Annotated in this window: 45 protein-coding genes, 1 tRNA gene and 1 rRNA gene (1 of these 47 running past the window's edge); 26 read left to right on the forward strand and 21 right to left on the reverse strand. The window is 65.5% G+C overall.

All coding sequences use genetic code 11. The features are described from left to right. Positions 1 to 20: 20 nt before the first annotated feature. A 5S ribosomal RNA gene (gene rrf / locus EMO90_RS09020) occupies positions 21 to 137 on the forward strand. Between the two features lie 764 nt (positions 138 to 901). Here rrf and EMO90_RS09025 read toward each other — a convergent pair. Beyond that, on the reverse strand, positions 902 to 1,123 hold the full coding sequence (locus EMO90_RS09025) for a helix-turn-helix transcriptional regulator (RefSeq protein ID WP_150354241.1): 222 nt from the start codon (positions 1,121 to 1,123) through the stop codon (positions 902 to 904). Between the two features lie 434 nt (positions 1,124 to 1,557). Between EMO90_RS09025 and ileS the strand changes: the two genes are divergently transcribed. Beyond that, entirely contained in the window at positions 1,558 to 4,869 is a 3,312-nt protein-coding gene (gene ileS, locus EMO90_RS09030; protein ID WP_150354242.1) for a mupirocin-resistant isoleucine--tRNA ligase, read from the forward strand. Between the two features lie 92 nt (positions 4,870 to 4,961). On the opposite strand, the gene EMO90_RS12190 is transcribed toward ileS, so the two are convergent. After that, positions 4,962 to 5,705 (reverse strand): TetR/AcrR family transcriptional regulator, encoded by a 744-nt coding sequence (locus tag EMO90_RS12190; RefSeq protein WP_190972028.1) that lies wholly within the window; start codon positions 5,703 to 5,705, stop codon positions 4,962 to 4,964. Between the two features lie 150 nt (positions 5,706 to 5,855). On the opposite strand from EMO90_RS12190, the gene EMO90_RS09040 reads away from it, so the two are divergent. Then, complete coding sequence (locus EMO90_RS09040) at positions 5,856 to 7,937, forward strand: efflux RND transporter permease subunit (RefSeq protein WP_190972029.1); 2,082 nt, start codon at positions 5,856 to 5,858, stop codon at positions 7,935 to 7,937. A 50-nt stretch (positions 7,938 to 7,987) separates the two neighbouring features. Next, positions 7,988 to 10,198: a YhgE/Pip domain-containing protein gene (locus EMO90_RS09045; RefSeq protein ID WP_190972030.1), complete on the forward strand. Its 2,211-nt coding sequence runs from the start codon at positions 7,988 to 7,990 to the stop codon at positions 10,196 to 10,198. Positions 10,199 to 10,343: 145 nt separating this feature from the next. Here the strand turns inward: EMO90_RS09045 and EMO90_RS09050 are convergent, their stop codons facing one another. Further along, a complete protein-coding gene (locus tag EMO90_RS09050) occupies positions 10,344 to 11,897 on the reverse strand; it encodes a glycoside hydrolase family 32 protein (protein ID WP_150354246.1) in 1,554 nt (517 codons plus the stop codon). A 132-nt stretch (positions 11,898 to 12,029) separates the two neighbouring features. Next, entirely contained in the window at positions 12,030 to 13,340 is a 1,311-nt protein-coding gene (locus EMO90_RS09055; RefSeq protein WP_150354247.1) for an MFS transporter, read from the reverse strand. A gap of 538 nt (positions 13,341 to 13,878) precedes the next feature. On the opposite strand from EMO90_RS09055, the gene EMO90_RS09060 reads away from it, so the two are divergent. After that, a complete protein-coding gene (locus EMO90_RS09060) occupies positions 13,879 to 15,111 on the forward strand; it encodes a trans-sulfuration enzyme family protein (RefSeq protein ID WP_150354248.1) in 1,233 nt (410 codons plus the stop codon). Beyond that, entirely contained in the window at positions 15,108 to 15,818 is a 711-nt protein-coding gene (locus EMO90_RS09065) for a hypothetical protein (protein ID WP_150354249.1), read from the forward strand. Before EMO90_RS09060 ends, EMO90_RS09065 begins: the two co-directional genes overlap by 4 nt. A gap of 1,059 nt (positions 15,819 to 16,877) precedes the next feature. Here the strand turns inward: EMO90_RS09065 and EMO90_RS09070 are convergent. Both EMO90_RS09070 and EMO90_RS09075 read right to left on the reverse strand, forming a co-directional pair. Next, positions 16,878 to 18,008, reverse strand: coding sequence for a DUF805 domain-containing protein (locus EMO90_RS09070; protein WP_190972031.1), 1,131 nt, complete (start codon positions 18,006 to 18,008; stop codon positions 16,878 to 16,880). 159 nt (positions 18,009 to 18,167) lie between these two features. Beyond that, on the reverse strand, positions 18,168 to 19,091 hold the full coding sequence (locus EMO90_RS09075; RefSeq protein WP_150354251.1) for a hypothetical protein: 924 nt from the start codon (positions 19,089 to 19,091) through the stop codon (positions 18,168 to 18,170). Between the two features lie 130 nt (positions 19,092 to 19,221). Between EMO90_RS09075 and EMO90_RS09080 the strand changes: the two genes are divergently transcribed. From EMO90_RS09080 to proC, 3 genes are all read left to right on the forward strand, one after another. Beyond that, positions 19,222 to 19,887, forward strand: coding sequence for a response regulator transcription factor (locus EMO90_RS09080; protein ID WP_150354252.1), 666 nt, complete (start codon positions 19,222 to 19,224; stop codon positions 19,885 to 19,887). Then, positions 19,887 to 21,182 (forward strand): sensor histidine kinase, encoded by a 1,296-nt coding sequence (locus EMO90_RS09085; protein WP_150354253.1) that lies wholly within the window; start codon positions 19,887 to 19,889, stop codon positions 21,180 to 21,182. The genes EMO90_RS09080 and EMO90_RS09085 overlap by 1 nt, the downstream gene beginning before the upstream one ends. Positions 21,183 to 21,286: 104 nt before the next feature. Next, on the forward strand, positions 21,287 to 22,081 hold the full coding sequence (gene proC, locus EMO90_RS09090; RefSeq protein WP_150354254.1) for a pyrroline-5-carboxylate reductase: 795 nt from the start codon (positions 21,287 to 21,289) through the stop codon (positions 22,079 to 22,081). A 149-nt stretch (positions 22,082 to 22,230) separates the two neighbouring features. Here proC and EMO90_RS09095 read toward each other — a convergent pair whose 3' ends face one another. Next, the gene (locus tag EMO90_RS09095; protein ID WP_150354255.1) at positions 22,231 to 23,016 is read right to left on the reverse strand and encodes a VOC family protein; all 786 of its coding nucleotides are present in this window, start codon (positions 23,014 to 23,016) and stop codon (positions 22,231 to 22,233) included. A 29-nt stretch (positions 23,017 to 23,045) separates the two neighbouring features. Continuing rightward, entirely contained in the window at positions 23,046 to 23,849 is an 804-nt protein-coding gene (locus EMO90_RS09100; RefSeq protein ID WP_150354256.1) for a pyrroline-5-carboxylate reductase family protein, read from the reverse strand. A 334-nt stretch (positions 23,850 to 24,183) separates the two neighbouring features. Here EMO90_RS09100 and EMO90_RS09105 point away from each other — a divergent pair, with 334 nt between their 5' ends. From EMO90_RS09105 to EMO90_RS09135, 7 genes are all read left to right on the forward strand, one after another. After that, complete coding sequence (locus EMO90_RS09105; protein WP_150354257.1) at positions 24,184 to 25,233, forward strand: uroporphyrinogen decarboxylase family protein; 1,050 nt, start codon at positions 24,184 to 24,186, stop codon at positions 25,231 to 25,233. Positions 25,234 to 25,320: 87 nt separating this feature from the next. Continuing rightward, the gene (locus tag EMO90_RS09110; RefSeq protein WP_150354258.1) at positions 25,321 to 26,502 is read left to right on the forward strand and encodes an ABC transporter substrate-binding protein; all 1,182 of its coding nucleotides are present in this window, start codon (positions 25,321 to 25,323) and stop codon (positions 26,500 to 26,502) included. Between the two features lie 173 nt (positions 26,503 to 26,675). Then, entirely contained in the window at positions 26,676 to 28,490 is a 1,815-nt protein-coding gene (locus tag EMO90_RS09115; protein WP_150354259.1) for an ABC transporter permease, read from the forward strand. Between the two features lie 3 nt (positions 28,491 to 28,493). Next, positions 28,494 to 30,320 carry an ATP-binding cassette domain-containing protein gene (locus EMO90_RS09120; RefSeq protein WP_150354260.1) on the forward strand — a complete coding sequence of 609 codons (1,827 nt, stop codon included), beginning with the start codon at positions 28,494 to 28,496 and terminating at the stop codon, positions 30,318 to 30,320. A gap of 48 nt (positions 30,321 to 30,368) precedes the next feature. Then, positions 30,369 to 31,058 carry an SDR family NAD(P)-dependent oxidoreductase gene (locus EMO90_RS09125; RefSeq protein ID WP_223849776.1) on the forward strand — a complete coding sequence of 230 codons (690 nt, stop codon included), beginning with the start codon at positions 30,369 to 30,371 and terminating at the stop codon, positions 31,056 to 31,058. A gap of 105 nt (positions 31,059 to 31,163) precedes the next feature. Beyond that, positions 31,164 to 32,378, forward strand: coding sequence for an amidohydrolase (locus EMO90_RS09130; RefSeq protein ID WP_150354261.1), 1,215 nt, complete (start codon positions 31,164 to 31,166; stop codon positions 32,376 to 32,378). Between the two features lie 185 nt (positions 32,379 to 32,563). Then, positions 32,564 to 33,859, forward strand: a complete 1,296-nt coding sequence (locus tag EMO90_RS09135) for an O-acetylhomoserine aminocarboxypropyltransferase/cysteine synthase family protein (protein WP_150354262.1) — start codon at positions 32,564 to 32,566, stop codon at positions 33,857 to 33,859. Positions 33,860 to 34,088: 229 nt separating this feature from the next. Here EMO90_RS09135 and EMO90_RS09140 read toward each other — a convergent pair whose 3' ends face one another. The 7 genes from EMO90_RS09140 to EMO90_RS09170 form a co-directional block, all read right to left on the reverse strand. Next, entirely contained in the window at positions 34,089 to 35,138 is a 1,050-nt protein-coding gene (locus EMO90_RS09140; protein ID WP_150354263.1) for a LacI family DNA-binding transcriptional regulator, read from the reverse strand. A gap of 90 nt (positions 35,139 to 35,228) precedes the next feature. Beyond that, positions 35,229 to 35,615, reverse strand: coding sequence for a thiamine-binding protein (locus EMO90_RS09145; RefSeq protein ID WP_150354264.1), 387 nt, complete (start codon positions 35,613 to 35,615; stop codon positions 35,229 to 35,231). A 59-nt stretch (positions 35,616 to 35,674) separates the two neighbouring features. Then, entirely contained in the window at positions 35,675 to 36,490 is an 816-nt protein-coding gene (thiD, locus tag EMO90_RS09150) for a bifunctional hydroxymethylpyrimidine kinase/phosphomethylpyrimidine kinase (protein ID WP_150354265.1), read from the reverse strand. A gap of 34 nt (positions 36,491 to 36,524) precedes the next feature. Further along, positions 36,525 to 37,376 carry a patatin-like phospholipase family protein gene (locus tag EMO90_RS09155; RefSeq protein ID WP_190972033.1) on the reverse strand — a complete coding sequence of 284 codons (852 nt, stop codon included), beginning with the start codon at positions 37,374 to 37,376 and terminating at the stop codon, positions 36,525 to 36,527. 139 nt (positions 37,377 to 37,515) lie between these two features. Continuing rightward, a complete protein-coding gene (gene murI, locus EMO90_RS09160; protein WP_150354267.1) occupies positions 37,516 to 38,304 on the reverse strand; it encodes a glutamate racemase in 789 nt (262 codons plus the stop codon). Positions 38,305 to 38,348: 44 nt separating this feature from the next. Continuing rightward, positions 38,349 to 39,248: a diaminopimelate epimerase gene (dapF, locus tag EMO90_RS09165; protein WP_150354268.1), complete on the reverse strand. Its 900-nt coding sequence runs from the start codon at positions 39,246 to 39,248 to the stop codon at positions 38,349 to 38,351. Positions 39,249 to 39,266: 18 nt separating this feature from the next. Continuing rightward, on the reverse strand, positions 39,267 to 39,941 hold the full coding sequence (locus tag EMO90_RS09170; RefSeq protein ID WP_150354269.1) for a vitamin K epoxide reductase family protein: 675 nt from the start codon (positions 39,939 to 39,941) through the stop codon (positions 39,267 to 39,269). A gap of 76 nt (positions 39,942 to 40,017) precedes the next feature. Here EMO90_RS09170 and EMO90_RS09175 point away from each other — a divergent pair, with 76 nt between their 5' ends. Then, positions 40,018 to 40,872, forward strand: a complete 855-nt coding sequence (locus tag EMO90_RS09175; protein ID WP_150354270.1) for a PHP domain-containing protein — start codon at positions 40,018 to 40,020, stop codon at positions 40,870 to 40,872. 60 nt (positions 40,873 to 40,932) lie between these two features. On the opposite strand, the gene EMO90_RS09180 is transcribed toward EMO90_RS09175, so the two are convergent. Together EMO90_RS09180 and EMO90_RS09185 are read right to left on the reverse strand one after the other, a co-directional pair. Then, positions 40,933 to 41,160, reverse strand: a complete 228-nt coding sequence (locus EMO90_RS09180) for a DUF3107 domain-containing protein (protein WP_150354271.1) — start codon at positions 41,158 to 41,160, stop codon at positions 40,933 to 40,935. Between the two features lie 69 nt (positions 41,161 to 41,229). Beyond that, entirely contained in the window at positions 41,230 to 42,567 is a 1,338-nt protein-coding gene (locus EMO90_RS09185) for a phosphotransferase (RefSeq protein WP_150354272.1), read from the reverse strand. 83 nt (positions 42,568 to 42,650) lie between these two features. Here EMO90_RS09185 and EMO90_RS09190 point away from each other — a divergent pair, with 83 nt between their 5' ends. Next, the gene (locus EMO90_RS09190) at positions 42,651 to 44,153 is read left to right on the forward strand and encodes an ATP-dependent helicase (protein WP_150354314.1); all 1,503 of its coding nucleotides are present in this window, start codon (positions 42,651 to 42,653) and stop codon (positions 44,151 to 44,153) included. 7 nt (positions 44,154 to 44,160) lie between these two features. Here EMO90_RS09190 and EMO90_RS09195 read toward each other — a convergent pair whose 3' ends face one another. Both EMO90_RS09195 and EMO90_RS09200 read right to left on the reverse strand, forming a co-directional pair. Further along, a complete protein-coding gene (locus EMO90_RS09195) occupies positions 44,161 to 44,577 on the reverse strand; it encodes a DUF3052 domain-containing protein (protein WP_150354273.1) in 417 nt (138 codons plus the stop codon). A gap of 104 nt (positions 44,578 to 44,681) precedes the next feature. Further along, positions 44,682 to 45,533 (reverse strand): PDZ domain-containing protein, encoded by an 852-nt coding sequence (locus EMO90_RS09200; protein WP_395953175.1) that lies wholly within the window; start codon positions 45,531 to 45,533, stop codon positions 44,682 to 44,684. A gap of 106 nt (positions 45,534 to 45,639) precedes the next feature. Between EMO90_RS09200 and EMO90_RS09205 the strand changes: the two genes are divergently transcribed. Beyond that, positions 45,640 to 47,151 carry a zinc-dependent metalloprotease gene (locus tag EMO90_RS09205; protein WP_150354275.1) on the forward strand — a complete coding sequence of 504 codons (1,512 nt, stop codon included), beginning with the start codon at positions 45,640 to 45,642 and terminating at the stop codon, positions 47,149 to 47,151. Positions 47,152 to 47,217: 66 nt separating this feature from the next. Here the strand turns inward: EMO90_RS09205 and EMO90_RS09210 are convergent. Next, positions 47,218 to 47,291: transfer RNA gene (locus EMO90_RS09210), tRNA-Val, on the reverse strand. Between the two features lie 118 nt (positions 47,292 to 47,409). Between EMO90_RS09210 and EMO90_RS09215 the strand changes: the two genes are divergently transcribed. The 7 genes from EMO90_RS09215 to EMO90_RS09245 all read left to right on the forward strand — a co-directional run bounded on the left by EMO90_RS09215 (position 47,410) and on the right by EMO90_RS09245 (position 56,617). Further along, the gene (locus tag EMO90_RS09215) at positions 47,410 to 49,242 is read left to right on the forward strand and encodes a DivIVA domain-containing protein (RefSeq protein WP_150354276.1); all 1,833 of its coding nucleotides are present in this window, start codon (positions 47,410 to 47,412) and stop codon (positions 49,240 to 49,242) included. A 39-nt stretch (positions 49,243 to 49,281) separates the two neighbouring features. Then, positions 49,282 to 50,460, forward strand: a complete 1,179-nt coding sequence (dxr, locus tag EMO90_RS09220; protein ID WP_150354277.1) for a 1-deoxy-D-xylulose-5-phosphate reductoisomerase — start codon at positions 49,282 to 49,284, stop codon at positions 50,458 to 50,460. Positions 50,461 to 50,465: 5 nt separating this feature from the next. Beyond that, positions 50,466 to 51,683, forward strand: a complete 1,218-nt coding sequence (ispG, locus tag EMO90_RS09225; protein ID WP_190972034.1) for a flavodoxin-dependent (E)-4-hydroxy-3-methylbut-2-enyl-diphosphate synthase — start codon at positions 50,466 to 50,468, stop codon at positions 51,681 to 51,683. 214 nt (positions 51,684 to 51,897) lie between these two features. Further along, positions 51,898 to 53,556 carry an alpha/beta hydrolase gene (locus EMO90_RS09230; protein ID WP_150354315.1) on the forward strand — a complete coding sequence of 553 codons (1,659 nt, stop codon included), beginning with the start codon at positions 51,898 to 51,900 and terminating at the stop codon, positions 53,554 to 53,556. A 73-nt stretch (positions 53,557 to 53,629) separates the two neighbouring features. Next, entirely contained in the window at positions 53,630 to 54,361 is a 732-nt protein-coding gene (gene recO / locus EMO90_RS09235; RefSeq protein WP_150354279.1) for a DNA repair protein RecO, read from the forward strand. Between the two features lie 5 nt (positions 54,362 to 54,366). Then, positions 54,367 to 55,158: an isoprenyl transferase gene (locus tag EMO90_RS09240; RefSeq protein ID WP_150354280.1), complete on the forward strand. Its 792-nt coding sequence runs from the start codon at positions 54,367 to 54,369 to the stop codon at positions 55,156 to 55,158. Between the two features lie 154 nt (positions 55,159 to 55,312). Beyond that, the gene (locus EMO90_RS09245; protein WP_150354281.1) at positions 55,313 to 56,617 is read left to right on the forward strand and encodes a class I SAM-dependent methyltransferase; all 1,305 of its coding nucleotides are present in this window, start codon (positions 55,313 to 55,315) and stop codon (positions 56,615 to 56,617) included. 275 nt (positions 56,618 to 56,892) lie between these two features. Here EMO90_RS09245 and hdhA read toward each other — a convergent pair whose 3' ends face one another. Then, on the reverse strand, positions 56,893 to 57,671 hold the 3' portion of the coding sequence (gene hdhA, locus EMO90_RS09250; RefSeq protein WP_150354282.1) for a 7alpha-hydroxysteroid dehydrogenase. Its footprint extends 43 nt past the window's final position; the window shows 779 of its 822 coding nt (coding positions 44-822); the start codon falls outside the window, past its right edge; it ends in the stop codon at positions 56,893 to 56,895.

Here is a 57,671-nt window from a genome sequence, read left to right on the forward strand (position 1 = left end):
CTGGTGTGGTGTTGGGGTTTTGCGGTGGTCATGGCCCAGGGGTGACGCCCGGTTACTTTCCGAACCCGGTTGCTAAGGCCTGGCGCGGTGATGGTACTGCACTCGATAGGGTGTGGGAGAGTAGCACGCCGCCGCAATATTTCTTTGTTTGGCCCGGAGGGTGTTTGCCCTCCGGGCCTTTTTTGTTTTCCGCGGGTTGGGTTTGCCGGTGCGCGGGGTTGGGGTTCCTTCGACTGCGCGCTGGCTGGCTCCGCCCGGGATGGCGGGGTGGGGTTGTGTTGTCATCCTGAACGCGGTGAAGGGTCCTTAATTCCATGCACTGAGTGGCGGCCCGCCATGTTGCGTGATCCGCTGGCAGACAGGAAAGCGCGAACGGCTTGCCGGCGGATTTTGCGGCTCGGTTCGACGCCGGGGCGAACCGGGCGTAGCCGGTCGCCATGTCATTCCGGATCGAAGCGTGCGGAGCCTTGACTGTGTGCGCGGTGTTAAGGATCCTTCGACTCGCTCCGCTCGCTCAGGATGACGGAGGCTGTCCTCCGCTTCACGGCTCAGCGTTCAGGATGGTGGGGAGCGTGGCTGCGCTCCGCCCGTGATGCCCGGTTGATGACGCGAACCGGGCGTGAACTGGGCGGAACGGGATGCCGGTTTTGCAAACTGGGCGGATCCGGTCGTCTGGGGGCCGATTTGGGCTCCCAACGGACGCGTTCTGCCCGGTTTCGCGGATGCGGGGACCGGATTTGCCCGGTTTGATCCCGGTTCGGCTCGGCTGGCGTCGCGAACTGGGCGGAATGGAAGGCATGGGGTGAAGTTAAGGATCCTTCGACTCCGCTGACGCTCCGCTCAGGATGACGAGAAGGGCTGCCTGCCTGACGGCTCGGTGGTCAGGATGGCAGCGGGGAAGTCAGCGCCGGTCGAAGCTGATGGTGAGAGTACGGTCCATGCCGTGGGCCAGGGCCTCGAGCGTGCGGAATGAGGGGTTGATGTGGGCCTGCTCGATGCGGGCGATCGTGATGCGGGAGACGCCAGATCGTTCGGCAAGCTGATCCTGCGTCAGACCAGCCTCCTTGCGGGCCTTGAGCAGAGCGGCGCCCACTTCCGGATAGATTTTGTTGTCATCGGCCATGTGAAGCTCCTTGGTCTTGCTTTGCAGTCAGTCTAGCCCAGCCCAGTCTGCCCAGCCCAGTCTTGGCTTGTGTCCATTTGACGCACATCAATCGTACGTCGTGTCATCCATGATACAGATTGATCCATACGATCGCTTATGGTCTGGTGCGGAATGATCGGACGGTCGCATACTGGCCGCGGGAGGTGTTATAGTAAGCGTCGTTGAGCGTTGATCCGTCATCAGCGGGGAGCTTTCGGAAGAACGGCCGCAAGGCTTATTAGAACCGACGGGTCCGGCCCGACACAGCCGGTCTCAAGTGGTCGTACGCGACGGAAGGCAGTTGATCGTGGCGTACGGCAAACGAGGTGGTACCGCGGCGATCGGTCCGTCAAGGATTGTCCGTCGTCCTCGTGAGCAGACAACGAAGACTCACGTCACGAGGAGAACGAGCGGTGAGCGAAAACGTATATCCCAAGGCGAACGAGGGCGGCGAGACCGCACACGTCGCGCCGAACCCCAGCTTCCCCAATATGGAGGAAACCGTCCTTGACTACTGGGACAAGGATGACACCTTCAACAAGTCCGTGGAGCGTCGCCCTTCCGGAGACCACAGCCAGAACGAATTCGTGTTCTTCGATGGCCCGCCCTTCGCGAACGGCCTGCCGCACTACGGCCACCTGCTGACAGGTTACGCCAAGGACGTGATCCCGCGCTACCAGACCATGAAGGGCCACAAGGTCAATCGTGTGTTCGGTTGGGACACCCACGGCCTGCCCGCCGAGCTTGAGGCCCAGAAGGAGCTTGGCATCGACTCGGTCGAGCAGATCGAGAAGATGGGAATCGACAAGTTCAATGACGCCTGCCGCGCCTCCGTGCTCAAGTACACGCACGAATGGCAGGATTACGTGCATCGTCAGGCCCGTTGGGTGGACTTCGAGCACGGTTACAAGACCCTGAACATCCCGTACATGGAGTCGGTGATGTGGGCCTTCAAGCAGCTGTACGACAAGGGTCTGGCCTATCAGGGCTACCGCGTGCTGCCGTATTGCCCGAAGGATCAGACGCCGCTGTCCGCGCACGAGCTGCGCATGGACGCCGACGTGTACCAGGATCGTCAGGACACCACCGTCTCCGTGGCCGTCAAGCTGCGCGACGAGGACGCCTATGCCGTGTTCTGGACCACCACCCCGTGGACCGTGCCCACCAACTTCGCCATCGTGGTCGGCGCTGACATCGACTACGTGGAGGTCAAGCCCACCGAAGGCAAGTTCGCTGGCAAGAAGTTCTACCTCGGCAAGGATCTGCTGCCGCACTACACCAAGGAGCTCGGCGAGAACTACGAGGTGGTGCGCGAGCTCAAGGGCGCCGAACTTGAGGGTCGTCGCTACTGGCCGGTCTTCCCGTACTTCGCGGGGGACGAAGCCGAGTCCGAGGGACACATCCCCGGCCCGAACGGCTACACGATCTTCACCGCCGACTACGTCGACACCGTTGAGGGTACCGGTCTGGTCCATCAGGCACCTTACGGCGAGGACGATATGAACACGCTCAACGCCAAGGGCATCAAGAGCACCGACGTGCTCGACGCGGGCTGCAAGTTCACCGCCCAGTGCCCCGACTACGAAGGCATGTACGTGTTCGACGCGAACCTGCCGATCCTGCGCAATCTGCGTGCCGGCGATGGCCCGCTCGCCCAGATCGACGAGGACAAGCGCGCGATCCTCTTCCAGGAGAAGAGCTACGTGCACTCCTACCCGCACTGCTGGCGCTGCGCCACGCCGCTGATCTACAAGCCGGTCTCCTCCTGGTTCGTCTCCGTGACCAAGATCAAGCCGCGTCTGCTGGAACTCAACCAGCAGATCAACTGGATCCCGGATAACGTGAAGGACGGCCAGTTCGGCAAGTGGCTGTCCAACGCGCGCGATTGGTCGATCTCCCGCAACCGTTTCTGGGGCTCCCCGATCCCGGTGTGGGTGTCCGATGATCCGAAGTACCCGCGTGTGGACGTGTACGGTTCCCTTGAGGAGCTCAAGGCCGACTTTGGCGACTACCCGCGCGACAAGGACGGCAACATCAACATGCACCGTCCGTGGATCGACAATCTGACCCGCGTCAACCCGGACGACCCGACCGGCAAGTCCCACATGCACCGCATCACTGATGTGCTCGACTGCTGGTTCGAATCCGGATCCATGTCCTTCGCGCAGTTCCACTACCCGTTCGAGAACAAGGAGAAATTCGAGCAGCACTTCCCGGCCGACTACATCGTCGAATACATCGGCCAGACCCGTGGCTGGTTCTACGTGCTGCACATCATGGCCACCGCCCTGTTCGACCGTCCGGCGTTCAAGAACGTGATCTGCCACGGCATCGTGCTCGGCTCCGACGGCCAGAAGATGTCCAAGCACCTGCGCAACTACCCGGACGTGAACGGCGTGTTCGACAAGTACGGTTCCGACGCGATGCGCTGGTTCCTCATGTCGTCGCCGATCCTGCGCGGCGGCAACCTGATCGTCACCGCCGAGGGCATCCGCGACACGGTCCGTCAGATCATGCTGCCGGTGTGGAGCTCCTACTACTTCTTCACGCTGTACGCCAACGCGGCCAACGGCGGCAAGGGCTTCGACGCCCGCGCCCTGAAGCCCGAGGAAGTGGCAGGCCTGCCGGAGATGGACCGCTATCTGCTGGCCCGCACCCGTCGCCTGGTCGCCTCCGTGGAGCATTCGCTGGACACGTTCGCGATCTCCGACGCCTGCGACGAGGCCGCCGACTTCATTGACGTGCTCACCAACTGGTACATCCGCAACAACCGCGATCGCTTCTGGAACGAGGACGCCAACGCGTTCAACACGCTGTACACCGTGCTTGAGACGTTCATGCGCGTGCTCGCCCCGCTCGCCCCGATGGAGGCCGAGTCCGTGTGGCGCGGTCTGACCGGTGGCGAATCCGTGCATCTGGCCGATTGGCCGTTCCTGACCGTGGGCGGTGATCCGGACGCCGAGCCGACCGAGCTGGGCCGCGTGCTGGCGGACGATCCGAAGCTGGTCGACGCCATGGAGAAGGTGCGCGAGGTCGTCTCCGGCACCCTGTCCCTGCGCAAAGCCGCCAAGATCCGCGTGCGCCAGCCGCTGTCCAAGCTCACCGTGGTGGTGGAGGACACCGATGCCGTGGCCGCGTACGAGGGCATCCTCAAGTCCGAGCTCAACGTCAAGGACATTGAGCTGTCCACGCTTGAGAACGCCGCGTCGAACGGGCTGAAGATTGTGCACGAGCTCAAGGTCAACGCCCGCGCGGCCGGCCCGAGGCTCGGCAAGCAGGTGCAGTTCGCCATCAAGGCGTCCAAGTCCGGCGCTTGGCACGTGGGTGCGGATGGCGCTCCGGTGGTGGAGACCCCGTCCGGCGAGCTTGCGCTGGTCGAGGGCGAGTATGAGCTGATCAACCGCGTGGAGGAGGAGAACGCCGCCGAGCAGTCGGTGTCCGTGTCCGCCGCCCTGCCGACCGGCGGCTTCGTGATCCTTGACACCGCCCTGACCCCGGATCTGGAGGCGGAAGGCTACGCCCGCGACGTGATCCGCGCCGTGCAGGACGCCCGCAAGGCCGCCGATCTGGACATCGCCGACCGCATCAGCCTCAACCTGACCGTCCCGGCCGCCGACGCGCCGAAGGCCGAGCAGTTCCGCGAGCTCATCGCCCATGAGACGCTCGCCACTGAGTTGACGATCGCCGCCGGCGACGAGCTGAACGTGAAGGTCGCCAAGGCCTGAGCGTCTGAAGACTGATTGGCAGCAAAGCCCCCTTGCCGTTCATATGGCAAGGGGGCTTTTGTGTGCCTCGATTGTGTGCCTCGGCAATGTGCCTACAGGAGCGCGAGGTTGCGGGCGAAGGCCTGGCGTCCCAGTTGTTCGGTGAGGTTCGTGGCCAGCGCGGTCATGAGCGGAATGGGCTCCTGTCGTCCCCGCTGGAACCAGTCTCTCAGTATGCTCACAACGCCGCCGGCGATATAGTCGAATTGGTAGTTGCGCAGATCCTCCGCCCGGCGCAGCAGCAGTGCGGAAGATGCGTCGACGTCCGGGACGCCCTCCTTCACCATCGTTTCGATCGGCGCCATCGCTTCGGTGCAGATTCGTCTCAGCATGACGATGATGTCCGCGTACAGGGTGCTGTCGTTCGTGCCGGTGAGTAGCGTGAACAGATGTTCGTGCGTGTCGCAGTAGACGAAGATGTCTTTGATCAGGGGACCGAGTCTGTCCTGCTTCATTTCCGCGATGTGCGAGATGAAGATGCGCTCGCAGTCGGACACCATCTCGGTGCGCATTTGGTCAAACAGCTCCTTCACATCTTGGTAATGTGCATAGAACGTGACCCTGTTGACGTCGGCGAGTCTGGTCAGTTCGGTGACGGTGATTTTGTTAAGCGGTTTGGTGCCCAGCAGCTGCAGCAGTGCGTTCTGCAGCGCCGTCCGTGTGCGTCGTGTGCGTCGGTCCATGCGCTCCTCATCGTCAGCTATGGTCGGCTTGGCCGCGGATGGCGTGATGGGATCGTCTTCTTTTGCGCTGGGCGAAATTACAGCTGTTTCTTTCATTACATTCTTCGCATTCATTGTCTGTTTCCTTACATGTGTAGCGTAATAGTGTCGCATATCACTCATTCCGTTGCGGGGATGACGGTTGTGCGAACGCCCTCGACTTCCCATAATGATATCTCGAAAAACAACATATGTAGTAAAACACACGCATGTAAGGAATTATTCGTGAAATCGAGACTGGGAATCGGCCGCCTACTGCTGCGGCACCGGCGGTGGGTGATCGCCGTATTCGCGTTGTTCACTGTGCTCGGCGCCTTCGCCTATCCACAGGTCAAGGTCAACTATTCGATGGCGGATTACCTGCCGCAGGACTCGCCGTCGGTTGTTTCGCTCAACGATATGAAGGCGGCGTTCGGCGCCGGCGTGCCCAATGCCCGTCTGTATGCGGAGGGCATTTCACAGGCTCAGGCCGATCGTCTTGCCGATGATCTGGCGGACATCGATGGCGTGGACGAGGTCATGTGGCTGGGGTCGGTTGTGGATGTCAAGACGCCGGCGGCCGTGCAGGACGCCGATACGGTCTCCTCGTGGAAGACCGATGACGGATACCTGTATCAGCTGACCATCGACTCCGCCAAGGCGGTCGATGCCATCGCGCACATCCGTGCCGCGGCGACGAACGATGGGGCGAGCGCGGTCTCCATGTCCGGCGATGGCGTCACCACGGCCGAGGCGCAGTCGTCCACGGGGCGCGAAATCCTGATCATCCTCGCCGTCGCCGTGGCCATCGTGGTGGGCATCCTGCTGCTCACCTCGCATTCGTGGTTCGAACCGGTGATCTTCCTCATCGTGATCGGCGTGGCCATCGTCATGAACATGGGTTCGAACATCGTGATGGGGGAGATCAGTTTCATCAGCCAGATCTGCGGAGCCATCCTCCAGCTCGCCGTGTCCATGGACTACGCGATCGTGCTGCTCCACACCTTCCGTCGCGTGGAACGGGACATGCCGTCCGCGACGGCCGAAGAGGCGATGGCCGAGGCCATGCGTCGCAGCTTTGTGGTGATCCTGAGCTCGGCGGCCGTGACGTTCTTCGGCTTCCTGTCTTTGACGGTCATGCGCTTCGGCATCGGTGTGAACATGGGCGTCGTGCTTGCCAAGGGCATCGTGTTCAGCTTCCTTTCGATCATGCTGCTCATGCCATGCCTGATCCTCGCCCTCCTCAAGCCGTTGAACGCGTTGGAGCATCGCTATCTTATGCCGTCGTTCTCCGCGTTCGCCAAGGCGTGCATGCGTGTGGCCCTGCCCGCCGCGATTGCCATCGCCGTCATGGCCGTGCCATCCTATCTGGCCCAGGACCGCAACGCATTCATCTACGGGGCGTCCGATTTCGCATCCCCCGGCAGCAGCGTCCGCGTGCAGGCGGACCATATTGAAGAGGCGTTCGGCAAATCGGAGACATGGGTGATCATGGTGCCGGAGGGCCGATGGGCGGACGAGCAGGCCCTGCAGGATGAGGTGGAACAACTGCCGCACGTGAGCGATGTGACCTCCTACATCAGCGAGGCCGGCAGGGCCATGCCGGTGGACATCGTTCCCGAAAGCCAGCGTGAGCAGATCATTTCGAACGGATGGTCCCGTCTGGTGGTTTCCATGGATGTGGAGACCGATTCGGATGATGCCTACGCGTTGGTGCCCCAGATGCGCGAAACCGCGGCGCGGCATTATGGCGACGACTACCGATTGGTGGGCACCAGCGTGAGCACCTACGACCTGAGGGACGTGGTGCGGGACGATTCGGCCAGGGTGCGCTTCTTCTCGCTCGGCAGCATCGCGCTGGTGCTGATGATCATGTTCCGGTCGCTGTCCATTCCGTTTGTGGTGCTGCTTGCCATCGAGGCGTCGATATGGATCAACCTGGCCATCCCGTATTTCACCGGCGATACGCTCAACTACATCGGCTATCTGGTGATCGATGCGGTCCAGCTGGGAGCCGCGGTGGACTATGGCATCATCTACACGCGCGAATATCTGGACTGGCGGCGACGCGAATCCGCCCGCGAGGCGACGGAGCATGCCATCGGGCATTCGGCGGTCACGATCCTCACCTCCGCCTCGATCCTCGCATTCGCCGGCCTTGCCGTCCAGATGATCTCGTCGAATGGCGTGATCGGCGAGATCGGCATGCTGATCTCGCGCGGTGCCCTGCTCGCCATGCTGATGATGTTCCTGCTGCTGCCATGGCTGTTCCGCGTGTGCGATGGGCTGATCCGTCGCACGTCGATCGGCCTGGACTTTGCGAAATGATCCTCTATTCCAACTCACATCCTCAACCACGTTGCATTAAGGAGCCTTCCATGGAATCCGTCACGATGACCACTTTCCGCCGCCGTTTTGCCGCGGGCATTGCGGCCGCCACCGCCGGGGCGCTGCTGATCGCCGGCGTTGCGATGCCGCCCGTCGCGGCGCATGCCGATGAGCCGTCCGCGTCCTCATCCTCATCAGCCGGCAAGGACGAGACCATCTACATCAAGGCCGGGGCCGATGGCTCGGTGTCCGGCATCTACGTCGTCAACACCTTCGCCGCAGGCAGCGCGCGCACGGTGAACGATCCCGGCGCATATGCGAAGGTGACCAATCTGACCACCGACGAGCAGTTGGACAACGCGAACGGCTCGGTTTCGCTCACCACGCTTGCCGACCAGCCGTTCTACTACCAGGGCGATCTTGACGCCTCCACGACACTGCCGTGGACCATCGGCGTGACCTATACGCTGGATGGGCAGCCCATCGCCGCCGACCAGCTGGCCGGGAAGAGCGGCGACTTGGAGATCTCCCTGTCGATCGAGCCGAATGCCGCAGCGGATCAGGCAGTGAGTGATTTCGCCGATAGCTACGTGATTCAGGCTCAGGGCACGTTCCCCCAGGATGCCTTCGCCGTGGATCGGACCAGCAATGCCACACTCGCGCAAGCGGGCGGCAACACCGTCGTCTCCGCGATGGTGCTGCCCGGCGAATCGACGCATGCCACGATCGGCGGCAAGGCGAATGGTTTCAGCAGTTCGGGCTGGCAGATCACCGCCATGAGCCTTGACATGGCCCTTGACGTGCGTGATCAGGACACCTCCAAGCTGTCCGAGCAAACGGACAAGCTGGAGGACGCCACCACGCAGCTGAAGAACGGGGCGGACGATCTGGCCGATGGCAACGGCAAGCTCAGGGATGGCGCGAACGCGCTCGCCGATGGCCTCGGCACGGCGAACGATGGCGCAAGCGCCCTGGCGCAGGGCGTCACCAGTCTGAGCGAAGGCGCCGGTTCCCTGAACGATGGGCTGGGCACGCTGCAGACGGGGGCCGATGCCCTGAACGATGGGCTGGGCACGCTGAGCGGCGGCGCGGGATCGCTGCAGGATGGAGCCACGCAGCTCAAGAGCGGTGCCGATGCGGTGGCGGACGGCAACCGGAAGCTCGCCGATGGCCTTTCGCAGCTGTCGCAGGCCAGTGGGCAGCTGACGAATGCGACCTCGCAGCTGCCGTCACAGGCCAAGGCGCTGTCCGATGCGGCCTCCTCGCTCGCCCAGGGCGACCAGCAGTACCGCAAGGCGTTGTCCGATGGCCAGTCCGCCGCGCTTGCTGCGGTGGGCGGTGACATCGAGGCCGCGGAAACCGCCGCCGAGCAGGCGTACCAAACCGCGCTCGCGGGCCTGAACCCCAATGATCCCCAGTCGGTCCAACGGCTCAACGCCGCTGTGGAGACCATGGCGAAGGTGCAGAACGCCAAGGGGCAATATGAGGCGCTGAAGCAGACGGCAGACGGATACGGGCAGCTGGGCCAGGGCATTGCGGCGCTGAACACCGCTGTGAATGGCGGCGGGACGGATGGTTCCTCTAATGGGGCCGCCGCGCTGACGGGACAGCTGGAACAGTTGGGCCAGGGCATTGCGGACATGCACACGGCCATCACGCAACTGCAGGCCGGGGCGCAGTCGGCTGCCGAAGGATCCTCCCAACTTGCCTCCGGTGCCACGGGACTTGCCTCCGGTGCCTCCGATCTGGCGTCGGGAGCGGCCAATGCGCAGCAGGGAGCCTCGCAGCTGGCAGCTGGTGTGTCATCCGCACGTGATGGCTCTTCCCGACTGGCGTCCGGTGCGTCCGATGCCGCTTCCGGCGCCTCGCAGCTGGCGTCCGGCGTGTCATCCGCACGCGACGGGGCGAACGACCTGGCGTCCGGCGCCGGATCCGCCGCTGATGGCGCCGATCAGCTGTCCGATGGCGCTCGCGAACTCGCCGACTCGGTCAAGGGCATGGACGACAAGGTGCTTGACGAGTTGCAGAAGACCATCGACGATAAGCTGGGCCGCAACTTCAAGGCGCACTCCTTCGTGGCGCCGGAGAATACCGATGTGAATCGCGTGCAGTTCACCTACGTGCTGGATGGGGTGGATGTGGACGACGAGTCGGATGGGGCGTCGGGTGCGACCGATTCCGCGGACACGACCGCAACCGGCTCGACGGCGGACGCGAACCGGGAGACCACCTTCTGGGACCGTCTCCTCGCTCTGCTCTGACGGGCGGTTTTCGACGGGCTCAACGGGCGGTCCAACGGATAGGGCGGGCTTGTAAACATGTGCGTTTGCAAGCCCGCCCTATCCGTTTGGCGTCTGTTTGTTTGGCGTCCCCGTCCGACCGGTTTGCCGATCAGAGCGCTGGCGTTCAGCCCTCCAGTCCGAGGGACTTCATGTGGTGGAGCTTGAGGCTCGTCACGTGCAGCGTGCCGGACTCGGCGACCAGCTTGACGGCGCGCGGGCCGGCGGTCGGGAAGCTGTAGGAGCTCAGGGCCTGGCTGCCGTCGTTGACGTACACCTCCACGCAGCCGCGGTCCACGTAGACGCGCAGCTTGAGCTCGTCGGCGGCGAGTTCGGCGGGGGAGAGGGGCGCGGCGCGGTAGCCGCGGTCGCCCAGCGCGTTGGCGGCGCGGTCGATCACCACGCGGCCGATCTGATCGTCATAGGCAACGGACGTGTAGGAGCCGTCCGGCGTGGCATGCACGCGCAGGCCCGCGCGCTCGGCGGTGGAACCCTTGAGATCGATCGTCATCTCGATCTCCACGGCCTCGGCATCGTCCGAGATGACCTGCTCGCCGTTGACGCCCAGCGTGATCTCGCCGTGATCGAACGTCTGCTCACGCAGTCCGGCCATCTCGGCCACCGGGGCGGTGTGGATGTCGCCGTCGTCGCCCAGCGTGATCTCGCGTGGCAGGGTGAGGTTGCCGCACCAGCCGTCCTGCTCCATCGGGATGGGCTGGACGAAGGGGCTCAGCCAGCCGTACATGATCTGGCGGCCGTCCGGGGCGGTGAACGACTGGGGGGCATAGAAGTTGTGGCCGCAGTCCCACAGGCGGAACTCGGTCTCCGGCTTGAACTCCTCGCCGGGAACCCACGTGCCGATCATGTAGCCGGCGTTGTTGACGTTGCGGTTCATGAAACCGTGCGCCTTGGAGCCCATGGCGGAGAAGCCGATCACCCACTTCTCGTTGCCGTCCTTGTCCGTGACGGGGAAGAAGTCCGGGCACTCGAGCATGAACACGTCCGGATCCGGGTGCTGGAAGAGCACGCGCTTGAACGTCCACTCCACCATGTCCTCGGAGGTGTACAGCCACATCTGGCCGCGCTTGTCCGCCGAGGAGACGCCGAAGACCATGTACCAGGTGCCGTCCGCCTTGAAGACCTTCGGGTCGCGGAAGTGGGACCAGACCTTCTCGCGCGGGCAGTCGACGACCATGCCCCGCTTGGTGACGGTGGTCAGGTTGTCGTCATTCGGCTCGGCGAGCATCTGGACCTGCCACTCGCCGTCGCTGCCATCGTGGCCGTTGGCCCAGCGGTGGCCGGTGTAGTAGAAGCGCAGCTTGCCGTCGTCGCCCACGATCGCGGATCCGGAGAACACGCCGTCCTTCTCCTGCTCGAGGCTCGGCGCGAAGGCGATCGGCTCGCGGCGCCACGTGAGCATGTCCTCGCTGGAGACGTGTCCCCAGTGGCAGGAGCCCCACTGGGTGCCGTAGGGGTGCAGCTGGTAGAAGACGTGCCAGCGGCCCTTGTAGAACGTCAGGCCGTTCGGGTCGTTGATCCAGCCGCCGTCGGAGGCGATGTGGAACTTCGGGTACCAGCGGTCGTTGCGCTCGGCGCGCAGCTTGGCCACGCCGGCCTCGGCCTTGGCGAGTTCCTCGGCGTGATCGTGGATGGGGGTGTAGACGGGGGTGAAACCGGTCATGGAAAGCCTTTCGTGTTGCCGTGTGTGCTTGCCCTTGTTCTTGTGCCGCGTATCTGCGGGGAAGGGTGGCACCCGGGGCGGACAAGGGAATCGCAGCCCCGGATGCCAAGTGTGTGTGAGGCTTGCCTGCCGTCAGGCCTTCGCGGCTTCCATCTGGCGCAGCTGCTTGTCCGTGTAGAACGGATCGCCGCCCACCTCCTGATCGTCCTTCTTGATCACGAAGAAGCCGTAGATCAGGGCCGCGAGCACGATGGCGGAGATGGTGAAGAAGGTCGGGCGGTCGCCCATGTGGTCGTGCAGGGCGCCGAGCGGGGTGGAGAAGATGATCTGGCCCACCTGCGAGGCGATCTGGAAGCCGACCATGTACAGGGTGGCGGACAGCTTCGTGTCGAAGTGCAGGGTGAAGTAGCGGAACGCCGGCAGGCAGAACAGCGGGACCTCGATGGAGTGGAACATCTTGACCACGGAGACCATGATCGGGTCATGGAACACGCCGCACAGGCCGATGCGGGCGAACATCACGAACGCGCCGAGCAGCAGGGAGTTGCGCACGCCGATCTTCTTCATGATGATCGGGACCACACCCATCATGGCCGACTCCACGAACACCTGGATGCCGTTGAGCGTGCCGTAGGTGGCGGTGCCGATCTCCTTGGTCGGGAACAGGGAGGCGTAGTAGGTGGGGAACATCTGCTGGTCGAACACGGTGTAGAAGGTGTTGGTGAGCAGCATGAAGACGATGAGGATCCACAGGGTGGGCATGCCCAGAACGTGGACCATCTCCTTGAAGGAGGGGTTGGTGCGCTCGGCGTTCGGATCAGCGGCCTTCTTCAGCTCCTCCTTCTGCTCGGCGGGCACCCAGAAGGCGTAGACGCACAGCATGCCCAGGCCGCAGATGGAACCGATCCAGAAGTTGATCATCGGGTTGATGTTGAAGATGAAGCCGGCGCACAGGGCCACGATCGCGTAGCCGAAGGAGCCCCAGGCGCGGGACTGGCCGTACTCGAAACCGAACTTGCGGCCGTAGCGCTCGGTGAACGCCTCGAACAGCGAGCAGGCGGCCATGAAGCCCGCGGACAGGACGAGGGATCCGCCGAGCACGCCGATCCAGCGCTGGGTGCCGCCGGCCTCGAGCATGGGCGAGTAGAAGAACTGGACGAACGGGCCCACGAGCGCCGCGATCACGGAGATCACGATGACGAGCTGGCGCTTGATGCCGAGCTGGTCCTGGATGACGCCGTACGCGAACATGATGACCATGGTGGCGGCGGAGTTGATGGAGTAGATGGTGCCAGCCTCGGTGCCCGTCAGGCCGATGGACTCGAGCCAGATGCGGAAGAAGGACCACCAGATGCCCCACGAGCAGAAGAACATGAAGATGCCGAAGGAGCTTTGCAGATAGGAGGGGTTCCTCCAGAGCGACGTCTTCGTCTGCGATGCCATTTTATCTTTCCCTTGTCTCTTTGTTGTATTGCTGCGTTGCGTTGCGCTGTTGCGTTGCGCGACGGCCGTGCGCCCAACCGGTGCGTTGCGGGGGAGCCGCTGCATCGAACCGGTTTGATGCTTGCCGTCACTGGACCGGGGAATGGCTGCCATGCCGTTCCCTTGGTGTTTTTTGTTGTGCCTACACTATAGCAGATCAATCGATATACGTAAAACGATTGACGCTTGTGATGGCAAGGGTTTGAGGGGTTGGGTAAACGCTGCAATGGCGGAATGGTGCGGGAAAGGTTTCCTCCGTTAACTTATAAAACCGGTTCGATCGGCGTGTCGCGGCATGGGCAGATGGGGCGCGGAGCGGGTTGAAGCGGTGTTGGACGGTGGCTGGGGGAGTGGAAAATTCAATGATTCCAACGGGTTTGAGCCCTCTATAAGTTATATGTATGCTTCGCGGCTTGCCTTGGCCGCTCCCGGCGGGTTAGCGTAGCAACGTCAATACAACGCAGCGCCAAAGCGCGGGACTTTCCGAAAGGGGGATGTCATGGCGAGATTCAACACGCAGCTGGTCCACGGCGTGCCGGTGAACGACAACAACACCGGTGCCGTCAACCCGCCCATCTACAACTCTTCCACGTATACGTTCGGGTCGGTCGACGCCATGCCCCGCTGGGACTACGCCCGCAGCGGCAACCCCACGCGCGAGTTCCTGGAGAGCCAGATCGCCCAGCTCGAGCACGGTGAGCGGGGATTCGCCTTCGCCTCCGGTCTGGCGGCCATCCATGCGGTCCTGTCCATCTTCAAGCCAGGCGATCGCATTGTGGTGGGCAAAGACATCTACGGCGGCACCTATTCCCAGCTCCACGAGCACTTCAGCCGATGGGGCCTGATCGTGGACGGCGTGGACACGCAGGACCCGGTGGCGGTCAGCCGCGCGCTGTCCAATCCGGATGCCAAGGCCGTTTACTTCGAGACGCTCACCAATCCGCTGCTCAAGGTCAACGACGTGCGGTCGCTGTCCGCGCTGGCCCATGCCCACGGCGCGATCGCGATCGTGGACAACACCTTCGTCACCCCCTACCTCCAGCAGCCGCTCGATCTGGGCGCCGATGTGGTGCTCCATTCCGCCACCAAGTATCTGGCCGGCCACTCCGACGTGGTCGCGGGTCTGGTGGTGGTGCGCGACGCCGATCTGGCCAGCCGCATCTACTTCGTGCAGAACCGTCTGGGCGCGGTGCTCGCCCCGGCCGAATGCGATTCGGTGCGCAAGGGCATCCAGACCCTCGCGCTGCGCATGGACCGCCAGCAGGAGAACGCCCTGAAAGTGGCAAGGTACCTCAAGCGCCACCCGCTGGTTTCGGCCGTGCACTACCCGGGACTGGAGTCCGATCCGGGCCACGCGCTGGCCTCCCGCGAGCTCAACGGCGCCGGCGGCGTGCTGTCCTTTGAGGTCAGGGACGACGTTGATGCGGGCACGGTGCTCAACAGCTTCAAGGTCTTCCGCCTGGCCGTCTCCCTGGGCGCGGTCGAATCGCTCGCCGAGTTCCCGGCGCGCATGACCCATTTCGAACTGCCGCGCGAGGAGCGCCTCAAGATCGGCATCACCGATGGGCTGATCCGCCTTGCCGTGGGCATCGAGGATTCCGCCGACCTGCTCGAAGATCTTGAGCAGGCGCTGCATGCCGCCGGCGAGGAGTCCAACGATCGTGCGGCGCAGGCCACGGTGAACGCGACCGCCACGGCCACCGCACTGGCGGGCATCGGCGCACTTTCATGAGGACGCCGCTCATCTATCAGATGACGTGCTACGACTGCGGCCCCACCACTTTGGTGAACGCACTGCGGTTCCTCTACGAGCGTGAGGAGCTTGATCCCGAACTGCTCGCCACCATCTATGCCCGGACGCTCGACGACTTCAACGAGGCCGGCGAGGCAGGCAAGCTCGGCACCTCCCATCAGGCGATCCGGCATGTGGCACGGTATCTGAACATGTATGGCAGCGGCACGGGATTCCCCGTGGCGGCCGAGATATGGTCGGGTGAGGACGCGCTGATCGCGCCCGGTTCCAAGGCGTTTCGAGCGCTTGAGGAATACGGGGCCGGGGCCGGCGGACGGGATGATCGCGGTGCCGCCGCCGCTGCTTCGGCGTCCGTGGCGATCGTGGCGCGCATCTGGCACGGCGAGAACGGGCACTATACGCTGCTCACCGGTGTGGAGGACGGGCGGGTGCTCGCATTCGATCCGTATCTGGAGGATGCCGGTGAGGGGCTTGCCAATGGCACTGTGGACGGTGATCGCGTTCGGCTGGTGGCGGGCCGTCCGCTGGTCGCCAATCGCAGCGTTGATCCCGTGGCGTTCCACAGCGATGTGAAGGCGAACTACGCGCTGAAGAACGCCGTCAATGCGGATCCTACGGACCCGCGAATCGGCGAACTGGTGGTGATCCGTCGGACGGATCGCGGGGTGAGTCTGCCGACGGCTTGAGCGGGGTGCTGGTCTGGTCTTCCTGAGCGGAGCGGCGGCGTCATCCTGAGCACTGAGCCGTTAAGCGGACAGCCCTGTGGGCTGTCCGTAGGCAGGCCGAGCCGTGGGGCGGACGCCGGTAGCGTTCGCAGGTGAGGGTGAACGTCAGTGAGCGAATGAAACCGCGGCCGCAGGCCGACCGCAGTTGCGGTCGAGCCGCTGCCAAGGCGGCGACGGTCCGACGCAGCCGGACACCGATAGCGCGCAGTCGGAGGATCCTTAACTGTCCGCCCGGATTAAGGATCCTTCGCTGCGGCCTTCGGCTTGCGTTCGGGCTCAAACTTCTTTCCGGAAGGTGGACTGGCGTGCGTGACCGGGCGTGTGGTGTGACTGGTCGTGTGACATGGCGTGCCCATTCCCGGTCACAGGGATTTCAAAATGGCTTTATTCCAACGATTCCGGCACCCCGTGACCGGGCTTGCCCACACCGTGTCACGCACCCGGTCACAACGCACGCCGTGTCACGCACCCGGTCACACGCCGGGTCACGCCGAATCCCGGAACCGGCCCGATCTGCCCAGTTCCGCCCGGTTGGTGCCCGGTGTGCGCCCGATCTGCCCAGTTCGTGTCCGATTGCGCCGCAAACTGGGCAGATCGGGCCTCTCGCCGCGCAAACTGGGCAGATCATACCGTCTGGAGGCCGAAAACCGGTCGCAGAAGACCGGATCTGCCCAGTTTGCGAATCCAGTGTCCCGATTTGCCCAGTTTGTGGGTGGGTCACCGCAGGCGGCACTTCCGCCGTTAACCTGAGTGAAGCGAAGGATCCTTAATCTTGTGCGGATAGTTAAGGATCCTTCGCTGCGCTCAGGATGACGAGAGCAGAACCGTTCTTCAGATGATGACCCGTGGCTCGGCTCTGAGCGTCGCAAGGCGCGCCCTCGTCGGCCTTGGCTCGTGCGCGCAGGTTAAGGATTTCAGGATGACGTTGACGACTCATCCTGAGTGCCGGGCCGTTAGGCGGACAGTCCCAGTCCACTGGCTGTCCGCTTAACGGCTCAGTGCTCAGGATGACGTTGCCGCCTACCGATTGCGATCCCAACGGGTTGCGGCCGGGTCGCTTGGTCGGGTCATGAGCCAGATGCACCAGACGCCCGCGATGAGATATGAGAGCCAGCCGATCAGCGAGGCGGTCACCGAGGTCATCCCGGCGGTGTTGTAGAGCCAGACCGTTGGCGAGTGGTAGCTGGCCAGAATCGCGGCGACGCTGATGGCCGCGCTGACGAACGACACCAGATGCGCGACGCTGCCGATGGTGTTGATCACGGTGATGGCGGCGACATGCCTGCCGCTGCGCCCAGAATCATGCGCGCGCCGGACGCTCAGGGCGAGCATCGGCACGAACATGGCGACGGACCACAGGATCGACAGCATCATGAACAGATCGGCGAAGGGGATGATCCGCGAGGCGAGGATCGAGGTCAGCTTCAGCGACGCCAGAGCAAGCGTCACCATCAGGTTGAACAGCGTGCCGAACCAGAATTCGCGCGGGCTGGACCGGCCGTCGAAGGTGAGATAGCCCAGAAACACGCGCTGGATCGCCTCTGCGAAGGAGCAATCGGCCAACGGTCGCCACGGCCTGGTGGTGGCTACCGCAATGGATTGGTGCCGGGGAGGCTGCAATGGCGGTTGGAACCGATCCTGAAACGCATTCTGCGATTTCAGTGGTGGTTGAAATGATGGCTGGAACGGCGGCTGGGCCTGTTGTTGGGTATGTTGCTGGGGTTGGAACGACGGTTGCGGTTGCGCCGGTTGGGGGCCGTATCCGGGGAATGCGGGATTGGGCGGCGCATATCCGGGTTGGCCTGTGGGCTGTGCGGCCCACTGTTGTCCGGCCCATTCGCCGGCCGTCCCGTTGACTGCCGTTTCATTGGTGACAGGTTGTGGTCCGGCAGCCGCATAGGGGACGTAGGCGTCCGCATAACCGGCGGTCCCGGACATATTGACGGCCCCGGTGATGTTTGACATGCCGGGAACGCTGGAATCATACGTTGCGGTGCCGGCGGGAACGGCCGCATGCGCCGCGTGGGCCGCATGGGTATGGGGCGGGGCGTCGGAGTTTTGCGCTTGCGCCGCATAACCTTCCATATATGGCATGGCGGTGCCTGTGCCGCGCTGATCCCCGGTGTGTTCGTCGTTGAAATTATTGTTCATGTTGGCGTCCTTTTGCAGATGCCATCCCTCACCGGCGACTGTACAGGATGGCATCTCCCGCTCAATGCGGCGGAAGACGCCATCATTTGGCCCGCAATGGTTCAGCGGCGAGTCGCCGATTCGTCGGCAGGACGTTCGCTGGCCGGCCGCTTCGCCGCCTCATGCCGATTGCTGCCGCTTGCGAATCAGCGTGCCGATGCCCAGAGCCGCCAGCCAGATCGCGGCGGGGCCCACAACATAGAGCAGCATGACGTCGGATTGGATGCCAAGGACGAAATGCCATCCGTTCGGCAGGGCGAGGCACGTGTCGGTGACGGGGCACTCGCTGACATACAGGTTGGTGAGCAGCACGGTCAGCGCAGATTGCAACGCCGCGCCCGCAATCCACAGCCGCCATGCCCTGCCGTCCGTCGCCCCGGCGATGCCGCAGATCGCGGTCATGGCGATCGGCACAGCCACCATCAGCGTAAGTCCTGTGGCGAAACCGTACGAATCGATCGTGCGCACCAGAACGTACAGTCCGTAGACGGCGATCAGCGCGATCCAGCAGCCGGTCCATGCGGGGGATCGGCGAAGCCGCAGCATCAGGCGGCCGGATCGGGTCGCGGGATCGGGGTCCGAAAACAGCGGACGCAGGCCATAGCGGGCGATCAGAAACGGCACGAATGCGGTGATCGCGAACCATGAGGCGGTGATCGTCACGTTGACGAGCACGGTTGCGGCATCGGTGCCCAGAACGTCATGGGCGATTTCGATGCCCAGCAGGATGACGGTCATGGCGCCCGCGCCGGCCGCCGGCATGGACAGGCTGCCGGTGCGCTGGCATCCGCCGATCAGATCTGCGACGGCCAGCCCTAGGGCTCCCACGCCAAGGGCGACCATGACGGCGTCGGGGAACATCGGAGCGGTGAGCGAGACGGCGGTCCGAACCGAGGCGGCGGTGAGGTTGAACGCGGCAATTGCGCCCGTGATGGCGCAGAACGCCAGCAGCCCCACCATGAACACGGTATGGGTGCGGTTCCAGGTGAAGCGCTTCGTTGCACGATCGGGATCACGAACGGGAATATGGGTTTGGCTGGTCATGGCGACCACCTCCTTACGTTTCCATGATGGCGTTTTTTGGCGCGCGGAGGGTACAGTTGTCATTAGGACGATGACGTTCGATGGGCGAGCGGGCCACGGATGGCAGGATGGAACTGGAAGGAGGGCGGCGATGGCGATTCGCATCGGTTTGGTGGACAACGATCCGTATGCATTGAAGATGCTGGGCATGATGATCGCGCGGCTTGACCCGGATTTCCAAGTGGCGTGGACCACGGAACTCGGCGCGGTCGCGGTCAGCCGCTGCCTGAGTCCGGCGAAACGGCCGGACGTGCTCGTGACCGACATGTCCATGCGCGACGTCTCCGGCACCGATGTGTGCCGTGCGATCCGCGTCAAAACCCCGGCCGTGGGACTGGTGGGCATCACATCGTATGCGATCGGCGCGTTCCGGGACGAAGCGGCCCGGTGCGGGGCGCAGGCGATCGTGGGCAAGACCGATCTTGCGGGTTTGGCGGAGGCGATCCGGCGTGCCGCACAGGGGTTGGCCACGAACGACGAGACCTCTGCGTTCCTGGATGCGGCCGATGCGCACGTATTGCTCGAGGATGCGGCGCTCGCCGGTGCGGAGGACGCTCGGGGCGGCCGGGCGCTGTCCGCCAAGGAGCGTGAGACGCTGCGCCGGTACGCCGAGGGGGACACCACCAGGCAGATCGCCGCCGCGATGGGCGTGGGCGTGCCCACCGTGGCCACGTTCGAGCGGCGGGCCTTGGCGAAACTCGGTGCGAAATCGCGTGCCCATGCCATATCGATCTGCGTGCGGAGGCATGAATTCTGATGGGGAATCCGCGCATGTTCATCCGGCGGATTCGCCGGGCCGACGAGGAGACGCGCAATGCGTGGCTGCTCATCGTCTGTCTGCTGGTCGGCCTGACTTGCGCGGTCGAGGCGATGACTCGGGCGACGGATGCCGACTCGAGCATGGGACCTATGGGCATATTGGTGGCATTCGCGTTCACTGGGCTGACGGTCGTGGCGGCGTTTCGGCCGGTCGGCGGCGGGCTGCTGATGCTGCTGGGGTGGGTTGCGGCCTGCGCGTCATCGGTCACGATGCCGTCCGGCATGATGCTCGGCGCGATGATCGCGGTGGGCGTGCTTGCCTATGCGCACAGGGGATTGGGCGTAATGGCGGCGCTGGCGGCGACTGGCGCGTGGATGTTCGCGCGCGGCGGGTGGACGACGGATTGGTCTGTGAGGCCGGGCGACGGGCATACGATCCTGAGCGCTGGGCATACGATCCTCGGTGCGGTCACCCTCAACGGCGTGCTGCCCGTGGCCATCCTGTTTCTGTGCTTCCTGCTTGGCGGCGTGGCCGTGCGATGGGGACATGATCGCGATCGTGCGGAGGCCGAGCTGACCTTGCGCCGCAATCGGGAACGCGCTGCGCAGGATATCCATGACTACGTGTCCAACGATCTGGCCTATGTGATCCTCAGGCTCGACAAGGACATCGCCGATGGCGGGCCGGTCGGGGCGGGGGAGTTGCACGAACTGCGCGAGGCCGCCGCCAAAGCGCTCGGGCATACGCATGAGGTCATCGCCTTGCTTGAAAGGGACGATGGGCCGGGCGGCGCCGGGGCGATCAAGACTGCGGATGCGGCCGTGGCGGTTGAGCCGATTGAGTCGGCCGAGCTGCCCGAGTCGACGGATCAGGCTGCGATCGATGGCCTGCGCGACCAATGCGCGCGTTACGAGCGCCGACTCGCATCCTTGGGCTTCGACGGACAGACCATCATCACCGCACAGCCCGGCGCCCGCCTTTCCACGGCCGTGCGCGAGCTGCTGGGCGGACTGGTCGAGGAACTGTACACGAACATCGGCAAGCACGCCGATCCGTCCGGCGGCTACGTGCTCACCATCCGCCTTTCGCGTGCCGGCGTGGACATCGCGCTGGTGGATGCGCCCATCGCGCGTGCCGCTTCGGACATGGAGCTTTCCACTGGCACGGGGCTTGGCCGATATCGCGCTCGCATCGAGCGGATGGGCGGTACGCTTCAGGTTCGCGAAGCCGACGGGGAGTGGTCGCTGGCAGTGGGGATTCCCTCGGAACGAGAGGGTGATAACTCCCAATAGGCAACAGGTATATCGCTGCCGACATGTCCCTTGAAACGAGCGGTTAGCATGCGAGAAGTCCGGCGGGAAGGTCTCGAGGGACTTCAATCAGATAGGGGATCAATATGGCATTGACATTCGGCGTGATCGGCGTGGGCAATATGGGCGGCGCGATTCTCAAAGGGGCGTTGGACGCAGGTGTTTTACGCACGGATGACGTGATCGTGTACGACATCCTGCCGGAAGCGCGGGCCAAGGCAGCCGACTGGGGCGTGCGCGTGGCCGATGACGACGACGAGGTGGCGGCGCAGGCCGATGTGGTGCTGCTGGCCGTCAAGCCGCAGAATGCTCAGGAGGCTCTGGCCCAGGCAGGGAGTGCGCTTGCGGGCAAGGCGCTGCTCTCGATCGTGGCGGGTGTGGGATCCGACAGGCTTCGCGGCTGGATCGATGGCGATGTGCGCGTGCTGCGGCTGCTGCCCAATACGCCCGCTCTGGTGTTCGAAGGGGCGTTCGCGCTGAGCTCGGACAATGATTTCACGCAGTCCGAACGCGATTTTGCGACCGAACTGTTCAAGGCGCTGGGCGTTGTGGAATTCGTTCCCGAGCATTTGCTCGATGCGGTGTGCGGTCTTTCCGGCGGGGCCCCTGCCTATGTGGCGATGTTCATCGAGGCGATGGCCGATGGCGGCGTGCAGCAGGGATTGCCCCGAGCGGTGGCATACCGTCTGGCCGCGCAGACCTGCCTGGGAACCGCGAAGCTCATTTTGGAACGCGGTCTGCATCCGGGCGAGGCGAAGGACATGGTCACCTCGCCGGCAGGCACGACGATCGAGGGCGTGGCGGCGTTGGAGCGGGGCGGTTTCCGTGGCGCTGTGATCGATGCGATCATCGCCGGTGCGGAGAAGTCCAAGCGACTGTGAAGTGTTCACGAGCCGGCGGCGTGGCCCGCTCGAGACCGCGTTCAGAACCACGGAAGGCGGATATTTCCCACCGGTTCCTTGGATTTTCAAGGGTTGGATGGAAAATATCCGCCTTCCGTGGTTCTGCGGGGCAGATGCGCGACGCCCCGTCACAGGCTCCTGAACCGTGCGCCTGACACAGTCACGTCGAAGGCCTTGCCTTCGGGGGCGCTGAACTCCAGCGCGGCGATGCCATTGCGATTGCCGGCCTCGAAGTGCCACGTCAGTCCGTCGCCGGTTTCAAGGTCGAAGGTGCCGGGCTCGACGCCGGGCGTGCGGGGGAATTCGAAGACCTCTGAGAATCGTGCGGAGACGACATCGGGATCGGGCACCTGCCAGACCGCCCGACGCGTGGTCACCTCGCCAATCGCGTGCCGGTGCAGCAGGCCACTGTTCTCCAGCGTGGCCGCATGGGTGGGCTCGTCCTCCAGCCAGTCGAGCAGGAATGGGTATCGCGGCTGATCGTCGCCGGCCTTGGAGTCCCGCACAATCCACAGCAGCTTCCAGCGGATCTCCTTGCCGTCGGCCGTGGTGCGGTTGCCGGGCACGATCGGTCCGGTTTCGATGCCCTTGGCGTGAAGTTCCTCAGCGCGCTCCTCGATGTTGTTCACGCGCACGCCGTGGCGGTAGAAGCCCTCGTGCTCGGGCAGCAGTTCGGCCGCGTCGGTGTAGATCAGGCCGGTGTCGCGGGATTCCGCGGAGGCCTCCTCCTTGGAGTAGAGCGTCAGGAATTCGACGTAGTTCACGCCGAAGTAGGCCAGCGCGTTCTCGGTGCCGTGGCCCACGTGCTTGCCGCCGTACTTGGCGGTCAGCCCCGCGTCCGCGAAGGTCCGCTCCGCGGCGTCGAGGTCGTTGACGAAATCGACCGTATGGTCCCAGGTGTATTTGCGTGCCATGAAATCTCCTTGATGCTGATGCTTTGCGGCTACTTGGCGTTCGCGCCCAGCGCGGTGGTGCGCTCCACGGCGGCCAGCACGGCGGACTGGATGGCCGCGGCGAATCCGGTCTTGTTGAGCGTGTAGGCCTGCGTGATGCCCACGCCGCCGGGGGAGTTGTTGATGTTGAGCAGGACCTGCGGCAGCACGTCTCGCTGCTTGAGGAATTCGGTGCCGCCGATCAGCGTGTCCAGGGCGATCGCGCGGGCGATGTCGCGTGGAAGGCCGGCCAGCACGCCGGCGTCCACGTAGGCGTCGATGAAGTGGTAGACGATGTTCGGCGGGTAGAAGCCCGTGATGACGTCGATCAGGCGCTCCTCCACATAGAGTACCTTGCCGAAGGTGTTGAGGAAGTCGTCCACATCCTCCTTGGAGGCTTTGGCGTTCAACGCTGCGCCCGAGTAGCCGTAGTCCACGGTGGTCAGGGTGTTGGGAATGATGCGCACGAGTCGGAAGTCCTTGCCGAGCGAGTCCTCGAGCTTGTCGATCGTGTAGCCGGCGACGATCGAGACGACCGTGGTCCTGGCCGGATCGAAGCGCTTGGCAACGGAGGCGGCCACGCCGGCCACGTCGTCCTGCGGCCGCACGCCGATGAGCACGATGTCCGCGTCGGGCGCGGATTCGGGCGTGGTCGCCTCCACGCCATAGTCGGCCTTGAGTGCGTCGATGCGCGCCTGGCTGATCTCCTCCACGTAGATGTGGTCGACCGGGTACTGGTCGGCCTTGCGGCGTACGGCCGCGATGATGGCGGTGACCATGTTGCCGCCGCCGATGAAGTACAGGCTGTGTGCCATGCGATTGCCCCCTCCTGTTGGATGCGATGCGTTGATCGAATTGTGTCGCCCGACTGTTGACAATCTCAATATGTGGGATATTATGTCAAGCGACGCGATGTCTCCATTGTGGCCCCGAATGCCTTGCGGGACAAGCGCAACCGGCCGCGACGGCTATATGTGAAATCGATAGGGCGTGCATGAACCCAGCAATCGCAACGTCTTAATGAACCCTCATAAGCAACGGCTATAGCAAACCCCGTGTTTTGCCCGGTCTGTTGCGCTTATATGGTTTTCGGTCGCCGCGGACGGATATTTCCTCCGTGGCGTTTTTGCAGAAGGAAGGAGCACCCACATGAGCATCGATCGTCGCAAGGCGTTCCACGACATCGCCAACCGCCGCCCCTCCGAGGTCCCGTACCTCGTGGGCGCCTGGCAGCATCTTGTGGGCCACGAATACGGTTCCGAGACCTTTGCGCGCGCCTATGTCGACTTCGTGAAGCGCTGGGATTGGGAGTGGGTCAAGATCAACCCGCGTGCCGTCTACTACGCCGAGGCATGGGGCTCGCAGTACGATCCCGACGATTATCCGGGCGTGGTGCTGCCCCGCCAGCTCAAGCCCGGCATCGCCAAGCCGGAGGACGTTGAATCCGTCAACCGCCTTGATCCCAAGGGTGACAACGCGATCGGCGAGAACTACCGCGCCGCTGCGCTCATCCGCGAGGAGCTCAAGGACCGCGCGGTGCTCCAGACCGTCTTCTCGCCGCTGTCCGTCTATCTGCAGATCGCCGATCTGCCGCTTTATCCGGGCGATCCGGTGGCCAAGCCCATCGTGACGCGCGATCAGATCATCAAGGATCAGTCTCGGAACGCCAAGCGGGCCCTGAACAACATCGCCCTGACGCTCGCCGACTACGCCGTAGCGCTGGTCACGCCGGTCGAGCAGGGCGGCGCGGGACTCGACGGCATCTTCTTCGCCGAGACCGGCATCGTCTCCGAGGGCTTCTTCAGCCGCGAGGAGTACCTCGAGTTCTCCGAGCCGTACGATCGCATCGTGATCGAGGCGGTCCGCAAGGCCAACCCGGACGCCGTGGTGCTGTTGCACACCTGCCGCAAGGATTCGCATCCCGACTGGTTCGTGGGATCCGGCGCGCAGATCATCCAGTGGGACCAGTACATCGGCGGCAACCCGTCGATCGACGCGGATCTGGATACCGTTCCGGTGGGCGGCGCCAGCCAGAACGATTTCGAGCCGGACGCCGACCCGGAGGTGGTCCGCCGCGAGATCCAGGACACCATCGCCCGTCGCAAGGGCCGGCCGTTCCTGCTCGCCCCGAGCTGCACGGTCCCCACGCCCGCCAACGAGGAATCCCTGCGGATCCTCAGCGAAGCGCGCGTGGCATGACCGACGGCCGGGACCGTGACGGTCCGGCCGGTCGCATCGCATTTCCATTTTTCACATCCGAATCATCATCCAAGAGAGGGGAACACCATGTTCAATCTGAAGAAGGCGCTTGTCAGAGCGTCTGCCATCGTCGGGTCCATCGGCCTGCTCGCCACCACCGCGGCCTGCGGTCTGGGTGGCGACGCGGCCAATGCGGCCAAGAACGGCACCGCCGATTCCGACACCGTCAACATCGGTGTCATCTACCCGCAGACTGGCCAATACGCCGAGTACGGCCGCCTGTTCAAGCAGGGCTTCGACCTCGCCGTGGAGAAGGTGAACGCGGATGGCGGCGTCAAGGGCAAGAAGCTGGGCCTCAAGTACTTCGACACCCAGTCCGACGCCAAGCAGGATGCGGCCGTGGCCCCCAAGCTCGTGGCCGACCAGTCGATCATCGCGGTCGTGGGCGACTATGCTTCCCCTGCCTCCGCCGCCGCCTCGCCGATCTTCCAGCAGGCCGGTCTGGTCCACTACGGCTTCAACAACTCCGCGCCCACCTTCACCGACACCGGTGACCATGTGTGGACGCCTCAGATTGGCCAGGACGTGTACCAGAAGGCCAACGCGGATATCGTGGCCAAGAGCGCCAAGAAGATCTCCGTGGTCTACATCGAGAACGATTGGGGCAAGCAGGCCTACCAGTACTTCAAGGAGGAGGCCGCCAAGAATGGCACCGAGATCGTCTACGAGTCCAGCTATCTGCCCGACTCCACCGATCTGTCCCCGATCCTGATCCCCGCGCGCGACGCCAAGCCGGATGCGGTCGTTGACATCGGCTACGGCCCGGACGGCGCTCTGGTGATCAACACCCTGCGCGACAAGCTCGGCTACACCGGCCCGTACTTCGGCGGCCAGGAGACCAAGGAGTTCCTGCAGCTGGCCGGCAAGAACGCCGAGGGCACGATCATCACCGGCAGCTTCTCCGCCACCGGCACCCAGGACTCCAAGGCCCAGCAGTTCGTCAAGGACTTCAACGCCAAGTACGGCAACAACCCCGGCAACTTCGAGGTGACCGCCTACCAGGCGATCATCGATCTCGCCTACGTGGCCAACAAGACCGAGCCCACCCGCGAAGGCATCCAGAAGGGCCTGCAGACCGTGACCGACATCCCGCTCTACCAGGGCAAGGGCGGCACGTTCAAGTTCAACCAGACCAACCGCCGCGCGGACAACATCGAGCCGATCCTGCTGATCGTCAAGGACGGCCAGTTCGTCCAGTACAACGACTGATCGCAATAACGCGGCGGACGCGCCCGGAACGGATTCGCCTTTCAGATGGGCTTCCGATCCGGACGCGTCGCCGTGCGGCCGCGTGACCACCGTGCGTTCGTCATCACGGTGGCCGCGTGACCACACGGCATGCAATGCAGGCCGCAAACCGCACATCCCCAGAGGAAGTTCCCATGATTGACACCCTATTCGCCGGACTCATCCACGGCAGCGTCTACGCGCTTGTGGCCGTGGGCATGTCCCTGATCTTCGGCGTGACCAACGTCGCCAACTTCGCGCAGGGCTCGCTCGTGGCCGTGGGCATGATGGTGGCCTGGTGGCTCGGCACCTCGCTCGGCTGGGGCATCGTGCCCACCATTCTCGCTGTGATCGTCGTGACCGGACTGCTCGGCCTGATCATGAATGTGGCCGTGATTTCCCCGCTCGAGGGACGAAAGCCGATCGCCGCCCTGCTTGCCACGATCGGCGTCGGCCAGGTGCTGGACAACGGCCTGCAGATCATCTTCGGTCCCCAGACCCGGCCGTTTCCCAAGCTTCTGCCCACCTACAACCTCCAGGCGTTCGGCATACGATTCGGCACCTCCGACGTGGTGATGGTGATCTTCGCCATCGTCTCCATGCTGGGTCTGTGGGCATTCCTCAAATTCGGCAAGTCCGGCCAGGCCATCCGAGCCACCTCGCAGGATCCGGATGCCGCCCGCCAGATGGGCATTCCGGTCAAGTCGATCCGCAACCTGTCCTTTGTGATCGGCGCGGTTCTGGCCGGCATCTCCGGCATATTCGTGGGACTGTTCAACGCGAACATCAACCCGATGAACGGCGGCACGATCGGCATGACCGCCTTCGTGGCGGCCACGATCGGCGGACTCGGCTCCATCCCCGGCGCGGTGGTTGGCGGACTGGTGCTCGGCGTGGTCGAGGCGCTCGGCATCAGCTGGCTGGGTGATGGCGCGCATGACCTCATCACCTTCGGCGCGCTGCTCATCATTCTGATCGTGCGTCCGCAGGGTCTGCTCGGCAAGAACACCGACGTGCGCACCGAACCGCTCACCGGCACGTTCCTGGGCGGCGGGCGACCCATCAGCCTGCCGTGGTGGGGCAATCTCGCGCTTGCCGTGCTCGCGTTGGCCACCCCGTTCTTCTTCTCCGACTATCTGTCCGGCGTGGGCACGCAGATCGCCATCTATGCGATCGCCGCTGTGGGCCTCACGCTGATCTCCGGCTCGGCCGGCCAGACAATTCTGGGCATGGCCGGTCCGTTCGCCGTGGGCGCGTACACATCCGCGATCCTCACCACCCGTCTCGACTGGCCGTTCCTGCTGGCCCTGCTGGCCGCCGGCGTGGTGGCCGCGATCGCCGCGAGCATCCTCACCTTCCCCGTCTGGAAGCTGTCCGGCCATTATGTGGCCATCGCCACGATCGGCGTGGGTTCCGTGATGGTGGCGATCATCCGTCTTGCCGAGCCGCTGACCAAGGGTTCGCTGGGCATCCAGGGCATTCCGTTCGCCAACGTGTTCGGCCAGGTGCTCTACACCCAGCAGATGATGTATCTGCTCGATCTGGTGGTGCTGATCCTTGCGCTGGTGGTGGTCAGCCGCATCCGCGCCTCTCATCTTGGCCGCGTCTTCGAGGCCGTGGGCTCCGACCAGGAGGCCTCCGAGGCCATTGCGATCCGCACGGGTGCGTACAAGGCGCTCGCCTACGCCATCGCGGCGTTCTTCGCAGGACTTGCCGGCTCGCTGTTGGCCCATCAGTACACGTACATCGACCCGACCATCTTCAACTCGAACATGTCGCTGCTGATCCTGACGATCATCGTGATGGGCGGCATGAATTCCCCGCTTGGCGCGGTGCTCGGCTCGATCATCCTGATCGGTGGTCCGGAGCTGCTGCGCTTCGTGCCCGACGCGCGCATCCTCGCCTACGGCGTGCTGCTGGTGCTCATCATCCTCTTCAGGCCGCAGGGCCTGTTCGCGAGAAAGGCGTGAACCATGTCTCTGCCCATTTCCGATTCCGAACTGCACGAGGCGGTGGACAACGTGCCGATCGCCCCCGAGGACCTGCAGGGCGACGCCGACCTTGAAACCTTCGCCGAGGATCATCGCCACGCGGTGCTCAAGGCGCCCGTGGTGCTGCGCGTGCGCGAGCTGAACAAGTCGTTTGAGGGTCTGCACGCCGTCAACGATGTGTCCTTTGACCTGCACCAGGGCGAGGTGATCTCGATCATCGGCCCCAACGGCTCCGGCAAGTCGACCACGATCAACCTGATCTCCGGATTCCTCAAGCCCGATTCCGGCATCATCGACATCGACAACGAGCCGGTGGCCGGCCTGTCCGCCCCGGAGATCTCCGAGCGCGGTTTGGCCCGTACGTTCCAGAATGGCCGCGTGTTCGGCGCGCTCACGGTGGATGAGAACATCAGCCTTGGCTTCCACAAGCGGCTCAACGCCCAGCGGCCGTTCAAGTCGCTGCAGAAGTATCCGATCATCCGCTGGCTGCCCCTGCTGGGGGAGACCGCGCTCGCGCTGGTGCCCGGGCCGCACACGCTGCGGGAGAACAAAGAGGTCGACAAGCGCGTGGAGCGCGAGGTGGACCGCTTCAAAGAGCGCCTTGGCGATCGCCGCGGCGATTACACGTACACGCTGTCCTACGCGAACCGCCGGCGCACCGAAATCGCCCGCGCGCACATCAGCGAGCCGAAGCTGCTGCTGCTCGACGAACCGACGGCCGGCATGAACCAGTCGGAAACCGCCGAGGTGCTCCAACAGCTTCAGCACCTGAAGGCCCAGGGGCATACGATCCTGCTCGTGGAGCACAAGATCGAGCTGGTGACCGCGCTGTCCGACCACGTGATCGCCATGGACGGCGGCAGGATCATCGCGTTCGGCGACCCGGACGACGTGCGCAGGAACCCCGAGGTGGTGGCCGCGTATCTGGGCAAGCGCCGGGAGATCCGCAAGACCACGGCCGCGGCCGGTCAGAGCGATGTGCTGGCCAAGCAGAACGCGATCGACGCGGTGGCTGCGGTGAACGAACCGGCGGGGTCCCCGGATTCGGCCGCGTTGGCATCAGACGGGAAGAAGCCCGTCGAGTCCGCGCTGCTCACGCTGGACAACGTGGACGTCTACTACGGTCAGGTCCATGCACTGCAGGGCGTGAGCATCTCGGTGCCCCAGGGGGCGATCGTCTCGCTGCTTGGCGGCAACGCTTCCGGCAAATCCACCACGATGAAGACGATTCTGGGCCTGAAGCACCCCAAGAACGGCACGATCACGTACGAGGGCAGGGACATCACGCATGAATCCACCCGCGGCCGCGTCAAATCGGGCATTGCGGCCGTTCCCGAGGCGCGCCGCATCTTCCCGGCCATGACCGTGGAGGAGAACCTGTTGTCCGGCGCATACACGCGTCCCAAGTCGGACAACATCGCCGCGGACGTGGCGCTCATGTACGAGCGGTTCCCGCGCCTGAAGGAGCGTCGCACGCAGCAGGCCGGCACGATGTCCGGCGGCGAGCAGCAGATGCTGGCTTTCGCGCGCGCTCTGATGAGCCGGCCGAAGATCATCTGCATGGACGAGCCCACCATGGGTCTGTCGCCGAAGCTGGTGGAGGATGTGCTGGAGCAGATCGCCACGCTGCGCGATGAGCTGGGCGTCTCCGTGCTGATGGTGGAGCAGCAGGCCGAATTGGCACTGTCCATCGCCGACTACGGCTACGTGCTGCAGAACGGTCGCATCCGCCTGTACGGCAAGGCGTCCGAGCTGCTGCACAACCCGGCTGTGCAGGAGGCGTATCTGGGCGGCGCCGTGGAGGACTGAGCCGGATGATTCGTTGATTCAACGGCAGATCAAGGAACGGAGACTGACATGGCCAAGGGCAAGAAGGCGGGCCGCGATGCGCGGACCGCGTTGGTGACCGGCGCCGGCGGAGGCGTGGGCGGGGCGCTTGTGCGCACGCTGGCCAAACGAGGCTGGCGGGTGATCGCGATCGTGCACGCCTATGCCGATGCGCAGACGCTCAACGGCATCGACAACATCGAGGCGTTCCGGCTGGATCTGGACAACGGCGATCACGTGACCAAGTGGGCTCGCGAGTTGCTGGGGGACAAGGTCGATCGGCTTGACCTGCTGGCGCATGTGGCGGCCGTCGGTCCGGTGGGGCCGGCCGCGCAGGCCACGGACGCGCTGTGGACCGAGACGCTGGCCGTCAACGTGGTGGCGCCGGCGCTGCTGACCGCCGGGTTGCTGCCGGCGCTCAGGGCCGCGAAGGGCACTGTGGTGTTCGTCAACTCCGGTGCGGGGGAGCGGGGCGTGGTGGGCCACGCCGTGTACGCGGCCTCCAAACATGCCCTGCGCGGATACGCCGATACGCTTCGTCTGGAGGAGACCGCCAACGGCGTGCGCGTGAGCACGATCTACCCCGGTCCGATCGACACGCGCATGCTGCTGCAGGACACCACGCTGCCCGAGGGGCCGGGCCGGACGACTTCATCCGGCCGCAGAGCGTGGCCGATGCGATCGTGTGGCTGGCCGACGCCACCGGGGATGTGCATGTGACGAATCTGGATCTGCGCCCGCGGGAGGAACTGGCGGCGAAGTACGCGCGCAAGCGCGATGCGGAATAAGTACATAAGTATCCAACAGCTACTGAATCATTAAAGGATGGAGAATACGCATATGACGGACAATGCGCTCAGGATCGATGACGATCTGCGAAACAGCCTGCTCAAGGGCTACGAATGGTTCCATCGTCATCCCGAACCCTCGTATGGGGAGTTCGCGACCACCGAGCGCATTCGGGGGATCCTGCAGGAGCATGGCATCGAGATCCTCGACTCGGGGCTGAAGACCGGACTGGTGGCGGTGGTGCGCGGAACGCGCGGCGACGGCCCGGTGATCGCCCTGCGAGGCGACATCGACGGCCTGCCGGTCACCGAGGCCACCGGACTGCCCTATGCCTCAGAAAACGTTGGGTTCATGCACGCCTGCGGGCATGATTTCAATCTGTCCGTGGCCTTGGGCGCGGCTGTGCTGCTCCGGCGCAACCGAGACGCGTTCGCCGGCACTGTGAAGGTCATCTTCCAACCGGCAGAGGAGGGCAAGGCCACCGCCACGCGGCCCACCGGAGCCGTGCAGGTGATCGACACCGGCGTGCTGGACGATGTGCGGGCCTTCTTCGGCACGCATGATGCGGCCGGCGAGGTGGGTGCGATCTACATCCGCGAAGGCGGCATCTCCGGGGCGGTGGACAAGTTCCAGGTCACGGTGACCGGCAAGGGCGCGCACGCGGCCGAACCGAACGGCGGCGTGGACCCGATCACGGCCGTCACGGCGATCGTGCAGGGCCTGCAGGCCGTGACCGCCCGCAATCTTGATCCGGTCCATCCGCGCGTGCTGTCCGTCACGCATCTCGAGGCCGGCAGCACATGGAACGTGATTCCCGAGACGGCGTTCTTCGAAGGAACCGTGCGCACCACCAATCCGACCGATCGCGTGGCCGCCAAGGACGCGGCCGTGCGGATCATCGAGAACACCGCCGCCGCGTACGGTGCCACGGCGGATGTGCAGTGGTTCTTCGGATCACCCTCCGTGGTCAACGATCCGCATTGGAGCGAGACGGCCCGGTCCGTGGCGGAGGGGCTGGGACTCAAGACCGGCGTGGCCATCCCCGAGCTCGGCGGCGAGGATTTCTCGTACTATTTGGACAAGGCGCCCGGCGTGTTCGTGCGCGTGGGGGCCGGGGAAACCGGCGCCGCGCATGGTCCCACGTTCGCGCCCGATCCCACCGGCATCCCGGCGGGCGCGGAATATCTGGCCAACATCGCCGTGCGTGCGTTGGAGGAGCTGGGTGAGTCGGGCGATCCGGCGGCTCGGTGAATGCGACGGACCGAAGCGATGCGCCCGATCGACGCCTATCAGCTGATCTGATATCCGCCAATAAGCAAACGTTGTATCCATATGCCCGTGTTTCGCGGCCCCGGTTCGTACACTTGGAATGTTGCATGAAACGGCCGTGCGACCCAAGTGCCGGCGCTGGCCCAACCAATCCAGAGGAGCCCATCGTGTCCTTCGATTTCACCACCCAATCCATCCATGCCGGATACGATCCGCTGGCCAATGGCGATGCTGCCAGCGTGCCGATCTACTCCAGCGCGGCGTTCACGATGGAATCGGCGGAACGCGGCGACGCGCTGGCAGCCGGTGAGGCGAAGGGCTTCTCCTACTCCCGCGTGGCCAATCCCACCGTGGACGTGCTGGAGAAGCGCATCGCGGCCCTGGAAGGCGGCGACAACGCCGTGGCGGTGGCCTCCGGCATGGCGGCCGTGTCCTTCTCCCTGCTGTGCGCGGCCGAGGGCGGCGGTCGCATCATCTCGCCCACCAATCTGTACGGCGCATCCGTGGACGCCATGGAGACGTTCTTCCCCCAATTCGGCGTGCACACCGACTTCGTGAAGGACATCAACGATCTGGCGGAGGTCGAGTCGAAGATCGGTCCGGACACGCGCGCGATCTTCTGTGAATCCGTGGCCAATCCGTCCACTGAGATCACCGACATCGCGGCGCTGGCCGATCTGGCCCACCGCCATGGCGTCGCCCTGATCGTGGACAACACCGTCCCCACCCCGTACCTGTTCCGGCCCATCGAATTCGGCGCCGATGTGGTGGTCCACTCCACCACCAAGGGCATCACCGGCCATGGCAATGCGATCGGCGGCGTGGTGGTGGACGGCGGCCACTTCGACTGGACCAACGGCCGCTTCCCGCAGTTCACCCGGACCGAACTCGTGGTCAGCGACGAGCGCAACGGCGTGTGGCGCAGCTTCGCGGACATGTTTGGCGCCGAGGCGTACATCCGCCGCGTGCGCATCAAGTACCTGCGCACCTTCGGCGCCGTGGCCAGCCCGTTCAACGCGTACCTGTCCCTGGTGGGTCTGGAGACGCTCGGACCGCGTGTGGGCCGCGAGGTCGCCACCGCCACCGCCGTGGCGAAGTACCTGCAGACCAACCCGCATGTGAAGGCCGTCAACTACTCCGGCATCGGCACCACCGGGCAGGATGATCTGGTGGCCAAATACTATCCCAAGGGAGTGGGCACGATCCTCTCGTTCCTGATGGACGGCGACGAATCCAACGTGCGCCGCATCCTCGACGGCGCCAAGCTGTTCAGCTACGTGCCCAACATCGGCGACGCGCGTTCGCTGATCGTGGACCCGGCGCGCATCACCCATCGCGAGGTGCCGCGCGCCTATCGCGAGGCGGCCGGCGTGACCGACAACCTGATCCGCCTGTCGATCGGTCTGGAGGAACCGGCCGATCTGATCGCCGACCTTGAGCAGGCGATCGGCGGGGCGTACTGAGCGAACGTCATTCTGAGCGAAGCGAAGGATCCTTCGACTGCGCCCTATCGGGCTTCGCTCAGGATGACAAAGCAGCACGCTGTCATCCTGAGCGAAGCGTAGCGGAGTCGAAGGATCCTTGGCCACTGCGCACAAATCATGGGTGCTGGCCAGTGCGGGAATTTAAGGATCCTTCGGCTTCGCTCAGGATGACGAAAGCCCCCTGCGCCGCGCCCAGGCGGAATGACGCTCAGCGGCTCGCCACGGAATCCTTCTCGACCAGCGCGCAGTGCACCTGCGTCTCCAGCGGGCCGTCAAGCGGGGGCATGGGGGACGTGGTCTGCGCAAGCTCCGACGGCTTGAGCCGATCGCGTCCCTCGATCATCGCGATCACCTTGCGCGTGGCCCAATAGCCCATTTCGTAGTGCGGCAGCTCCACGGTGGTGAGCTCCGGCACCACGGTCTCCGCGATCAGACGATGGTTGTCGACGCCCACCACGGACAGGTCGCGGCCGATCGTCAGATCCAGCTTCAACGCCGACTGGTACACGTACAGCGCGCGGGCGTCGTTGAAGCAGAACACGCCGTCGGGCCGCTGCTCGGTGATGAGCCGGTCCACCGCATCCTGCGCTGGCTTGTGGAACAGCACGTTGACGACCAGATCATCATCGTACGGCAGGCCGGCCTGCTCGAGCGCGCGGCGATAACCTTGGAACCGCAGACTCTGCGCGACCATAGGGTCCGAACAGCCCACGTAGGCGATGCGCTTGCATCCCGCATCGATCAGCCTCTTCGTGCCGTCGTATCCGATGTTCACCTCGTCCGGCGTCACGCTCGGAACCCTGCCCGCGCGGTCGGTGGCATCCACCAACACGGTGGGGTATCCCTCCAGACTGTTCGGCACATCCGTGACGCGGTTCGACATCTTCGCGTACAGGAATCCATCCACTCCATAACGCTTCAGAGCGGCGATCTGCTCATCCTCGTCGGAACGGCGATCCGTGTTCACCGTGATGAGCATGTAGCCCAGCGCGCTCGCCGCGTCCTGGGCGCCCAGAATGATGCCGCCCGCGAACGGCGTGGTGGCGATCTCCTCGCTGATGAACCCCAGGATCCGGGTATGGCTGGTGCGCAGTGAGCGGGCCAGCGGATTCGGCTTGTATCCCATCCGGTCCGCCACCTGACGGACCTTCTTCGCGATGTCGGGCTTCACCCTTCCGGCGTCCCGCCCGTTCAAAACGAGGGAAACACTGGAGACTGAGACCCCCGTTTTCTCAGCAATCTCCTTCATCGTGGTCATGAAGTAACAGTTTACCGCATGATTTTGGGGGCTTTTGGGGATTGCCTCACGGAGAGGGAAAGCGGAAAACGGGGGAGAGCGGCCCGGCTCTCAGGCCTGCGGCTGCTCGGTCTGCTCGGATAGGATTTTGTTCACCAGCGCCGGCTTCTCCTTGAGCTGGCCCTCGAAACCGGGACGAATGTCCAGCTTCAGCGTCACGCCGGTGCGGTAGCCCTGTTCGGCGAGCTTCTTGGCGGCCGCCACGGCCACGCGCACCACGTCGTCCAGATCGCCCTCCATGTTGGTGAACATCGCGTTGGTCTCGTTGGGCAGACCGGATTCGCGGATCACCTCGATGGCCTGCGAGACGTAGTCGCTCAGCTCCGCGCCCACGCCGTTCGGGGCGATCGCCAGCGCCGCCACCGTGTTGAGGTACGGCTTGCCGGTCTCCGGGTCGACGGGGACCTCCTGCTTTTCCGCGTAACGGTCGATTGCCATGTGACTGTTCTCCTTTGCTGTGTTCCTATTGTGAAACCGGACGTTTGCCCTGAACGGCGCTATTTGCGCAGCTTCCACGCGTGGTCGAGGGGGCCGGATCCATGACCCAGATCGAGATTGGCCTTGATCGCGCCGGTCAGGTATTTCTTGGCGCGCTTGATGGCCTTGGGCAGCGGATCGCCCTTCGCCAGCCCCGAAGCGATGGCCGAGCTGAGCGTGCAGCCGGTGCCGTGCGTGTTCGGATTGTCCAGTCGGGTGCCGGGGAACCATGTGATCGTGCCGTTCGCGTCCACCAGCACGTCGTCGGCGTCGCCGGTCACGTTGTGGCCGCCCTTGATGAGCGCCGAGCAGCCGAACCGTTCGGCGAGCCGCGCCCCGGCGGTCTCCATGTCCTCCGCGTTGGCGATGTGCGCCACGGTCAGCGTCTCCGCCTCCGGAATGTTGGGCGTGATGACGGTGGCCAAGGGAAACAGGCGGCTGGTAAGCGCGTCCACCGCATCGTCGCTGATCAGCTTCGCGCCGGACGTGGCGATCATCACCGGATCGAGCACCACATTGGAGGCCTGCCAGTGCCTGAGCCGGTCCTCGATCACCTCGATCAGCGCAACCGAGGAGACCATGCCGATCTTCACGGCGTCGGGGCGGATGTCCTCGAACACCGCGTCGATCTGCGCCGCGAGCATTTCCGGGGTCACGTCCTCCACCATGCGCACGCCTGTGGTGTTCTGGGCGGTAAGCGAGGTGATCGCGCTCATGCCGAACACCCCGCTCATCAGCATCGTCTTCAGATCCGCCTGAATGCCGGCCCCTCCGGATGAATCGGATCCCGCGATCGAAAGCACCGCCGGCAATGCGTTGTGAGCCCCATGAGTCATAGGGCCCACTGTACTGGCCGCCCCTCCCAGAACGTCAGGATTCCAGAAACGCGGGGATCGCTTCGGCGGCCGCGTAGCCCTTGCGGTACATGAGCTCCAGCCCCTCGAAGGTCTTGCTCAGCGTGGACAGGCCGCACAGGTCGTCCGGCGCGAGGATCAGCACGCGGCCCTCGCGCTCGTACTCCTTGGCGAGGGCGACCTCGTCGTTGTAGGTCCTGTAGCGCTCCAGCAGGCGCTCCGCCGCCTCGGGATAGCGATGGCGCAGCACGCGCGCCGGGGCGATGTCCTTCTTCTGCTCGCGCAGCACGTCCTTCAGCCGAGTAAGGATCACCACCACGCGGTCGTAGCCGTCGTCGAGCGCCTTCTGGACCGGCACCGGATCGGCGATGCCGCCGTCGTAGTAGGGCACGCCGTCCACCACATACGGCTCGCAGGCCACCGGCACCGCGCTGGACGCCTTGATCACATCGAAGTCGTCGTAGCGGATGCGCGACTTGTCGAAGTACTTGGTGGAGCCGTCCTCGGCGTTGCACGCCACTACTGTGAAGCCGGTCGGGTTCGCCTCGAAGGCCTCGAAGTCCACCGGGTATTCGCCGTCATGGTTGGACAGCGTGCCGTAGATGTAGTCGAGGTTCGCGAAGTTGTGGTACTTGAAGAACGCCTCGGGGCTCGCGTACTCCTTGCGGAAGGCGTATTCGGTGTAGAACTTGTGGTTGCGCCCCGGCTGGCGCGCGATGTACGAGATCATGTTCGCCGCGCCCGCGGACACGCCGTAGCAGTGGTCGAAGTCGATGCCGTCGTCCGTGAGCCGGTCCATCACGCCGCATCCGAAGATGGCCCGGAAACCGCCGCCCACGTCGATCAGCGCGGTCCTGTGCTTGCCCATGTGCTCCCCTTTCGTCGCAACGGTTCCGAGCATACTGCGTCCCGCCCGAGGTGAGGATCGCCATTTCGCGCGGCTGTGTTGGATTTCGAGCATGGAATCCAAGCGCGAAACCCCCGCAAAAGGGCCTGATTTCGTCCGTTCAGGCACGTGAACCGGCGGTGAGCAGCGCGCGGGACAGTTCCGCGATGCGCGGGGAGGGATCGGAGTTGCGCAGTTCGACGCCGCCCTCCGCGTCCTCCGGGGCCTGTTCGCCCAGGGATTCGAGCACCACGTCCAGATGACGGACGGTGCCCTCGTTGCCGTCGATGATGGCGGTGGAATCGGGCAGCAACTCGCGGAAGTAGTCGCGGTAGAACACGAAATGCGTGCAGCCGAGCACCACCGAGTCGATCGAGTCCAGATCGTACTGGTCGAAATAGCCGTGCAGCGTGCGAATCACCAGATCGTGATCGTCCAGCCGCCCCGATTCCACGATCTCCACCAGATCCGGGCAGGGCTGCTTGAAGATGGTGTGCTCGGCTTTGAACCGGTCCATGAGTGCGGCGAATTTGCGCTCGCGCAGGGTGAGCGGGGTGGCCGCCACGATCACGCGCTGACGGGTGCCGTGGCCCGCGTCGCACGCCACCTTGAGCGCCGGCTCCATGCCGATGATCGGGATCGAATACTGCTCGCGCAGATCGTTGACCGCCGCCGACGTGGCCGTGTTGCACGCGATCACCACGGCCTTGACGCCCCGGCGCACGAAATCCTCCACGATCCGGAAGCTCAATTCGCGCACCTGTTCCGGCGTCTTGGTGCCGTACGGCGCGTTGGCCGAATCCCCGAAGTACAGGACCCGCTCGTGCGGCAGGTCGGCGCGCAGCTGGCGGACCACTGAAATGCCTCCCAAACCGGAATCGAACACGCCCACGGGTGCCGTGGATGCCATGTGGAACCTCCCTATCCGCGATTCTTGCCGCTTTTGCCGCGCGTTCAGGCCAGCGTGACGTCGCCCACGATCGTCGCCGAACCGGTGAGCGTCACATCATCCGCCGTCACGTCCACGCGCAGCACGCCGCCGCGCACGGTGATGGTCCAGCGGCCGATGCCGGTCAGCGCCCGCAGGGTCACGCCGGTGGCGCACAGGCCGGTGCCGCAGGACAGCGTTTCGCCGCAGCCGCGCTCGTTGACGCGCATGGTGGCCGTGCCCGTTCCGGCGGCCTTGTCCAGACCGTCCACGCGTACGAACTCCACGTTCTGGTCGGATTCGATGACCGGCTCGACCACCGGCTTGGTCGCCAGATCCAGCGCCTCCACGGCCGGCAGCGACGCCTTGCCGTCCTCGATCACCGCAACCACGTGCGGGTTGCCCATGTCCACGAACGTGCCGCGCGCCGAGCCGCTGGTCCCCGGGATCGTGACCTCGTAGGCGTTGAGCTCGCCGATGCGCCATGCGCCGATCTCCACCCGGAACACGTCGCGGCCCAGCCCGTCCACGTCCCCAAGGGGGGTGAGCGTCTTGACGCCGGCGCGCGTGCCCAGACGGAACACACCCCGGCCGGCCAGAGGAGCCAGTCCTTCGCACTGGGCGAACCGGGTGATCGCGCGCGTGCCGTTGCCGCACATCTCCGCGAGCGAACCGTCCGCGTTGCGATAGTCCATGAACCATTCGGCCCCGCCGGCCTCGCAGTAGTCCACCTGGGTCTGTGTGAGATCGGAGACGGCCTGCGGGCGGGCCAGACGGATCAGGCCGTCCGCGCCGACGCCGAAGTGCCGGTCGCACAGGAAGCGGACCTCGTCCGCGGTGGGCTCGTATGCGCCGTCCGGATCGGCGTAGACCACGAAGTCATTGCCGGTGGCGTGGGTTTTTGTGACGTGCTGCGGAATGCTCATGCGACCCAGCTTAGATCATTAGAACAGCACCGCGCCGTATTGCAGCAGGATCATCGCCACCAGCACCACGATCCACAGCACATCCACCATGAGATCGAAGCTGAGACGGTAGTATTTGCGCAGTCCCGCGCCCGCCTTGGAGTCCGCGCCGGGCAGCCCCTGCACGCTCACCGTGGCATGGGAGAGGGCCATGAACTGGATGGTGGTGGAGAACATGAGCGCCAGGCACCACGGGCACAGCGCATGGATCACGTACATCGACTGGGTGAACAGCCAGTAGGCGTAGGCCAGCGCCGCCAGTCCGCCCAGCCAGGTGCACAGCGCGAACCAGCGGGGCACCGCCACCCGGGCCAGGCCGATCACCGCGATCGTGACGAACACCGATTCGGCCGCGATGCCGAAGAAGGCGTTCGGGAAGCTCATGTTGCCGAAGTGGATGATCTCCGCCTGCCACGACTGGGCCACGGTGGTGCAGGAGACCACGCCGTTGACGTCGCAGCCCAGCTTCTCGCCGGGGTGGCGGGCCATCTGCAGCGTCTCGGCGGACAGCACGAAGGAGACGATCAGCGCCACGGCGGAGGCGATCAGCATCACCAGATACGTCCATGTGGATCCATGCCTCCAACCCCGCAGGGGCGTTCCGGACGCGGGCTGTGCGGTCGTGGTGCCGATGGTGGGTTCGCTCTGGCTCATATGATCTGCCTCCCGATCGATGTGCTTCGCCTGGCGTGTCGCGCGCCCAAGGCTGGCTACAGCTTACGATGGTGATATGACTCAAGGATGGGACCTGCACTGCCACACCGCGTTCTCCGACGGCACGGAGACCCCGCGCACGCTGATCCGCCAAGCGAAGGCGCTCGGACTGGCCGGCGTGGCGATCACCGATCACGACACCACGGCCGGCTGGGCCGAGGCGGAGGCGGCGTCCCGTGAGTTCGGCCTGCCGCTGCTGCGCGGCACGGAGATCACCGCGGAGGACGGGCGGGTGAGCGTCCACATGCTCGCCTACCAGTACGATCCGCGCAACCAGACCATCGCGCAGCTGTTCGCGGCCACGCGGGCCAGCCGTCTGGCGCGCACGAAGGCGATGGTGGAGCTTCTGGCGCGCGATTTCCCGATCACATGGGACGATGTGCTCGCGCAGGTCAAGGAGGGCGAGCAGACCACGATCGGGCGCCCGCACATCGCCGACGCGCTGGTGGAGGCGGGCGTGTACCGCAACCGTTCCGAGGCGTTCGCGCAGGCTGTGGCGGCGTCGAGCAAGTACTACATCCCAACGCCCTCGCCCAGCACCCACGAGGTGGTACGGGCTGTGGGACTGGCCGGCGGCGTGGTGATCGTGGCCCATGCCGGCGCGGAGATGCGCAATCCGGTGCTGCTGAGCGACGATCAGATCGAGTCGCTGGTGGACGAGGGCCTTGACGGCCTCGAGGTGTGGCATCGGGACAATTCGCCGGCCCAGCGACGCCGCCTGCTGGCGATCTGCGAGCGCCGGAACCTGCTGGCGACCGGAGGCTCGGACTGGCACGGGCGGGGCAAGCCGAACCGTCTGGGGGAGAATGTGACGGACGACGGGACCGTGCGCCGGATCGTGCAACGCGGCGCGATCACGCTGTGCCGCTGATGCGCAGGATATGAAAAAGCCCCTCGTGGGAGGGGCCTTTTCACAGGGATCGCCGCATGATCACAGCGCGCCGAAACCGACGGCGTGCTTGGTTTCGGAACCCACGATCGCGTAGCCGAGCGCGCTGGCGGGAACCACGATGTGGCGGCCCTTGTCGTCGGTCACGTTGATCGGCGCGCCGGACTCGACGGCCTTGCCGATCGCCTCGGTGATCGCGCCGGACTCGGCGTCGTCCACGCTGAAGGTGACGGGTCGGGCCACATTCTGGATGCCCAGTTCAATATCCATGTTGATCCTCGCAATTCTTGTATTGCCGTGTGATACCAATCATTGTCCCGCTCGCGGCGGATGTTCGCCCTAAGCGTTTCCGCCGGACGTCTTGGGATGCTCTCCCGTGCCGGGCCTGCCCGAAGCCTCGTGGCCGCCCGCGACCTTGGCGGAGACCTTGGTCACCTTGCCGGTGATGCCGGTGTGGTCCGCCGTGAACGACTGCGCGGGCAGCACCTCGGTGGCCGCCTCCGTGGCGGCCCCGACCACTTCGGTCGGATCGTTGAACACGTTGGCCACGGGCACGTCGGGCATGGTGGGCACGCGCGGCACGCGGGGACGCACCTCGCTGTCCGCCGGAACGGGTCTGCGGTGGGGGTCCCCGACGCCGGTTTCGCCCAGCAGGGTGCCCACGGTGATCGTGGACGGATGCTCCGGATCCGATTTGGCCACGGCGGTGGTCTCGCCCGTGGCGGAGGCGCCCATCATGATCAGCTGGTGGGCCAGATGCTCCACCTGGGCCTTGAACTGGATGATCTTCTGGTTGTCCGCGCGGTCGATAGCGCTGATGAAGTCGCCCACCTGCTCCATCTGCAGCCACAGATTGGCGCGCAGCATGATCAGATCGTCCAGCTTCGAACCCATCATGCGCCCGTAGGCGGCCATGACGGCGTTGCGGTGCGGCTCATCCAGTTTGCCGAAGATCCACGCCAGATCGCGGGCCGGGTCGTTGACCTGCATGGACTGCCAGTTGTAGATGGCGGACACGCCCGTGCCGTCGAAGAGGACGTCGCCGTCGTCGAACCCGCCGTGCACCGGGCAGGTGACGAAGCTCCACAGGCCTTCGGTGGCGATGACGCGCGCCCAGCTGGACGTGATCTCGGCGGGCACGTGGCCGGCGTGCTTCAGACGCTCGATCCACGCGACGAGCTGGTCGTGGATCTGCCGGGTGGTGTACGCGGGATACGCCTCGTCCACGAGGAATGTGCCGCGCATGCGATGGATCGCGCCGATCGCGGTGCCGATGGACGAGCATTCGTCCAGCGTGAGCAGCTCCATCGGCTTCGCATAGCCCTCGCGGTGCTGCATGATGATCAGCGCCGCGCCGTCGGTCGGGTTGTCGTCCCCCTCGCCCGTCACGTATTTGTACACGCGCTCCACCGCGAAGCTCAGCCCCGCGGGATCCTTGGCCCGCGCGAGCGTGCGGGCGGTGGCGACGCGGTTCCTGATCCGCCGCTTCGCCTTGTCGCCCTCCGCCGCGACCACATCGTACAGGCGACCGGCGGTGTCCTGGATCACCGCGCAGCGGATGCCGAGCGCGGCGTCGGAGGAGCTGACCTCGTTACCATCCCGCACGCCGGCTACGGCGAGCCCGGGCGCTGCCGCGGAAGCCAGCGCGGCCAGCGTGTAATTGCTAGAAAACGTCACGTTTCAACAGTAATACATCACGGCGTCGAACCACGGCCGGGCAGGCGGGCTGACACAATGGAGTCGTGAACGACGTGAACGACGTGAACGAACGGAACGATCGGATCCTCGAATCCCTGGACGAGGCGCAGCGCGAGGCGGCCACCTCCACCGAGGGGCCGGTGCGCATCATCGCGGGCGCCGGCGCGGGCAAGACCCGCACGATCACGCGGCGCATCGCCTATGCCTGCGCGTGCGGCGACTGGGATCCCTCACGCGTGCTCGCCGTGACGTTCTCGGTCAAGGCGGCCGAGGAGATGCGCTCGCGCATTGGGCAATTGGGCGTCGACGGCGTGACGGCGGCCACCTTCCACTCCGCGGCCCTGCACCAGCTCAACCGCGTGTGGGCCGATGTGACGGACGCGCCCTTCCCGGATCTGCAGTCGGACCATCGGCCGCTGATCGCCGCCGCCTATGCCCGGGTCACCGGGGCGGGCGAGCCGGAGCCGCTCACGGTGCGCGACCTGGAGGCGGAGATCAACTGGACGAAGGTGTCGCTGGTGAGCCCGGACGACTACGTGCGCGTCTGCGCGGCCACGCACCGCCAACCGCCGGCCGAGCTGGATCCCGCGCGCATGGCGGATCTGATCGGCGCGTACGAGGCGGACAAGACCGCCCGCAACCAGATCGATTTCAACGACATCCTGCTCATGGTCTGCCATCTGCTTGAGGATCCGGAGCTCAAGGAGGCCTCCGCGCAGATACGCGGGCGCATCGGATGGCTCACCGTCGACGAGTATCAGGACGTCTCCCCGCTGCAGCACCGGCTCATGCGCCTGTGGCTGGGGAACGCGGACGGCGGGCGTGGCAACCGCAACGTGTGCGTGGTGGGCGACGCCGCCCAGACCATCTACTCGTTCGCCGGCGCGACCAGCTATTATCTGCGCGCCTTCGGGGACGAATTCGGGCCGCTTTCCGCGGACGTGACGCTCAACATCGACTACCGCTCCACGGCTTCGGTGGTCAGGTACGCCAACCGCGTGCTCGCCGCCAGCCCGGAGCGCACCGGGTACATCAGGCTCGCCTCGGGCCAGCGGGGATCCGACGGCCCCCGCGTGACGGCCATCCGGTACGAGAGCGACGCGGATGAGGCGCGCGGCGTGGCGCAGCGGTTCGTCCGCATGATCGCCAAGGGTGCCAAGCCGTCCGACTGCGCGGTGCTCACGCGCATCAACGCTCAGCAGGGCATGATCGCCGCAGCGCTCAAGGAGGCCGGGCTGGGCTACCGCGTGCGCACGGACAACGGCTGGCAGGCGCAGTCCCTGTCCGTCGAAACACTGAAGGAGGACCTGACGGCGGGCGTGGTCACCATCTCCACGATCCACGCGGCCAAGGGTTTGGAATTCCCACACGTGTGCATCGTCGGCTGCTCGGAGGGCCTGCTGCCCTTCGGCTCGCCCGCGCCCGGGGACGCTTTGGAGGAGGAGCGCCGATTGATGTACGTGGGGGTCACGCGCGCGGAAAGGACGCTTCAGCTGTCCTTCGCGGTGTCCAAGGATGGATACGCGGCCACGCGGCGTGCCCCCAGCCGTTTTCTGCAGCGGTAGAGGCGGTTTACTTGCCCTTGCCGAAGGCGCGCAGGCGAATGCCGTTCCAGTCGGGGGAGATGGTCAGCGGGGTCGCGGCGTTCATGCCGGCGGTCTTCGCGGCGTTCTGCACCGTATTTGAGCTGGCCGCGCCGGGGCGTCCGGGCTTGGGGGTGAGCACCCACAGCGGACCGGCATCGTCGAGCACGCCCGTGGCGTCGACGATCGTGTCCGAGAGTTCATCCTCATCGTCCCCGTCCCGCCACCAGATGATGACGCCGTCCACGGCGGAGCCATAGTCCTCGTCAACCAGCTCCTCGCCGGTCAGGTCCTCGATGCTCGCCCGGATGTTGTCATCCACGTCGTCATCCCACAGCCACTCCTGAATGATGTCGCCGGGATGAAAACCGAATTCTTCCGCTTTCCGTGATGCCGTTTCAGTCACGGGAACAGCATAACAACACTTTTCGGTTTCGTGCGTAACACAGCCGACATGTGGGAGTGAAACCGCTCACGTTGCGCCAAGCTCACCCCCGCCGGACGCCGGATTCACTCGGCCGTGCAGCGCGGCAGATCGCCGCCCCGGCCCTCGCCGATCGCCACCAGCGCGTCGTACGCCTCGGCGAGCGTGGAGACGGACACGTCCCGCAATCCGTCCGGCACATGGCCCACCACCTGCGAGCAGTTGTCCTTCGGGGCGAGGAACCACGTGGCGCCGTCGCGCTTGGCGCCCAGCAGCTTGAGCTGGATGCCGCCGATCGCGCCCACCTTGCCGTCCTGATCGATCGTGCCGGTGCCGGCCACGGTGTTGCCGCCCGTCTCCGATTGCTCGGTGAGCTTGTCGATCACGCCCAGCGCGTACATCATGCCCGCCGAGGGGCCGCCGATGTCGTCCACGTGCATCTGCACGGACACGCCGGCCGTGTCCACGCCTCGGGATTTCAGGAATGAGAGGGCCGCGGCGGTGGCGGAATCCTGCGAGCCGGTCATCTGCCGCTCGGTTTCGGACTTGTACTCCTCGGCGCTCTGCCCGGGCGTCACCAGCGCCTCGCTGGGCATCACGATTGAATCGGAGCGGATCCATCCCCACAGCACCTCGGCGTTGAGCGCCGGGTATCCGGGCATGCCGGAGGCGTTGACCGTGGTGAGCAGCAGCCGGCCGCTGTCCGCGTGCGTGTCCGCGCCCGACACGGCGATCACCTGCTGGCCGCCGGATTCGCCGAGCACGTCGGCGGTGGGACCGGGGCGCTCCACCACATACGGGCTGGGCAATACGAGCATCACCGCGGCGAGCAGTCCCGTGGCGGCGCCCAGCTTGGCGCGCGGCGAGCGCGATCCGGCCCATGCGCCGGCGCGTCGGGCAAGACGGGTGAGGGATTCCTTGAAGTCGGTCATGGGCATCAGTGTAGGGCCGCGGTCTTACAGGGCTCCGCTCAAAGACCAGGGCCGCGCGGACGCGTTCACCGTTGGTGGATTGCGTTCGGCGGCTCTCACTAGGATGGTCGTCATGGAAGAAAACGAGATTCGCCAGTGGCTCATCGAATGCTTCGGACCCGTGGAGGGCGAGATGGCGTGGCAGCAGTTCGCCCAGCTGCCCCAGCCGTTGCGCGACCAGATCATGAGTCAGGGCAAGGACGGCCTGCCCAAGCCCAGTGAGGTCCAGTCGCTCATTCAGGCGCTGGGTGCCGGCGGGCTCAATACCATGGACGACATGAAGCGCACGGTGGAGGAGGGGCCCATCAACGTCAAACTGGCCCGTTCCATCGCGCTCGGCAAGGTCAACGGCGGCGATGCCGAGTCATCCGTGAGCGCCGAGGAGGGCCAGTCCGCCCGCCGCGCGCTGAGCGAGGCGAACCTGTGGCTCGACTCCGTGTGCGAGATGAACCCGGCCCCCGGCGAGGCGCAGGTGCTCACGCGGGCGGATTGGGTCAACGGCACGATCGACGCATGGGCGGCCTTCGCGGCCCCCGTGGCACAGTCGATGGGCGACGCGCTCGCCTCCGTCATCTCCGAACGTCTGGGCGGCATGTTCGACGGCGAGATCTCCGGCATGTTCGCCGGCCCCGTGCCCATCCCGATCCCGGATTCCATGAAGGACCCCAGCCAGCTCATCCGCCTGCTCGGCAACACGTCGTACGCCATGCAGCTCGGTCAGGCCGCGGGCGCGCTGTCCGGCGAGGTACGCGGCAGCTTCGATCAGGGCATCGCGCTGCTGGGCAATCCCGCCGGCGGCCTGATTATCCAGAACATCAACGCCTACGCCGATTCGCTGGACATCCCGCGCCGCGAGGTGCTCGCCTTCCTCGCCCTGCAGGAGACCGCGCACGCCCGCCTGTTCGCCTCCGTGCCGTGGCTCATGCCCCGGTTCGAAGCGCTGATCGGCAAGTACGCGCGTGGCATCCGCATCGATCTGGACGCCATGGAGGAGCAGCTGCGCGAGGCGCAGAGCATGAATCCCGAGTCCATCGCGGACGCGGTGAACATCGCCAAGGTGGGCATTGCGGACACGCCCGAGCAGCGCGAGGCGCTCGCCGGCGTGGAGACCCTGCTGGCCACGGTCGAAGGCTGGGTGGATTGCGTGGTGTGGCGTGCCGGCATGGCCCACATCCCGCACATCGAGCAGCTGCGCGAGATGTTGCGTCGCGAGCGCGCGGTGGGCGGACCGGCCGAGCGGACCTTCGAGTCGCTGCTGGGCCTCGACCTGCATCCCAAGCGTCAGCGCGAGGCGACCGCCGTCTGGGAGGAGCTCACCGCCCGTCAGGGCTCCGAGGCCCGGGACGCCAAGTGGTCCCATCCCGATCTGCTGCCCGTGTTGGAGGATTCCGCCTCCGTTGCGGCACCCGATGCCGCAGCCGGTGCTTCGGCCGGCTCCGACGATGCGCAGGTTGCCGAGGGCGCTCCGAAGGTCGATTGGGACGCCGAGCTGAGCAAGCTTCTGGGTGAGGAAGGCGGAGACGCGCAGGATGACGCTGGTCCGGATGACACAGATGCGCCGGAAGGCGGAGACGCCGGGAAGTGACGCGGCCGGACGCCGGCTGGCTGGTTGGCCGACTGGCCGGCTGACCGCGCGGTAAGTGATGTGCGGTGGGCAATGAGGGACTCGAACCCCCGACATCCACCGTGTAAAGGTGGCGCTCTAACCAACTGAGCTAATTGCCCGCAACCCACAAGGATAACGTATGGCGGCCCCCGGCGTGCCGCCCTTCGGGTTGTCCGCGTCGCGTTCCTCACGTAAGGTGTGGTGCAGTGTAATCCCTCGTCCTAGGAGGTATGTCCCATGTCCGAGCAGCCTGCGGCCACCGGTCAAGGTCCCGTCATCGCCAGAGCCGGCAAGCGCAAATGGGGTTATGACACCGCCCAGGTGGACGAGTTCCTGGCCCGTGCGCACACCCTGTACGAGGCCGAACGGCCCCAGCTCACGCAGCGGGACATTCAGGCCGTCTCCTTTGATCTGGTCAAGGACGGGTACGCGATCGCGCAGGTGGATGCGGCCCTGTCCCGTTTGGAGCGTGCCGTGGTGGACAAGCACACCTCATGGGAGCTGTCCCACGGCGGTCGCGTGCCGTTCAAGGTGCGCAGCGAGGAGATGCTCGCCCAGCTTGCGAACCATGGCGACCGCGAGCCCAGGCACCGTTTCAAGGACGGCGAGGCCAAGAAGCCGTCGTACGATCGCAAGCAGGTGGACCGCGTGGTCGATCAGGTGATCGCCAAGGCCTCCAGCGCGCTGGAGGTGCAGGGCGCCTTGCCGCCCGATTCCAAGGAGCTGCTGGACGTGACCGCCAGCCGCGTGGCCAACGTGATCTTCACCCAGCGCAAGGGCAAGCGCGGCTATGACGAGCGCGCGGTCGACTATTACCTCGACGTGGCCGTGCAGCTGCTGTCCCGTCTCGAATCCTTCGCCCGCATCAGCGATTATTCAGCCGATGCCGCGGAGTCCGCGCCGGCCGCCGTGCCGCTGGAGACCGCATCGCCCGCCCCCGCAGCCTTCGCCCCGCAGGTGCCTGCGGCTGCCGCTGCCGCGCCCGTGTCCGCGGCTCCCGCCGCTTCCGCCCAGCCGGCCGCCGCGCCGTTCGCGGCCGTTGCGCAGGCTGCTTCCTCCATCGCTCCGGCTGCCCAGCAGGCGGTTCAGACCGCCCAGCAGGCGCAGGCTGTGCCGTCCCTGTTCGCCGCCGCATCCGCCGCCGGAGTGGCTGCCGCCGCGGGAACAGCCGCCGCATCGGTTGCGGCCTCCGCTTCCTCCGCCGCGCTGAACGCGCATGCGGCCGCCGAGCGCGAATCCTTCGATGCGCTCAATGCCGCCGAACGGTCGATTTTCGCGGCCCGTCCCGCTTCATCCGCCGTTCCCGCCGCCGCAACTGCGCCCGCCGCACCTGTTGCTCAGCAGCCCGCTCCGCTTGCACCGGCGTCCGCTGTGTCCGAAACCCCGGCTCCCGCCGTTGCCCCCGTGTCCGCGCCCATCGCGGAAGCGCCGTCCCTCAGCTCCTCATTGGCCGCTCTGGCGCAGTCGGTGCCGCAGCATACGGCGGCGACATCCGTGGAATCGGCGCCCACCGAGGCCATTGCGCCGGTGGACCAGCCGGCCGTCGCCGAAACGCCTGCGCCCGTGCCGGTTCATGTGACGGTTCCCACACCGGCCGTTGCCGCTCAGCCCACCGCCGCTCAGCCCGTTGTGGTTCCCGAGCCTGCCGCCCCGGCGGCGTCCGCGGCCTCCGCCCCGGTTTCGTCCCCGGCCCCGCTGATCCCCGAACCGGCTCCCGCCGTCGCATCGGCACCGGTGCATGCCGAGACGCCCACCGTGCAGTCCTTCCGCACCCCGTCCCTGAGCCCCATCGCCGCCCCTGCCCCGCTGATCGCCGAACCGGTCGTCGAGCATGTGACCGACGCGCCGAAGGACGATGCGGCCCCGGATGCGGCACTCGCCGACGCCGATGCCAAGTCCGAGAAGAAGGACGACGTCGATCCCGACCAGTATCTGGCCAATCTGCTCGGCAGCACCGCGTTCCCGAAGATCGATCTGGACATCCCGAACCTGTCCTTCCCGTCCCTGTCCGAGGATGGCGACGACATCATCGACACCCCCAAAACGAACGGCGACCAGCAGTCTCGCTAATCTGTAAGCGTGCTTGATTCGGAACAATCGCAAAACTCGTTGAAATCCGTGACGCTGCTGGGGTCCACCGGATCCATCGGCACGCAGGGGCTGGACGTGATCTCCCGGCATCCCGAGCGCTTCACGGTGTTCGGTCTGGCGGCCGGCGGCTCGCACATCGAACTGCTCGCCCGGCAGGCCGCTCGGTTCCATGCCCGTCATGTGGCGCTGTTCGACGCCTCGAAGGCCGATGCCCTGCGCGAGGCGCTCAAGGCGGCCGGCGCGGATGATGCGGAGGTGACCGCCGGTCCGCAGGCCGTGATCGATCTGGCCGGGGCGGGCGCCGATGTGGTGCTCAACGGCATCACCGGGTCGATCGGTCTTGAACCGTCCATCGCCGCCCTCAAAGCCGGCTCCCAGCTCGCCTTGGCCAACAAGGAATCCGTCGTGGCCGGCGGCCATCTGCTGTTCGATTCGCAGATCCGCCCCAACCAGATCAACCCGGTCGACTCCGAGCATTCGGCCATTTGGCAGTCCCTGCGCTCCGGCACGCATGCCGAGGTGGCGCGACTGGTGGTCACCGCGTCCGGTGGCCCGTTCCGCGGATGGAAGCGCAGCCAGATGGCGGACATCACGCCCGAACAGGCCCTGCATCACCCCACATGGAACATGGGCCCGGTTGTGACCATCAACTCCTCCACTCTTATGAACAAGGGCCTGGAGGTGATCGAGGCGAGCCGCCTGTTCAACATCCCGCCGGACCGGATTTCCGTGACCGTGCATCCGCAGTCGATCGTCCACTCCATGGTGGAGTTCGTGGACGGCGCCACGATCGGCCAGGCCTCCCCGCCGGACATGCGCCTGCCGATCGCGCTCGGCCTGTCCGCGCCGGACCGCCTGCCCGACGTGGCCAAGCCGTGCGACTGGACCAAAGCCGCCGAATGGACCTTCGAGCCGCTGGACGATGAGGCGTTCCCCGCCGTGAATCTGGCCCGCCACTGCCTCGCCGCCTCGGAGAAGCACACCGCGGTCCTCAACGCCGCCAACGAGCAGGCCGTGCACGCCTTCCTTGACCATCGCCTGCCGTATCTGGGCATTGTGGACACCGTCAAGGCCGTGCTGGACGAGATGGACGCCGAACTGCGCGGCAATCCGCTGTTCGCATCCGTGGAGGAAATGGGTCAGGTGGAGCGCGAGGCCCGCACCCGCGCCGATCTTCTGATAGACAAGGCACAATGAGCACTATGACTTCAACTTCCCAGGGGGGCTTCCGCAAGACCGGCGAGGTCGCGTACGGCGAATCCCCGCTGCATCCGCGCCGCAAGTCCCGCCGCATCATGGTGGGGCCGGTGCCGGTGGGCGGGGGCGCGCCGATTTCCGTCCAGTCGATGACCAACACCCTCACCGCCGACGTGAACGCCACACTGCGCCAGATCGGCGAGCTCGCGCAGGCCGGCTGCGACATCGTGCGCGTGGCCGTGCCCAGCCAGGACGATGCCGACGCGCTGCCGGCGATCGTGGCCAAATCACCCATCCCGGTGATCGCGGACATCCACTTCCAGTCCAAGTACGTCTTCCAGGCCATCGACGCCGGGTGCGCGGCCGTGCGCGTGAACCCCGGCAACATCCGCAAGTTCGATCAGGTGGGCCCGGACATCTGCAGGGCGGCCACGGACGCGGGCATCTCCCTGCGCATCGGCGTGAACGCGGGCTCGCTGGACAAGGAGCTGTACGCCAAGTACGGCGGTCCCACCCCGGAGGCCCTGGTGGCCAGCGCGCTCAAGGAAGCGCACATGTTCGAGGATGTGGGCTTCCACGACTTCAAGATCTCCGTCAAGCACCACGACGTGATCACCATGGTGCAGACCTACCGTCTGCTCGCCTCCAAGGGCGACTGGCCGCTGCATCTGGGCGTCACCGAGGCGGGCCCGGCGTGGCAGGGCACCATCAAATCCTGTCTGGCGTTCGGCGCGCTGCTGGCGGAGGGCATCGGCGACACGATTCGCGTGTCCCTGTCCGCCCCGCCGGTGGAGGAGGTCAAGGTTGGCTGCAAGCTGCTCGAGTACATGGGCCTGCGCAAACGCAAGTTCGACATCATCTCCTGCCCGAGCTGCGGCCGCGCGCAGGTGGATGTGATCGATCTGGCCAACGCCGTGACCGATGGACTCAAGGGCGTGACCGCGCCGATCCGCGTGGCCGTGATGGGCTGCATCGTCAACGGCCCGGGCGAGGCGCGCGAGGCCGATCTGGGCGTGGCGTCCGGCAACGGCAAGGGCCAGATCTTCATCAAAGGCAAGGTGATCGAAACCGTGCCGGAGGATCGGATCGTGGAGACGCTGCTCACCAAGGCGCAGGAGATCGCCGCGCAGATGGATGCCGACGGCACGGCCGGTGCGGGCGATGCGGCCGCGCAGACCGGTCCCGTGGTCATCCCCATCCAGCATCCGAACCGGGCCGCCTGAGCCGCGCCGGGTGTCTTCGGGTGTCCAAATGGACGTTTCGGCGCCCCGGAATGTCCATTTCGGCACCCGGATCCGGCACCTAGGCCCGGCCACCCAGACCCGGCGCGCGGACCGCATATGCCCTCGGCGTACCGGTCCCATGGCCGCGTCTACAATTGCGGGCGTGTCAGTGAACGATGAAACCCCGCAGCCGTGGACGCCCAGGCGCCGCGTGCTGACCACCCTGCCCATCTTCATCGTGCTGCTCGGTCTGCTGGTCACGGTCTCCAATCTGTCCAATATCCCTTGGGACAACGAGCCGCTCGGCCAGACCATGGAGAGTCTGTCCGCGGACACCTCCGTCACGTTCAGCAACCCGGATGGCGTGCCGTTGCCCAAGCGAGGCGACTACGAGGTGGAGGTGCGCGAGGACGACATGACCGTCACCCGCGCGTCCACCGGCGAGACGGAGGACCTGCATCTGGTGGTCCGCATGCCCAAGGGCGTGGAGGGCAAGGTCCCGGGCATCGTCTTCATGCACGGCGCCGGCTACGGCCTTGCGAAGGACTGGTTCATCGACGTGGGCGACGACTTCGCCTCGGCCGGCTTCGCCACCATCGCCATCGACAAGCCCGTGTGGAGCACCAACGACGCCACGCGAGACTATCCCGCCTCGGCGGACGCCTACGAGCAGGCCGCCGAATACCTGCGCGCGCTGCCGAACGTGGACGCGGATCGCATTGGCATTTACGCCACGTCGGAGAGCACGTGGATCTCCGCCCTGCTGCTGCAGAAGGACCCGCGCATCGCCTTCCAGATCCTCGTCTCGCCCATGGTGCATACGCCTCGCCATTCCCTAGGCTTCCTCGCCGCGCAGGACTTCGCGCTCGTGGGGGCCAACCCCGGATACCAGTCGATCGTCCGGCGCATCTTCTCCGCGGACACCGCCGCGCTGGGCCTGACCAACTTCGACATCGACACGGACACCCCGCGTGCCTACGCCATCCCCACCTTCGTGGCCTACGGTTCCAAGGATGTGATGACCGCGCAGGTGGAGGGCGCCGAGCGCATCTTCGAGCGCGCGCACGCCGCGGGCAACTGGAACGTGACCGTGCGCGACTATCCGGTTGGCAACCACGTGCTGCGCATCGGCGACGAGGAGGAGGGCGACACCAAGCTGGCCGACCATTTCGAGGACGACATGGTGGACTGGGCCGTGGGCACCACGCGCGGTCTCGAGCAGACGGACGTCAAGGTGGCCGGCGCGGACATCTACCAATCGATCGCCGTGCCCAAGGACCTGCATGGCCATCGCACGCTCACGTTCTACATGGTTGTCCTGCATGTGGCGGTCGTGATCATGCTGCTGGTGGCTGTCATCCTGTGGCTGATCGCCCTGTGCCGGCGCCTCCATGGACGGTTCTCGCGCAGGCATCGCGACGATCGGGCCACGCGCGGCCGGCTTGGGTTCCTCAACGGCTTCGGCAATGTGATCGCCGTGCTGTTCCTCACCACCATCGCCGTGCTCTACCTGTTCGTCTCCGGACTTGCGCAGGTGGTCATGGAGGTGGTCTCGCTCATCTGGGGTGCCGCGCCGAGCAGCCCGGACATCGTCTATTGGAGCTGGCCGGTGATCCAAACCGTCTGCACGGTGGTCGTCTGGGCATGGGCGCGCACGCTGGCCCGTCTGATCGAGGTGGCCCAGATGCACGGGTACACGCGCATGGGCGTGCGCGATTTCGCCAGACAGGCCAGAAGCGGCGAACTGGCCCGGCGCATGCGCGAGCCGATCATCGCCACCACGCGGTTCGGCCGCGTCCTGTTCTGGGTGACGGCCGGAGCCATGCTGTGCGTGCTGCTCATGTTCGCGTTCTGGGGCATGTTCATCTACTGATCGGGGGTCGCGGACCAATCGCGAAAGGACTGCGGAAAGACCGCGGAATGACTGCGGAAAGGAAGGAGCCGACGTGCCGCTGTACCGGGACGAGGGCGTGGTGTTGCGCACCGCCAAGCTGGGGGAGGCCGATCGCATCGTGTGGCTGTTCACCCGCCGCCATGGCAAGGTGCGGGCGGTGGCCAAGGGCGTCCGCCGGGCCCGCTCGCGGTTCGGCGCCCGGCTCGAGCCGTTCATGCGCGCCGATGTGCTGATCAACACGGGCCGATCGCTTGACGTGGTCTCGCAGGCGGAGACGATCGCCGCATACGCCGATCGGATCGTCGCCGACTATGCCTCCTACACCGCCGCCAGCGCGATCGTGGAGACGGCGGACAGGATCGTGGCCGCCGAGCGCGAGCCGGCCGCAGACCAGTACCGGCTGCTCATCGCCGCTCTGGCCGCGCTGTCCCGGGGCATGCACAGGGGCGAGGCCGTGGGCGATTCCTATGTGCTGCGCGCGCTGGCGCTCGCCGGCTGGAGCCCCCGTCTCGCCTCCTGCGTGGTATGCGGGCGGGCGGGCGATCGCGCGCTGCCGGGCGCGTACTTCTCCGTGCCGGCCGGCGGACTCATGTGCGCGGTGGACCACACCCCGGAATCGCGACTGCTGCAGCCGGGCGTGCTGGATCAGCTGCGCGCGCTGGTGGACGGCGACTGGGAGGTGCTGGACGCCGGGGAGCTCGATCCGCAGACCCGCCACATCGTGGAGGAGTGGGGCGCGTACTATCTGGAGCGCCCGATTCGTTCACTGCGCTTGCTAGATTAGCCCTTATGGCTTTTGAGAACGTCGACTACACGTCGCTGGACATCCCCGCGGCGCCGTTCAGCAATCCCTCGATCATCCCGGACTTCCCGAAGAACAAGGTGCCCCGGCACGTGGGCGTCATCATGGACGGCAACGGCCGCTGGGCGCAGCAGCGCGGGCTGATCCGCACCGACGGGCACCAGGCCGCCGAGCCGGTGGTGTTCGACACGATCGCCGGCGCGATCGAGGCGGGCGTGCGCTACCTGAGCCTGTACACGTTCTCCACCGAAAACTGGAAGCGCTCGCCGCAGGAGGTGCGCTTCCTCATGGGCTTCTCGCGCGAGATCATCCACCGCCGCGTGGCGCAGATGGACGAGTGGGGTGTGCGCGTGCGCTGGTCCGGCCGCCGTCCGAAGCTGTGGAAGTCGGTGATCGACGAGCTTGAAGTGGCCATGGAACGCACCAAGCGCAACAAGACGATCGATGTGGTGTTCTGCATCAACTACGGCGGTCGCGCGGAGATTGCCGACGCCTGTGCGGCCATCGCGCGCGAGGTGGCGGCCGGCCGCATCAAGGGCGACCGCGTCACCGAGAAGATGATCGCCGATCATCTGTACAACCCGGACATCCCGGACTGCGATCTGGTGATCCGCACCTCCGGCGAGCAGCGCACGTCGAACTTCCTGCCGTGGGAGGCCGCCTACGCCGAGCTGGATTTCGTGCCCGAGCTCTTCCCCGACTGCGGCCGCGAGGTCCTGTGGCGCTCCATCGACCACTACATCCACCGCGACCGCCGGTTCGGCGGTGTGAAGAAGTAGGACCCATCCGGGCCGATTCCTCATCGGCCCGCATCGGCACGTTTTCCGGGCGACACCGGCGGCCCGACATGTTGACCCAAGCACGCGATCGGGCGGACTAGAATCCCTTTGCGGAACGATCACATCCCGTGACGTAACACAAGGGGGTTTGGCCATGGCCAATGGCAAATCAATGACGGTCGGCGAGATGGTCGGCCTGTTCCTCGCGCCGGAAACGCCGCTGCGGGTCGATGCGTTCGACGGCTCCCACTTCGGTCCCGAAACCGCCGCTCTGCATCTGAAGGTCACCAGCTCGCGCGCCATCTATCAGCTGTTGTCCCATCCCAATGAGATCGGCGTGGTGCGCGCCTATGTTCTGGGCGACATCGACGTGGACGGCATCAGCTACGCGAACCCGTATCCCGTTCTGCGCGGTCTGTTCTCGCTCGCCCGTTATGTGCGCATGCCCTCGCCCGTCGACGTGGCGCGCATCGTCGCGGCCGTGCTGAGCCATGGCTGGCGCACGCCCGATGTGCCGCAGACCGAGGGGCCGAGCAAATTCGCGCGCATCAAGCGAGGCCTCCTGCCCCACAGCGAAAAGGCGGATTCGGAAACCGTGAGCTTCCACTACGACATGTCGAACGCCTTCTACGCGGACTTCCTGGGGCCCTCCATGACCTACACCTGCGCGGTGTTCGAGGACGAGAACATGAGCCTCGAGGACGCGCAGGCCAACAAGCTGCGTCTCATTCTGGACAAGCTGGGCCTTCAGCCCGGCGAGCGCCTGCTGGATATCGGCTGCGGTTGGGGCTCCATGGTCATCACCGCCGCCCGCCGGGGCATCAAGGCGTTGGGCGTGACCCTGTCCAGGGAGCAGGCCGAATACGCCAACGAGTGGATCCGCCGCGAGGGGCTTGAGGATCTGGCCGAGGTGCGTGTGCAGGACTACCGCGAGGTGCCAGAGCACGACTTCGACGGCATCTGCTCGATCGGCATGATGGAGCATGTGGGCGTGAAGAACTACCAGCGCTATTTCGAGGAGATGTTCCGTCTGCTCAAGCCCATGGGCCGTCTGCTCAACCATCAGATCACCATCAGCCACGACAAGCCGGACGGCGGCCCCGGTCAGGACGAGTTCCTGGACCGCTACATCTTCCCCGACGGCGATCTGGGCGCGCCCGGATTCATCGAAAGCTGCATTCACGACGCCGGCTTCAACGTGGTGCATCAGGAGAACCTGCGCCAGCACTACGCGCTCACCTTGCATCATTGGTGCGAGAATCTGGATGCGAACTGGGATGACGCGGTCAGGCAGGTCGGTTTCGAGCGCGCCAAGGTGTGGGGCCTGTACATGGCCGCCTGCGCGCTGAACTTCGAGATCGACGGCATCCAGATCCACCAGTTCCTGGCCGTCAAGCCCGACCGCGTGGGTCATCCGGATGGCAAGTGGTACCCGCTGCGCCCGTGGTGGCGGGCGTAGGCGTGTCCTTCGTCATTTCGCGGCAAATCCATAGTGCGGGAAAGTTAAGGATCCTTCGGCTACGCCCTGATGGGCTACGCTCAGGATGACAACAGGCCGTCATCCTGAGCACTGAGCCGTGAAGCGGACAGCCCAGTGGGCTGTCCGTAGGCGAAGGGAGCCGCCGCCAAGGCGGTGACGGTCCGGCGCAGTCGGACACGATAAGCGCGGAGTCGAAGGATCCTTGGCCACTGTCTTGGAATCAAGCAGTCTTCGGCTCCGCCGCGCTATGCCGTCTAGCCTCGGGCCGTCGCCAGCGCCTGCAGATCTCCGAAGACCGGGGTGGCCAGGCCGAAGCCGCCCGCCACGGCCAGGCACTGCCCGGTGGTGAACGCGGATTCGTCCGCGAGGAAGTAGACCACGGCCGCGGCGATCTCCTCCGGCAGAGCCATGCGGGGGACCGGCGTGCTCTTGAGGAACATGTTGCGGAACGTGTCGTTCAGCGCGTTCCGCACGGCATCGGTGGCGGTCATGCCCGGCAGCACGGCGTTGCAGCGGATGTTGCGGCGGGCGGTCTGCACGGCGATGTCCTTCGTCAGGTGCTCGATCGCCGCCTTGGACGTGCCGTACGCGATCTGTGAGATGTCCGGCACCTCGCCGCCGATCGACGAGATGTTCACGATGCTGCCGCCCGTTTCCGGCATGTGGCGGATCGCGGCCTGCGAGGTGATGAACACGCTTTTGAGGTTGATGGTCACCGTGTCGATGAACGTGTCCACGGACGTGTGCTCGATGTCCAGATCCTTGCGCGGGTCGGAGGTGCCGAAGTTGTTCACCAGACCGTCCACGCGCCCCTCGGCGGCGGCCACGGCCTCGATCATCTCGGTGTAGGTCTCGTCCTTCGTGGCGTCGTTGTAGATCGGCTTGGCCACGCCGCCGTTGGCCTTCACGGTTTCGTCGGCGTTGATCTCCGCTGCCCGCGCCTCGGCCCGCTCCATGTTGCGGGCGCCCAGATAGACGATCGCGCCCTCTTTGGCGGCTGCGGTGACGATCGCGAGACCGATGCCACGCGTGG

Origin of the sequence: Bifidobacterium vespertilionis (assembly GCF_008698145.1) — a bacterium.
Taxonomy (GTDB): Bacteria; Actinomycetota; Actinomycetes; order Actinomycetales; family Bifidobacteriaceae; genus Bifidobacterium; species Bifidobacterium vespertilionis.

Bases quoted from the DNA above. Each gene is read 5' to 3' on its own strand.
- EMO90_RS09025 (WP_150354241.1), bottom strand. From the start codon at position 1,123: ATGGCCGATGACAACAAAATCTATCCGGAAGTGGGCGCCGCTCTGCTC.
- EMO90_RS12190 (WP_190972028.1), bottom strand. From the start codon at position 5,705: ATGAATGCGAAGAATGTAATGAAAGAAACAGCTGTAATTTCGCCCAGC.
- EMO90_RS09045 (WP_190972030.1), top strand. From the start codon at position 7,988: ATGGAATCCGTCACGATGACCACTTTCCGCCGCCGTTTTGCCGCGGGC.
- EMO90_RS09050 (WP_150354246.1), bottom strand. From the start codon at position 11,897: ATGACCGGTTTCACCCCCGTCTACACCCCCATCCACGATCACGCCGAG.
- EMO90_RS09055 (WP_150354247.1), bottom strand. From the start codon at position 13,340: ATGGCATCGCAGACGAAGACGTCGCTCTGGAGGAACCCCTCCTATCTG.
- EMO90_RS09060 (WP_150354248.1), top strand. From the start codon at position 13,879: ATGGCGAGATTCAACACGCAGCTGGTCCACGGCGTGCCGGTGAACGAC.
- EMO90_RS09065 (WP_150354249.1), top strand. From the start codon at position 15,108: ATGAGGACGCCGCTCATCTATCAGATGACGTGCTACGACTGCGGCCCC.
- EMO90_RS09070 (WP_190972031.1), bottom strand. From the start codon at position 18,008: ATGAACAATAATTTCAACGACGAACACACCGGGGATCAGCGCGGCACA.
- EMO90_RS09075 (WP_150354251.1), bottom strand. From the start codon at position 19,091: ATGACCAGCCAAACCCATATTCCCGTTCGTGATCCCGATCGTGCAACG.
- EMO90_RS09080 (WP_150354252.1), top strand. From the start codon at position 19,222: ATGGCGATTCGCATCGGTTTGGTGGACAACGATCCGTATGCATTGAAG.
- EMO90_RS09085 (WP_150354253.1), top strand. From the start codon at position 19,887: ATGGGGAATCCGCGCATGTTCATCCGGCGGATTCGCCGGGCCGACGAG.
- proC (WP_150354254.1), top strand. From the start codon at position 21,287: ATGGCATTGACATTCGGCGTGATCGGCGTGGGCAATATGGGCGGCGCG.
- EMO90_RS09095 (WP_150354255.1), bottom strand. From the start codon at position 23,016: ATGGCACGCAAATACACCTGGGACCATACGGTCGATTTCGTCAACGAC.
- EMO90_RS09100 (WP_150354256.1), bottom strand. From the start codon at position 23,849: ATGGCACACAGCCTGTACTTCATCGGCGGCGGCAACATGGTCACCGCC.
- EMO90_RS09105 (WP_150354257.1), top strand. From the start codon at position 24,184: ATGAGCATCGATCGTCGCAAGGCGTTCCACGACATCGCCAACCGCCGC.
- EMO90_RS09110 (WP_150354258.1), top strand. From the start codon at position 25,321: ATGTTCAATCTGAAGAAGGCGCTTGTCAGAGCGTCTGCCATCGTCGGG.
- EMO90_RS09115 (WP_150354259.1), top strand. From the start codon at position 26,676: ATGATTGACACCCTATTCGCCGGACTCATCCACGGCAGCGTCTACGCG.
- EMO90_RS09120 (WP_150354260.1), top strand. From the start codon at position 28,494: ATGTCTCTGCCCATTTCCGATTCCGAACTGCACGAGGCGGTGGACAAC.
- EMO90_RS09125 (WP_223849776.1), top strand. From the start codon at position 30,369: ATGGCCAAGGGCAAGAAGGCGGGCCGCGATGCGCGGACCGCGTTGGTG.
- EMO90_RS09130 (WP_150354261.1), top strand. From the start codon at position 31,164: ATGGAGAATACGCATATGACGGACAATGCGCTCAGGATCGATGACGAT.
- EMO90_RS09140 (WP_150354263.1), bottom strand. From the start codon at position 35,138: ATGACCACGATGAAGGAGATTGCTGAGAAAACGGGGGTCTCAGTCTCC.
- EMO90_RS09145 (WP_150354264.1), bottom strand. From the start codon at position 35,615: ATGGCAATCGACCGTTACGCGGAAAAGCAGGAGGTCCCCGTCGACCCG.
- thiD (WP_150354265.1), bottom strand. From the start codon at position 36,490: ATGACTCATGGGGCTCACAACGCATTGCCGGCGGTGCTTTCGATCGCG.
- EMO90_RS09155 (WP_190972033.1), bottom strand. From the start codon at position 37,376: ATGGGCAAGCACAGGACCGCGCTGATCGACGTGGGCGGCGGTTTCCGG.
- murI (WP_150354267.1), bottom strand. From the start codon at position 38,304: ATGGCATCCACGGCACCCGTGGGCGTGTTCGATTCCGGTTTGGGAGGC.
- dapF (WP_150354268.1), bottom strand. From the start codon at position 39,248: ATGAGCATTCCGCAGCACGTCACAAAAACCCACGCCACCGGCAATGAC.
- EMO90_RS09170 (WP_150354269.1), bottom strand. From the start codon at position 39,941: ATGAGCCAGAGCGAACCCACCATCGGCACCACGACCGCACAGCCCGCG.
- EMO90_RS09175 (WP_150354270.1), top strand. From the start codon at position 40,018: ATGACTCAAGGATGGGACCTGCACTGCCACACCGCGTTCTCCGACGGC.
- EMO90_RS09180 (WP_150354271.1), bottom strand. From the start codon at position 41,160: ATGGATATTGAACTGGGCATCCAGAATGTGGCCCGACCCGTCACCTTC.
- EMO90_RS09200 (WP_395953175.1), bottom strand. From the start codon at position 45,533: ATGCCCATGACCGACTTCAAGGAATCCCTCACCCGTCTTGCCCGACGC.
- EMO90_RS09205 (WP_150354275.1), top strand. From the start codon at position 45,640: ATGGAAGAAAACGAGATTCGCCAGTGGCTCATCGAATGCTTCGGACCC.
- EMO90_RS09215 (WP_150354276.1), top strand. From the start codon at position 47,410: ATGTCCGAGCAGCCTGCGGCCACCGGTCAAGGTCCCGTCATCGCCAGA.
- ispG (WP_190972034.1), top strand. From the start codon at position 50,466: ATGACTTCAACTTCCCAGGGGGGCTTCCGCAAGACCGGCGAGGTCGCG.
- EMO90_RS09240 (WP_150354280.1), top strand. From the start codon at position 54,367: ATGGCTTTTGAGAACGTCGACTACACGTCGCTGGACATCCCCGCGGCG.
- EMO90_RS09245 (WP_150354281.1), top strand. From the start codon at position 55,313: ATGGCCAATGGCAAATCAATGACGGTCGGCGAGATGGTCGGCCTGTTC.